Origin of the sequence: Micromonospora andamanensis (assembly GCF_016863495.1) — a bacterium.
In the GTDB taxonomy this organism is placed as follows: Bacteria; Actinomycetota; Actinomycetes; order Mycobacteriales; family Micromonosporaceae; genus Micromonospora; species Micromonospora andamanensis.
Genome location: NZ_BOOZ01000049.1, coordinates 1 through 53,799 on the forward strand (window position 1 = coordinate 1; position 53,799 = coordinate 53,799).

A 53,799-nucleotide genomic window follows, 5' to 3' on the forward strand; every position below is an offset into this window, starting at 1 on the left:
TGTCCAACGACCGACCGGCCCGGATCATTCCCGGGCCCACCCGCTCACCTGCAGCGGCGGACGGTCTACCTCGGTCGCTCGAAGATGACCAACGACCACCGGCCCGCCACCATCCCGGGCCACACCCACTCACCACCGCACGGCGGGCAGGTCTTCCTCAGCCGTCCGGGACTGTCCAACGCCCCCGACCCGCCACCCATTCCACCCGAGCCCCCGACCACTGCGCGATCTTGGTCCAAAACCGCCCACCCAAGGGCACAATCGCACCAAGATCTCCCCCGGAGGCTCCACGAACCCGGACACTCGGCGCATCGGCGCGGTGCCGGCCCAAGGGCGAGGGTGTGATCCACCTGCCCGGCCCCGGCCTCGGGATACGGCGTTTCGGGCCCTTCCGCCGGGCGGTGGCCCCGCTTCGCCGCATGTCGAGCGTTCGGGCGTCGACCGAGCCGGCTCGGCGCGCAATCGGCCGGGGCACCAACCGTGGCGAGGGTGGCCCGTGATCGGCCGGGGCACCGACCGAGCCGGTCGCGGGATCAACCCCGACCACCCGCCCCAGCCGCATCAACCAGCCCTCGCACCGTTGATCATGAGGTTAGCGGCAGTGTTGGAGATCAAATACGTCGGTCACCTCATGATCAACGGTGCGCGGCGCGGGCGGGGGGCCCCGTCCGGCCCCCGCCCACGGCGCGGGCACGGCGCGGGCACGGCGCGGGCGGGGGGCCGGAGGGGTTCGAGGGGGGGTTAGGCGGCGGGCCAGTCTTGGGAGGCCATACGTGGCGAGACCGCCCCCGGAGGGGCGGCCTCGAGCCAGGAGAGAAACCCGGTGACGGTGGATCGTGCCATGGCGATCTCGACCGGGGCGTGTCGACTGGTACAGCGAAGGATGATCCAGTCGGCGGGCATGGACATTCGTTCCTGCCCCTCCGGCAACCGCCGTCGTTCGACTGTCAACCCTTCGCGGGAGAGCACCCGCTTGGGGCGTACGGCGAAACTGAACATCCGGTACCAGCGGAGTTCGTCGCCGGCGAAGCGGCCGAAACCGGGCGACCAGCCACGGCCGTCGAGCATCGTGGAGGTCCGGACACTGAGCCGGATGATGCCTCCGCTTCGGGTGACCAGAGCCCGCCGGATGAAGAGAAACAGGATCGCGCCGAGGATCACGGCGACGCCGATTCCGACCCCTTCGACGATCTCCATCGGCGGGTCGGCTCAGTTACCGGAAGCCGCGGCGGCCGGAGTGGCGTTCTCCGCCAGTACGGTCACGCCCTGCTGGCTGACCGAGAGGAAGCCGCCCGCCACGTCGTAGGTGAGCTGCTCACCCCCGGGAAGCTTGATGCGTACCTGGCCGGGCTCGGCGAGCTGGCCGAGCATGGGCGCATGCCCCGGCAGCACACCCAGCTCACCTTCGGTCGTCCGGGCCATGACCATTTCGGCCTTGCCCGACCAGACCTTCTCCTCGACGGCCACGAGCTGGACGTTAAGCTGCTCTGCCACGCTGTCTCCTTGCTGAGGCGGCGGATTGGGAAAATTCTAGTCGCGCCCCGGACCTGTTCTTCAGGCGGGTGCCAAGACCTGCATCAGGAATCAGCTCCGGCTCACCAGCTTCGGATGTTCGAGGAGGAACGGGTCGAGCAGTTCCCGCTCCAGAGCGACGAAGAAGTCGTCCACCTCGGGCGCGAACCGCTCACCGAGGTACTTGCCGTTCTCTTCGACACCGCCGCCGGGCAGCTTGATCATCTGGATGTTGCCGGGGCGGATGTCCTTGAGGGCGAGACCGAAGTCGACAACGCTGTGCCCACGACCACTGAAGATCAGCGACTCACCCGCCGCGCGGAGCACCTTGTCCAGCTTGACCGGGTTGGTCACCACGTCGGCGCTGAGGGCCTGGCCGGCCATCGCCTTGACGAACTGCTGCTGATGCCGCTGCCGGCCGTAGTCGCCGTCGGGGACACCGTTCTCCGGGTACCGCTGGCGGACGTAGTCCAGCGCCTGCCAGCCGCTCAGGTGCTGCTTACCCTTCGGGTAGACAGCCTGCGGCCCGATGTAGCCCTCACCGTTGGGGTTGCCCTGGCGGTGCTTGCCGTTCGGCTCGCGGTGCTCGGAGCGGACCTCCCGCTCGATGTTCATCGTGACGCCGCCCATGGCGTCGACGATCTTCTGGAAGCCGGAGAAGTTGATGATCGCGCCCGCGTCGAACCGTTTGATGCCGGTGACCCGTTGCACGGTGATGGCGAGCAGCTCGAAGCCTCTCGCCGCGTCGGGCTTGCCACCGGGCACCCGGCTGCCGTACGACATCGCGGCGTTCAGCTTGGTGGTGTCACCGTTGAAGTCCGCCTTCTCGAACGGCGGGATCTCCACGTAGAGGTCGCGCGGCAGGGAGAAGAGGTACGCGCGGTCCATCTCCTTCGGCACGTGCAGCACCATGATCGCGTCAGACAGCGGCGGGGTGTCCTTGTCGCGAGGGTCGATGCCGACAAGCAGGATGTTGAGCGGGCCCTTGATGTCGCTCTTGGGAGTGGCACCGGCCGCCTGGTCGCCGAAGAGGTCCGCCTTGCCTATCGCACCCTCGTAGCGGGCCATGAGGGCCTCCGCGCCCACCAGGCTCGTCCCGCTGAGCACCATCAAGACGACGCCGAAGATGGTGCAGAGCTGCGCCCAGCGGGGAACGCCCCGCCACACCGACGACCGCCCACCGCGCTTGCCGCGTCTGCCGGCCTTACCCACAAGCATCTCCGTTCGTCGCGCCCCCTGGGGAATACGGGCGCGCGGGGCCGAATGGTTTAAACCAATCAACGCTCATCGGCGCATGAGCGTGGCTGAACGGTATCTCGCAGTCGGCGTGATCGCCGAGCACGGGAAACCGGGCAGCGGCGATGGTACGTCGTGAAGATGAACAGAAGGCCGCCCCGGGGTTACCGGGGCGGCCTTCTTTTTTTCGTGTCTTGCGGAAGCGCTGAGGGTCAGCCCTTCATCAGCTCGGCGGCCTTCTTCTCCAGGTCGTCGAGCCCACCGCACATGAAGAACGCCTGCTCGGGGAAGTGGTCGTACTCGCCCTCGCTGATCTTGCGGAAGGCCTCGATGGTCTCCTTGATCGGGACCGTCGAGCCCGGCACGCCGGTGAACTGCTCCGCCGCGTAGGTGTTCTGCGACAGGAAGCGCTCGATCCGCCGGGCCCGCTGGACCGTGATCTTGTCTTCCTCGGAGAGCTCCTCGATACCGAGGATGGCGATGATGTCCTGCAGGTCCTTGTACCGCTGGAGGATCCGCTTCACCTCGCTGGCCACCTGGAAGTGCTCCTGACCGACGAACTCGGGGGCCAGGATCCGCGACGAGGACGCCAGCGGGTCCACCGCCGGGTAGATGCCCTTGTCGGAGATGGACCGCTCCAGGTTGGTGGTCGCGTCCAGGTGGGCGAAGGTGGTGGCCGGTGCCGGGTCGGTGTAGTCGTCCGCCGGCACGTAGATCGCCTGCATCGAGGTGATGGCCTGACCCCGGACGGAGGTGATCCGCTCCTGGAGCTCGCCCATCTCGTCGGCCAGGGTCGGCTGGTAACCCACCGCGCTGGGCATCCGGCCCAGCAGGGTGGAGACCTCGGAACCGGCCTGGGTGAAGCGGAAGATGTTGTCGATGAAGAGCAGCACCTCCTGCTTCTTCACGTCACGGAAGTACTCCGCCATGGTCAGCGCGGAGAGCGCGACCCGCAGCCGGGTGCCCGGCGGCTCGTCCATCTGGCCGTAGACCAGCGCGGTCTTGTCGATGACGCCGGATTCGGTCATCTCGTGGATGAGGTCGTTACCCTCACGGGTCCGCTCACCCACGCCGGCGAAGACCGAGGTACCACCGAAGTTCTTGGCCACCCGGGTGATCATCTCCTGGATGAGCACCGTCTTGCCCACCCCGGCCCCACCGAACAGACCGATCTTGCCGCCCTTCACGTACGGGGCGAGCAGGTCGATGACCTTGATGCCGGTCTCCAGCATCTCGGTCTTCGGCTCCAGGTCCGCGAAGGCCGGCGCCTTGCGGTGGATGCCCCAGTGGTCGTCGGCCTGGATGGTCTCGCCCTCGGTGAGGTTGAGGCACTCGCCGATCGCGTTGAAGACGTGGCCCTTGACCGCGTCGCCGACCGGCACCCGGATCGGGAAGCCGGTGTCGCGCACCTCGGTGCCGCGAACCAGTCCGTCGGTGGGCTGCATCGAGATCGCGCGGACCAGGTTGTCACCCAGGTGCTGGGCCACCTCCAGGGTCAGCGTCTTCTCGCCGCCGGACAGGGTCACGTCCACGTGCAGCGCGTTGAACAGGTCCGGCATGGCGTCACGCGGGAACTCGGCGTCGACGACCGGGCCGATGACCCGGACCACACGACCGGTGGCCGTCTTGGTCTCGGCTGGTCCTCCAGCAGCGGTGGAAACAGTCATCACACTTCACTTCCCGACGCGGCCAGCGCGTTAGCGCCGCCGACGATCTCACTGATCTCCTGGGTGATCCCGGCCTGGCGGGCCGAGTTCATCTCACGCGTGTACTTGTCGATCATCTCTTCCGCGTTGTCGGTGGCGCTCTTCATCGCCCGCCGACGGGCTGCCGACTCGCTCGCCGCCGACTCCAGCAACGCCGCGTAGATCCGCGTGTTGATGTACTTCGGCAGCAACGCGTCGAGCAGTGCCTCCGGGTCCGGCTCGAACTCGTAGTCCGGCAGCACACCGGGCGCGGCCTCGGAGCGGGGCCGCTCCTCGACCTGGAGCGGGCCGATGATCCGGGTGACCGGGTTCTGGGTCATCAGGGACTTGAACTCGGTGTAGACGATGTGCAGCTCGTCCACCCCGCGCACGCCGTCCGGCCCCGGACCACCGTCCTCGTCGTCCGCGCCGGAGACGAACGCCTTGATCAGCGTCTCACCGACCTCGCGGGCGTCGTTGAACGACGGCTGCTCCGAGAAGCCCGTCCAGCTGGCCTCGATCGGCCGGTTGCGGAACCGGTAGAACGACACGCCCTTGCGCCCGATGACATAGAGCACCGGCTCCTTACCGTCGGCCTGAAGGCGGGCGACAAGCGACTCCGCCGTGCGGATGGCGTTGGAGCTGTAACCGCCGGCCAGGCCCCGGTCGGCGGTCACCAGCAGCACGCCCGCCCGCCGCACCCGCTCGCGCGGGGTCAGCATCGGGTGGTCGATCCGCGCGTTGGAGGCCAGCGCCGTGAGCACGCCGGTGATCGCCCGGGCGTACGGCAGGGACGCCTCCACCCGGGCCTGGGACTTGGCGATCCGGCTCGTCGCCACGAGCTCCATCGCCTTGGTGATCTTCTTCATCCCCTTCGCCGAGCGAATGCGTTGACGAAGAACACGTACCTGCGCCGCCATGGCCCGACCCTAACGCTTCTCGGCCGGAGCACCGCCGCTGTAGCGGGTGACCGTCTCGTGCTCGGACTCGCCCTCCAGCGGCTCCGCCGGCGCCTCGTTGATCGAGCGCTCGTCCTCACGACCGAGGAAGCCCTGCTTGAACTCGGTGACGGCCGCGTCGAGGGCGGCGATGATCTCGTCGTCCCACTTGTTGTCGGCGATCGCCTGGAGCGTGGCGTTGTGCTTGCGCCGCAGGTGCTCCAGGAACTGCGTCTCGAAGCGCCGTACCTCGCCGACCGGGACGTCGTCCAGCTTGCCCTCGGTGCCGGCCCAGACCGAGACGACCTCGTCCTGCACCGGGTACGGCGAGTAGTTCGGCTGCTTGAGCAGCTCGACGAGGCGGTAGCCCCGGTCGAGCTGCGACCGGGAGGCCTTATCCAGGTCGGAGGCGAAGGCGGCGAACGCCTCCAGCTCACGGAACTGGGCCAGGTTCAGCCGCAACGAACCGGCGACCTTGCGCATCGGCTTCACCTGCGCGGCGCCACCGACCCGGGAGACCGAGGTACCGACGTTGATCGCCGGCCGGACGCCCTGGTTGAACAGGTCGGTCTCCAGGAAGATCTGGCCGTCGGTGATCGAGATGACGTTCGTCGGGATGAACGCCGAGATGTCGTTGGCCTTCGTCTCGATGATCGGCAAACCGGTCATCGAACCGCCGCCCATCTCGTCGGAGAGCTTCGCGCAGCGCTCCAGCAGCCGGGAGTGCAGGTAGAAGACGTCACCCGGGTACGCCTCGCGGCCCGGCGGGCGGCGCAGCAGCAGCGACACGGCCCGGTACGCCTCGGCCTGCTTGCTCAGGTCGTCGAAGACGATCAGGACGTGCTTGCCGTTGTACATCCAGTGCTGCCCGATGGACGAGCCGGTGTACGGGGCGAGGTACTTGAAGCCGGCCGGGTCCGAGGCCGGGGAGGCGACGATCGTGGTGTACTCCATCGCGCCCGCCTCCTCCAGCTGCCCCTTGATCGAGGCGATGGTGGAGGCCTTCTGGCCGATGGCGACGTAGATGCAGCGAACCTGCTTCTTCGGGTCGCCGGAGGCCCAGTTCTCCCGCTGGTTGAGGATGGCGTCCAGGGCGACGGTGGTCTTGCCGGTCTTCCGGTCACCGATGATCAGCTGCCGCTGGCCCCGACCGATCGGGGTCATCGCGTCGATGGCCTTGATGCCGGTCTGCAGCGGCTCGAAGACGGACTGCCGGGCCATCACGTTGGGGGCCTGCAGCTCCAGCTCGCGGTAGCCCTCGTCGGCGATCTCGCCGAGGCCGTCGATCGGCTGGCCGAGCGCGTCGACCACGCGGCCGAGGAAGCCGTCGCCGACGGGCACCGAGAGCACCCGGCCGGTGCGCTTGACGCGCTGCCCCTCCTCGAGCCCCGAGTAGTCGCCGAGGACGACGACGCCGATCTCCCGGACGTCGAGGTTCAGCGCCACGCCGAGCGTGCCGTCCTCGAACTCCAGCAGCTCGTTGGTCATGGTCGAGGGCAGGCCCTCGACGTGGGCGATGCCGTCGCCGGTGTCGGCGACGGTGCCGACCTCCTCACGGGAGACGTCGGGCGAGTAGGAGGAGACGTAGCGCTCCAGGGCGCCGCGGATCTCCTCCGTCGAGATGGTCAGCTCGGCCATCCTCTGCTTCCTTAAGTATCAGGGGCCCGGGATACCTAGTACCGACCGGTCCTCGGGTCGACTGTCTTTCCGGGCGCTTCGCGGGTGCTGGTCAGCGCTTCGCGAGCGCGTTGCGGGTCTCGTTGAGGCGGCGCAGGATCGTCCCGTCGTAGAGGTCCGAACCCACCCGTACGCTCACTCCACCGAGGATCGTCGGGTCAACCGTAAGCTTGACAGCAACCGGTCGATCGTATATAGCGGATAGCCGATCGCTCAGTCGCCGCTCCTCCTCCTCGGTGAGCGGGGCGGCGACCGTCACGTACGCGACCTGCCGGTCCCGCCGCTCCGCCGCCAACTCCACAAGCCGGGACAGCGCGGCGGTGAACGAGCGCCCACCGAAGCCGGCAAGCGCCGCCTCCGCCAGCCGCACCGTCACCGGGCGGGCCTTGCCCGTCAGGAGCATCCCGACCAGTTCGGCCCGCTGCGCCACCGGCGCCATCGGGTCGGACAGGGCGTTTGACAACTGCGGGTCCGCGGCGACCACCTGGCCGAAGCGGAACAGCTCGTCCTCCACCTCGCCCAGCTCATCGGCGCGGTCCGCGCTGGCGAGCAGGGCCTGCACGCCGAGGCTCTCCGCGCCGTCGAGCAGCTCCGACGGCGCGGACCAGCGGCCCGCGACAAGCGTTCCGAGCAGGTCGAGCGTGTCCGCACCGACCTTGCCGGAGAGCACCGAGTTCAGCAGTTCGGTACGGTCCGCACCCGAGCGGGCCGGGTCGGAGAGCGCCCGGCGCAGCCGGACCTCCCGCCGCAGCAGGTCCGCGACGGCGAGCAGTTCCGCACCGGTGCCGGCCACCGTCGACGGCTCGGCGCCGGCGACGTACCCCTGCAACCGCGCGAGCGCGGCGGCGTAGGACTCCCGGCTGGCGGCCTGCATCAGCGGGCCCCCGCGCTCTCGAGATCGGTGAGGAACCGCTCGACGGTGCCCTTGCGGCGGGCCTCGTCGGCGAGCGACTCGCCCACGATCCGGCTGGCCAGGTCGACCGCGAGGCCGCCGACTTCCGCGCGCAGTTCGCGCACGATGGTCTGGCGTTCCACGGCCAGCGACTCCCGGCCGGCGGCGATGATCCGGTCGGACTCCTCCCGGGCCTTGGCCAGGATTTCCGTACGGATCGACTCGGCGTCGGCGCGGGCGTCGTCCCGGATCCGGGCCGCCTCGGTACGCACCTCGGCGAGCTGGGCCCGGTACTGCTCAAGCAGCTGGTTGGCCTCGGCCTGGGCAGCCTCGGCCCGCTTGAGGCCACCCTCGATCGCGTCGACCCGCGCCTGGTACATCGCCTCCATGCGCGGCATCACGAACTTCATCAGCACGAAGCAGAGCAGGGCGAAGGCGATCGACCCGACGACGAGCTCCTGCCAGATCGGCACGAGCGGGTGGTGCTCCACACCTTCAGCGGCGACGTACATGTCAGACCTCCGGGTCGCGTCGGGCTACGTCAGACTGCGAACGCGAGCACCAGGCCGAACAGGGCGAGCGCCTCGACAAGCGCGAAGCCCAGGACCAGCCAGGTGCGGTTGTAGCCGGCGGACTCCGGCTGGCGGGCGCTGGCCTGGATGTAGGCCGCGAAGACCAGGGCGACACCGATGCCGGGGCCGATGGCGGCGAGGCCGTAGCCGATGGTGTTGACGTTGCCCTCGATGGCGGCAATAACGTCCATTGCGGGTATTCCTCCTAGTAGAGGCGTGAGTTCTCACGCGTACGCGGTCGTACCGGAAGCTTGGTCGGGCCGGGCGGCCCGCCGAGGTCTGTGGATCAGTGCCCGTCGGCGAGCGACGTGCCGATGTAGTTGGCGGTCAGGGTGACGAAGACGTAGGCCTGCAACAGCGCGACGAGCACCTCGAAGAAGGCCATCAGGATCGCCATCAGGAACGAGAAGATCGACGTCGCCTGGATGAAGATGTTGTCCGAGGCCAGCATCACGAAGCCGCCGACGGTGAACACCAGCAGGATCAGGTGGCCGGCGAACATGTTGGCGAAGAGACGTACCGCAAGGGTGACCGGCCGGTTGATGAAGTTCTGCAGGAACTCGATCGGGATCAGCAGGAAGTGCATCGGCCACGGCACACCGGGGATGATCAGGCTCTGCTTGAGGTAGCGGCCCAGGCCCTGCTTGCGGACACCGATGTAGAGGTACATCACGTAGGTGATCGCGGCTAGCACGATCGGGAAGGCGATGTGCGAGTTCGGCGAGATCTGCAACCCGGGGGTGACACCGAAGAGGTTCGTCACCGCGATGAAGCAGAACAGCACTGTGAAATACGGTGCGAACCGAATGCCGTCCTTGCCCATCTGCTCACGGGCGATGTTGTCCCGGACCAGGCCGTAGATCGACTCCGCGTACCACTGGCCCTTGCTCGGCACCAGCTTCGGGTTCCGGTAGCTGGCCATGAAGAAGATGATCAGAATTCCGACGGCCAGCCAGACCATCAGCGTGAACTTCGTGACCCACGGGCCGGCGAGATCCGGCGGGTAGAAGTCTCCGACGCTGGGGGGCCAGGGAAGGCCCTCTGCGGCGACAAGCTGTCCGCTCACCGTGTCATCCTCCGCACTCGACAGACCCGCGCGTGCCGGCACTCAGGCACTGAGCCTCTTCATGATCAGGTAGATCGCTCCGGCTGCGCCGAGCATCATGCCGACGGCGATTCCGACGCCGGTCGGCAGGCCCAGAAACTCCCCCGCCAACCAGCCGAGGAACCCCCACACCACGATGCCGGCGAGCAGGTAGCCGAGGACGGCTCCGGCGACACCTTCCGACGAGTGTTCGTCGGGGCTTCTGCGGTGTGGGTTGTCGGCCATGACGTGGCGAACACTATCAGCCGGGTGTTTCGCGAGTGTGCGGCACCCCCCACACTGCGAGCAGCGTGCGGGCGGCGGGTGCGGCGCATCAAGCCGGGGTCAGCCTACTCCTGTCCGGCCAGCCGGACAGGCCGACGAAACGCCCGGGAAACGCCAGCCGTACGGTCAGTGCTCCGACGGACGGTCCACGCTGGGCAGCGGCGAGCGCAATGCCCAGGTCAGGTGGGCAGCGGTCCACACCACCACGGCCGCGATGATCGCCACGCCCAGATCGGGCAGACCCGGCCAGCCGGTAGCCGCCACGGCACTCAGCGCCACGCCCAGGATGACGATCTTCGTGGCGTAGGTGACAAGCCCCACTGACATGATCAGTCGCGGGTGGACGGCGTCCGCCCAGGCCACCGAGAGCCCTGAGATGAGGTAGCTGACGATCACCAGGGCGATACCGGCGGCCACCCCGGCCGCGCCGGTCGGGCCACGCAGCACGGCTGCGGTCGGCACCGCGACCACAGCCAGCGCGGCACAGGCGAGCAGCGGAAGACGCAGGTACGGCAGCCGGGCCCGGATGGCGCCGGGTTCGCCCGCCCGGGGCACGCTCGTCGGGGGTACGCCGGGCTCGCCGGCGTGCGGCGCGCTCATCGGGGGTAGGCCGGGAACTCGGCGGCCAGTTCGGCCACCTCAGCGGCGATCCGGGTCAGCTCGTCGGCCCCACCCGGGGCGGACGGGTCGGTCCGCACCGCCCGGGCGATCAACTCGGCGACCTGCCGCATCTGCGCCTCCCCCAGGCCCTGGGTGGTGACGCTGGCGGTGCCCACCCGGATCCCCGAGGCGACCATCGGCTTCTGCGGGTCGTACGGGATCGCGTTCTTGTTGAGCGTGATGGTGGCCGCGTCGCACCGCGTCTCGGCCTCGGCGCCGGTCACCCCGGTCTCCCGCAGGTCGATCAGGGCCAGGTGGGTGTCGGTGCCGCCGGAGACCGGGCGCATTCCCTCGGCGGCCAGCCCGTCGGCGAGCGCCTTCGCGTTGGCCACCACCTGGGCGGCGTAGCTGCGGTACGCCGGCTGGGCCGCCTCGTGCAGCGCGACGGCCTTGGCCGCCACGGCGTGCATCAACGGACCGCCCTGGGTGAACGGGAAGACCGCCTTGTCGATCCGCTCGGCAAGCGACTCCCGGCAGAGGATCATGCCGCCGCGCGGGCCGCGCAGCACCTTGTGGGTGGTCGCGCAGACCACGTCGGCGTACGGCACCGGCGACGGGATCGCCTGCCCCGCGACCAGCCCGATGAAGTGGGCCGCGTCCACCATCAGGTACGCGCCGACCTCGTCGGCGATCTCCCGGAACCGGGCGAAGTCGATCAGCCGTGGATAGGCCGTCGCCCCACAAATGATCATCTTCGGCTGGTGGGCGCGGGCGAGATCCCGCACCTCGTCGTAGTCGATCAGCTCGGTGTCCTGCCGCACCGTGTAGCCGACGGGGTTGAACCACCGGCCGGAGAAGTTCACCCGGCTGCCGTGGGTCAGGTGGCCACCGTGCGGCAGCTCCATCGCCAGCACCGTGTCACCCGGCTGCACCAGGGCGGCGTACGCCGCCAGGTTGGCGCTCGCGCCGGAGTGGGGTTGGAGGTTCGCGTGCTCGGCGCCGAAGAGGTCCTTCGCGCGGGCGATGCCGAGTTCCTCGGCCCGGTCCACCTGCGCGCAGCCACCGTAGTACCGCCGGCCCGGGTAGCCCTCGGCGTACTTGTTGGTGAGCGTGGAGCCCAACGCGGCCAGCACCGCCGGAGAGGTGAGGTTCTCGCTGGCGATCAGTTGCAGGCCGCCGCGCAGCCGGTCGAGCTCGCCGAGCACCACCTCCGCGATTTCCGGGTCGGCCGTGCTGAGCTGCTCGAAGTCCGGCCCCCAGAAGGTGCCCTCGGCGGTCTCCACAGCGCCAGAGTCTATGAGACCGCAGACTGGAGGCGTGAGATGCCTGGTGACCGGCGCGACGGGATACATCGGTGGGCGGCTTGCGCCACGCCTGCTGGCGGAGGGACACACGGTGCGTTGCCTGGCGCGGCGGGCCAGCCGGCTGCGCGACGTGCCGTGGGTTTCGCAGGTCGAGGTGGTCGAGGGTGACCTGAGCCGGCCGGAGAGCCTGGCCGGGGTCTTCGACGACGTCGACGTGGCCTACTACCTCGTGCACTCGCTCGGCCAGGCCGGCTTCGAGGCCGCCGACCGGCAGGCCGCGACGGTCTTCGCCGAGGCCGCCAGTGCCGCCGGCGTACGCCGGATCGTCTATCTGGGCGGGCCGGAGCCGGCGCCCGACGACGTCGCCTCGGCGCACCTGCGCTCCCGTACCGAGGTGGGCCGGATCCTGCTGGACAGCGGGGTGCCGACGGTGGTGCTGCGGGCGGCGGTGATCCTCGGGTCCGGCTCGGCGTCGTTCGAGATGCTGCGCTACCTGACCGAGCGGCTGCCGGTGATGGTCACCCCGCGCTGGGTCAGCAACCGGATCCAGCCGATCGCGGTCCGCGACGTGCTGCACTATCTGGCCGGCTGCGCGGCGCTGCCCCCCGAGGTCAACCGCGCCTTCGACATCGCCGGCCCGGACGTGCTGACCTTCGCCGAGATGATGCAGCGGTACGCCCGGGTGGCCGGGCTCTCCACCCGGCTGCTGCTGCCGGTACGCGTGCTGACGCCCACGCTCTCGTCGCACTGGGTCGGGTTGATCACGCCGGTGCCGAACGCGATCGCCCGGCCGCTTGTGGAGAGCCTGGTGCACGAGGCGATAGCGCACGAGCACGACATCGCGAGGTACGTCCCGGACCCGCCCGGCGGGCTCACCGGTTTCGACAGGGCCGTGGAGCTGGCGCTGGCCAAGGTACGCGACGCCGAGGTGGAGACCCGCTGGACGAACGCGGCCGGGCCGGACGCGCCGGCCGAGCCGTTGCCGAGCGACCCGCACTGGAGTGGCGGCACCGCCTACACCGACCTGCGGGAGCAGACGGTGACCGCCCCGCCGGACGCGTTGTGGCAGGTGATCGAGGGGGTCGGCGGGGAGAACGGCTGGTACTCGTTCCCGCTCGCCTGGTCGGTGCGCGGCTGGTTGGACCGCCTGGTCGGTGGGGTGGGGCTGCGGCGGGGCCGACGTCACCCGCACCAGCTGCGCGTCGGCGAGGCGCTCGACTTCTGGCGGGTCGAGGAGATCGTGCCCGGCGAACTGCTACGGCTGCGCGCCGAGATGCGGGTGCCCGGTCGGGCCTGGCTGGAGATGCAGGTGCAGCGAGGCGACAACGGACAGGTCAGCTACCGGCAGCGGGCGGTGTTCCTGCCCCGAGGGCTGGCCGGGCACGCGTACTGGATCGCGGTGACGCCGTTCCACGCCCTGGTCTTCGGCGGGATGGCCCGCAACATCGCCGCCGGTGCCGAACGGATCGCGGCAGGCGCCCCGGCCCGCTGAGTGGACGCAGGTCAGTTGCCGGTGCGCTGCCCGGTGACCCGCCAGGCGGTCATCTCGCTCGGCGGCACGAAGTCGCGTACCGGCTCGTCGCGCAGGGCGAAGGAGAGGATCTCGCCGACCCCCTCCACCATCGCGGTCTGCACCGCACGGCCGACGGCGTCCTGCGGCTCGTCCGGGTTCGCCGCCATCGCCGCCACCGCGAGCTGCGGGGTGAGCGCCACAACCGTCTCCGTGGCGTACCGCTCGGAACTGCCCGTCTTGCCCGCGACCGGTCTGTCGAGCTGAGCGCGCAGCCGGGTCGCCGTGCCGCCGGCACAGCCGTGGTACATGGACTGGTCGCCGACCGGACAGCGGGCCGCGTCCGTCGCCGCCCGGGCCACGTCGACGTCGAGCACCTGCCGGCAGTCCGGCTGCCCGGCGGCAACCCGGCGGCCGGCGGCGTCGGTGATCGAGGTGACAGGCGTGGGCGCGCACCAGGTGCCCTCCGCGCCGAGCGTCGCGTACGCGCCGGCCAGGTCGAGCGGGGTGGTGGCGGACACGCCCAGAGTGAACGGCCCCCACTCGCGTGCGCCGTGCCGGGCCAACTGGGCGTCGTCGTCCGCCCGGAACACGATGCCCAGCCGCTCGGCCATCTCCACCACCCGGTCCGCACCGACCCGCTCGGTCAGCCAGGCGAAGTACGTGTTCACCGAGTCGCCGAAGGCGGTCCACATGTCGTGCCGGCCGCTCACCGAGGCGCTGGCGTTCGCCGGGCACCAGTAGCCGCCGCAGCTCGCCTCACCGCCGCTGATCCGGAAATCGGTCACGATCCGCCGGGGCGCGTCGAAGACCGTGTTCAGGGGCAGTCCGGCCTCCAGAGCGGCAAGCATGGTGAAGAGTTTGAACGTGGAACCCGCCTGGTAGCCGACGATGGTGCCGCCACCGGCGACGAGTTGGTTGACGGTGTTGGGATGGTTCTGCTGTCCGCCCGGGTTCGCGGCCACGCTGTAGACCCGGTTGACCGACATGGCGAGCACCCGGCCGGTGCCGGGCTGGACCACGGCGGTCGGCAGGGCGTGCGGGTGCTCGGCCGGGTAGATCCGCCGCACCTGTTCGGTGGTGGCCCGCTGCACCCCGGGGTCGAGGGAGGAGACGATGCTGAACCCGCCCCGGCGCAGGGTGCGCTGCCGCTCGTCGACGCTGGCGCCGAACGCCTTCTGGCTGTTCCACCAGCGGGTGAACCAGTCGCAGAAGAATCCCCAGTCGTTGTGTCCCTCGGGCACCGCGGTGCAGTCGTTGGGAGTCTCGCTGGGCCGCAGGTTCAACGGTTCGGCGGCGGCCCGGGCCGCCGCGTCGGCCACGATGACACCCGACTCGACCATCCGGTCCAGTACGTAGCCGCGCCGGGCGGTCGCGCTGTCGGCGTCGCCGTTTATCGGGTCGTCGCTGTCCGGAGAGCGGACCAGACCGGCCAGCAGAGCCGCCTGGGCCAGCGTGAGCTTCGCCGGTGAGGTGGAGAAGTACCGCTTACTGGCGGCGGCGACGCCGTACGCGCCGGCACCGAAGTACGCGATGTTGAGGTAGCGGGTCAGAATCTGGTCCTTGGTCAGCTCCCGCTCCAGCGCCAGGGCGTACCGGATCTCCTGGATCTTGCGGGCGGTGCTGACCTCGGTCGCCGCCGCCCGCTGCGCCTCGCTCAACCGGGGGTCCGTGCTCAGCACGTTGCGGACGTACTGCATGGTCAGCGTGGAGGCACCCTGCCGGGTGGCGCCGTCGCGCCGGTTCGCGGTGAACGCCCGCACGATGCCCCGCAGGTCCACCCCGCTGTGCTCGTGGAAGCGGGCGTCCTCGGCGGCGATGATGGCCTGGCGCATCACCGGAGCGACCTCGTCCAGCGGCACGTCGACCCGGTCCTCCTGGTAGAAGGACGTGATCAGGGTGGTGCCGTCGTTGGCGTAGAGGTTTGATCGTTGCGCCGTCGGCGGCGTCCGCAGCGTGTTGGGTAGCTCCGCGTAGGGCGCGGAGAGCGCGGAGAATCCGATGCCGAACACAAGCGCGGCCGGCAACGCCGCGACCGCCAGCACCAGGCCGGCCAGCGTGCCGGCCAGCAGTACGGTGAACATCTTCGGCAGGAACGCCCGGGTCATCAGCTCTCCCCGCAGGAGCCGTCAGGACTCCCCCAGAATGGCGCTAATCACCCTTTCTGCCGCGCCTTTCCTGAAACCCGGATGAAATTCGCCGATCAGGGGAGCAGCAGCGCGGCGAGCGGCTGCACCGTCTCCTCGATCTCGTCGGCCACCCGGCTGAAGCACTGGTCGCCGCGCCCCCACGGGTCGTCGAGGTCGTCGGTGGACAGGGCTGCGGCACCCTGGCGGGCCTCGTGCGCCGCCTCGACCAGGGCGACCCCGCGAGCGTGCACCGCGTCGGCGGTGGCCTCGGCGGCCGGCAGCGCAGCCGGATCGAGGGCGGCCAGCAGCCGGCCGAACTCGCCGAGCACGAACGTGCGGGCGGCGGCGTCGGGTCGCAAGGCCGTGACGTACTCCTGCTGGTCCGCGGTCGCGGTGAGGACCAGGTCCGCCGCGTCGATGTGGTCGGAGCGCAGCTTGCGCGCGGCGAACCCGGCGACGTCGCCACCCCGGCTGGTGACCTGGCGGGCGGCCGGCGGGTTCATCTCCTCACCGGCGTGCCAACCACCGGTGCCCGCACTGTGGCTGTGCAGCAGTTCCTCGACCCGGGCCGGGTCGACCTCGCGCCGGGTCAGCCGATCGGCCACGGCCACGGTGAGCAGCCGCTCGGCCATCGGCGAGCGGCAGATGTTTCCCATGCAGACGTGCAGGACCGTGAAGGGAGGCACTACGCCACCTGACTCTCGCGCAGCTCCGGTACCACGTCGCGCAGCCGGGCCAGGTCGATCGCGCCCTCCCGGACGAGCACCGGCTCGTCGCCGGTCAGGTCCACGATCGTGCTCGGCACCGGATCCACCGCCGGCCCGGCCTCCAGGTAGGCGCGCACCGAGTAGGCCAACTGGTCGCGCGCCTGGTCGGCGGTGAGCGCGGCCGGTTGGCCGACCTTGTTGGCCGAGGCCACAGCCATCGGCCCGGTCTCGCGCAGCACCTCAAGCGCCACCGGGTGCAGCGGCATCCGCACCGCCACCGTGCCGCTGTCGTCGCCGAGGTCCCACCGCAGGCTCGCCGAGTGCTTCACCAGGATGGTCAGCGCCCCCGGCCAGAACGCCTGCACCAGGTCCCGCGCCGCCGCCGGCAGCGTGTAGGCCAGACCGTCGAGGGTGTGCCGGGAACCGATGAGCACCGGCGGCGGCGCGTGCGGGACGCCCTTGGCGTCCAGCAGCGCCTTGACCGCGTACGGGGTGAACGCGTCGGCGCCGATCCCGTAGACCGTGTCGGTGGGCAGGACGACCAGCTCGCCGTTGCGGACCGCCTCGATGGCCGCAGCGATGCCGCGGTCTCGGTCGGCGAGCGACCGGCAGTCGTAGAGCATCACGAGGAGCCAGTCTGCCACGTCACCGCCGCACCCGGTGGCGGGCGGTCCGCGAGGCGGGACGCCGTGCCGAAGCGGGGCCGCCCGGCGAGGTCAGGATGGTCGACGATGGTGTCGTACCGGCCGTCGGCGGCGAGCAGACCGGGCAGCACGGTGCCGTGGCTGTCGTCGTGCTCGATGCCGAGGGCGCCACCGGGACGCAGCAGGAACCCCGCGCGGTCGATCACCCGATGGATCACGTCCAGCCCGTCGACCCCGCCGAACACGGCCTCCGCCGGGTCGTGGTCGGCCACCTCGGGGGGCACGGCCACCGCGAGCGGGACGTACGGCGGGTTGCACAGCAGCACGTCCACCCGGCCGACCAGATCGTCAAGCAGGCCCGGATCGGTGGCGTCCGCCGCCACCACCTCGATCGGCCGGTCACCGGCCGCGGCCCGGGTCGCCGCGTTGCGCCGCAGCCAGGACAGGGCCGCCGGGGACCGTTCCACCGCCACCACCCGGGCGTCCGGCACCTCGTACGCCACCGACAGGGCGATCGCGCCGGATCCGCTGCACAGGTCCACCACGAGCGGCTCGGGCCGCCCGCTGGTCCGGACGACCTGCCGGGCCTGGTCGACGCCCCAGCCGGCGAGAAGTTCGGTCTCCGGGCGCGGCACGAAGACGCCCGGCCCGACGGCCAGCTCCAGGTGCCGGAAGCCGGCGCTGCCGGTGAGATACTGCACCGGTTCCCGTCCTGACCGGCGGGCCACGAGCGCCCGGTAACTGTCGAGTTGCTCGTCGGTGAACCCGTCAGCCAGGGCCAACCGCCCCCGGGAAACCTGGAGCACGTACGCGGCCAGCAGCTCCGCCTCGGCGCGGGCCGAGGTCACGCCGACGGCGGCGAGCGTACGGGCCGCATCGGCGAGCACGGGAGCCGGACGGTGACGTCTCGTCCCTTCGGACGGGTGTTGCGGTGCGGTGGTCACGCAATAATCATGAAGCGTCGCCGTGCACGTGCATAAGCGGGTGCAGCGGCACACCGACAGGAGGTCGCGGGTGGGCTGGCTCGACCGGGTCGAAGACCAGGTTGACGCCCTGACGAAAGCGCGGGCGTTGCAGGAGGTGAGCCGTTCCACCGAGGCGTACGGACTCCTGGACCGGGTGCTGCGTGCCACCCGCGACCCGCACGCCCGCGCCGACGCGCTCGTGCAGCGGCTCTCGGCCCTGATCAATCTCGGGCGCACCGCCGAGTACACCCGCGCCATCGAGGAGGCTTCCGCGGCGGTACGCGACCTCGCCGAGCCCTACCTGCACGGGCACCTCAACGCACTTGCCGCGCTCGCCGCCCACCACCAGGGCGCGCTGGACCGCTGCGTGACGCACCTGGTCAAGGCGGCTCGGGCGCTCGGGGCGGTGGAGGACCCGGACCGGGACACCGCGTGGGGCTGGCACGACCTGGCGATGGCCTACTCCTACCTCAGCTTCCACGGATACGCGTTGGGCGCGATCGAACGCGCCCGGCAACTCGGCACCGCCGCCGGGATCCCGGAGGAGACGTTCGCCGCACCAGGCATCCGGCTGCGCAACGCGGTAGCCCTCGACCACACCGGGGACAGTGACGGTTGTCTGCGCGTACTGCGGGATGTCGGCGGTGACCTGGACCGGTTCGTGACCGCCGGGCGTGCCGACCGGCTGCGCCCCAGCAGCCTGGCCGCCTACGGTTACGCCGCCGCCCGCCGGTGCGCGCTCGGCGACGACCTCTCCCCCACCCCGGGCCGGGACCCGGACCGGCTGCTCGGCTACGGCGCGGACAGTGCCCGCGCCCGCGACATGCGCCAGCTCGGCCAGGTGTGCCTCGCCATCGCCAGCGGACGCCCGATCGAGGCGGTCACCCGGCTGGACACGGTGCAGGTGTCCGCCGAGACGCTCGGCGCGGCCGAGCCGGCCCGGCTGCGCAGCATGGCGCTGGGACGGGCCGGCGACCACGCCGCCGCGCACCGGGCCGACCGGCTGGCCTTCCGGCTCGCCGCGCAGCGGCACGACCGGCTCCGGGACGTCTACATCGACGGCATCGCCGCGCGGATCGACCATGAGGAGATGCGCCGCGAGGCGGCGCGGTTCGAGGGGGAGGCGCTGACCGACCCGCTGACCGGGCTGCCCAACCGACGCCGGCTGGAGCGCTACATCGCGGCGGTGGTCGCCCGCGGCGAACGGGTGGTGATCGGCGTCTGCGACCTGGACGGCTTCAAGGCGGTGAACACGCGGCACGGACACCACTCGGGGGACCTGGTCCTGCAACGCGTCGCCGGAGTGATCAACAGGGTGATGCGTCGGGGTGACTTCGTCGCCCGCTACGGCGGCGACGAGTTCGTGGTGGTGTTGCCCGAGGCGGGCATGACCGAGGCGGCCGAGGTGGCGCGACGCATCGACGCCGCCGTCCGCACCGAGGACTGGGAGTCGCTGGTACCCGGCACCCCGGTCGGTGTCAGCATCGGTTTCGCCGAGGTGGGGACCGGCGGCCCCGGCCAGCGGGACGCGCTCGGTGCCGCCTTCGAGGCCGCCGACCGCGAGATGCTGCGGGCAAAGGTCCGGCCGCGTACCGCCTGACCACGCCGACCCGGCTCAGCGGCGGGTCAGCTCCGCGTCACCGGCCAGGCGCGCAGCCCGGTCCGCCTCGGTGAGCGCGTCGAGCACGCCGTCCAGTTCCCCGGCGAGCACCAGATCGAGGTTGTACGCGGTGAAGCCGATCCGGTGGTCGGTGATCCGGTTCTGCGGGAAGTTGTACGTGCGGATCCGTTCCGAGCGGTCCACCGTACGCACCTGTGCCTTGCGGGCGTCCGACGCGGCGGCGTCGGCCTGCTCCTGCGCGGCGGCGAGCAGCCGGGCGCGCAGGATCCGCATCGCCTGCTCCCGGTTCTGCAACTGGGACTTCTCGTTCTGGCAGGAGACCACGATGCCGGTGGGCAGGTGGGTGATCCGTACCGCCGAGTCCGTGGTGTTCACCGACTGCCCGCCCGGGCCGGACGAGCGGAACACGTCGACGCGCAGCTCGTTCGGGTCGATTGTGACGTCGACCTCCTCGGCCTCCGGCAGCACCAGGACACCGGCCGCGCTGGTGTGGATGCGCCCCTGTGACTCGGTGACCGGGACCCGCTGGACCCGGTGCACGCCGCCCTCCCACTTCAACCGGGACCAGACGCCGTTGCCGCCGTCGGGCACACCCTTCGTCTTGATCGCCAGCGAGACGTCCTTGACCCCGCCGAGGTCGGAGTCCTGGGCGTCGATCACCTCGGTGAGCCAGCCGCGCCGCTCGGCGTAGCGGGTGTACATGCGCAGCAGGTCACCGGCGAACAGCGCGGACTCCTCACCGCCCTCCCCCGCCTTGATCTCGACGATGACGTCCTTGGCGTCGTGCGGGTCACGCGGGATGAGCAACTCGGCAAGCCGCTCCTCCAACGCCGGGAGCGTCGCCGCGATCGTCTCGGCCTCGGCGGCGAAGGAGGCGTCCTCGGCGGCCAGTTCCCGCGCGGCGGCGAGATCGGCCCGGGCCTGCTCCAGCTCACCAGCGGCCTTGTGCAGCGGCACCAGCTCGGCGTAGCGACGGCCGACCCGGCGGGCGGTGCCCTGGTCAGCGTGGATCGCGGGATCGGCGAGCCGCTTCTCCAACTCGGCGTACTCGTCGAGGAGGGCGGCCAGGCGCTCACTGCTCATGCGGGGGATCGCTCCTTGGTCGGCGGGGAGACCGGGACACAGACGGACAACGCCCGCGTCCGGCGGGAACCGGACGCGGGCGTCGGACGAGGAGCTACTTGGCCTTCTTGCCCTGGGCCTTGGCGTACTTCTGCTGGAACTTCGCGACCCGGCCAGCGGTGTCCAGCACTCGCTGCTTGCCCGTGTAGAACGGGTGGCAGGCGCTGCACGTCTCGACGTGGATCGAGCCGCCCTTGGCGGTGCTGCGGGTGGTGAAGGTGTTACCGCAGGAGCAGCTGACCTCGGTGGTCACGTACTCCGGGTGGATGTTGGGCTTCATGTCGCCTCGGTCCTCTCGTCTGTGGTCGCCGGGTCGCCCTGTGCCTGCTGGTGGGGGCGTGAACCGGAACCGGTGGCCGATTGACCAGTCTGCCATGGGCGTCGGCGGGCCCCGGAATCGGGCCACACCAGCTGGTCGCCGGTAGCAACATCGGGCCTCGGGTACGCATTCCCGCAACCGGCGCGAAGCATTCCTCCGCCCGCCCCGGTACCCACGAAGGGGCGTGGCCGGTCCGGCCACGCCCCTTCGTGGATCTTCGTCGGCGGACGTTACTCCCCCGGCGTCGACTTCGCGATCTGCATCAGGAACTCGATGTTGGTGCGGGACTGCTTCAGCCGGTCCAGCAGGAGATCCAGCGCCGCCTGCGAGTCCAGCGAGTGCAGCACCTTGCGCAGCTTGTGCACGATGGCCAGCTCCTCCGGCGCGAGCAGGATCTCCTCCTTACGCGTGCCGGACGGGTGGATGTCGATGGCCGGGAAGGTCCGCTTGTCGGCGATCTTCCGGTCCAGCTTCAGCTCCGCGTTACCGGTGCCCTTGAACTCCTCGAAGATGACCGTGTCCGCCATGGAGCCGGTCTCCACCAGAGCGGTGGCGAGGATGGTCAGCGAGCCGCCGTTCTCGATGTTGCGGGCCGCGCCGAGGAACCGCTTCGGCGGGTAGAGCGCGGTGGAGTCGATACCACCCGACATGATCCGGCCGCTGGCCGGCGCCGCCAGGTTGTACGAGCGGCCGAGCCGGGTCACCGAGTCGAGCAGCACGACAACGTCGTGGCCCAGCTCGACCAGGCGCTTGGCCCGCTCGATCGCCAACTCGGCGACTGTGGTGTGGTCCTGCGGCGGGCGGTCGAACGTGGCCGCGATGACCTCGCCCTTCACCGACCGCTGCATGTCGGTGACCTCTTCGGGCCGCTCGTCGACAAGCACCACCATCAGGTGGCACTCCGGGTTGTTGTGCGTGATGGCGTTCGCGATCGCCTGCAGCACCATGGTCTTACCGGCCTTCGGCGGTGAGACGATGAGCGCCCGCTGGCCCTTGCCGATCGGCATGACCAGGTCGATCACCCGGGTGGTGAGGATGTGCGGCTCGGTCTCCAGCCGCAGCCGCTCCTGCGGGTACAGCGGGGTGAGCTTGTAGAACTCCGGCCGACGCTTGGCCTCGTCCGGCTCCATCCCGTTGATGGTGTCCAGCCGGACCAGGGGGTTGTACTTGTCGCGCCGCTGCTCGCCGTCGCGCGCCGCCCGAACCGCACCGGTGATCGCGTCACCGCGCCGCAGGCCGTACTTCTTGATCTGGGACATCGACACGTACACGTCGTTGGGGCCGGCCAGGTAGCCGGTGGTCCGGACGAAGGCGTAGTTGTCGAGCACGTCCACGATGCCGGCCACCGGCACGAGCACGTCGTCCTCGCCGACCTGCGGCTCGCGGCCGTTGTTGTCGCCGCCGCCGCTGTCGTTACGGTCGCCACGACCGCGTCGACGGTCCCGGAAACGGCTGCGCCGGCTGCGCCGACCGCCGCCCTCGCCGTCGTCGTCACCGTCGTTGTCCCGGTCGGCACGCTGCCCGCGCTCGCCCCGGTCACCACGATCGGCCCGGTCGCCCCGGTCACTCCGTTCGGTGCGCTCGCCACGCTCGGCACGGTCGCCACGCTCGGCCCGGTCGCCACGGTCACCACGCTCGGCCCGGTCGCCACGCTCGGCCCGGTCACTCCGGTCGGCACGGTCCCCGCGCTCGGCGCGCTCCGCGGTGCGGTCGCCACGCTCGGCCCGGTCACCCCGCTCGCCGCGATCGGCACGCTCGCCGCGATCGGCACCGCGGTCACGACCGGACCGGCCCTCGGACCGCTCGCCCTCGGCGGCGGACTCCTCGGCACGCGGCTCCGTCACGGCGGTCCGGCTACGCCGGGTACGGCCGCGGCCCTCGCTCTCGACGCTCGCCGCCGGCTGCTCCGCGCCACGGCGCTCGGCCTCCGGCCGGTCACCCGTGTCCCGTACCTCCGCGTGGACCTCCTCGCGGACCGGTGCGGCGGCCGCCGCGACCTCGGCCCGTGGTCGAGGGGCCCCGGCAGCGCCGCCCTGCCGCTCGGTGATCGCGCTGATCAGCTCGCCCTTACGCATACGAGCCGTCCCCGAGATGCCGAGCGACGCGGCCAGGCTCTGCAGCTCCGGCAGCAGCATCGCCGACAGACCCGTGCCGCTGCGCCGACGGCGGGTGGGGGCAGCGGTGGTGGCATCGCCAGCGACGTTGGAAACATCCGACGTCACGTCGGTGGTGTCGCTCAATGGATTCCTTCCCTCGATAGGCCGGGACTGCCCGGAATCGACAACAGGTGGCCGGGCGGCCTCGGTACACCCGCCTCGCATGACGCTTCGCGGGAGTCTGTAACACAGCAGCCGGTCGGTCGCCCGACCCACCAGGTGGAGCGGTGAGCGGGGTTTCGCCGTCTGCGGCGACCAGTGAAGACTGCGGTGCGGCGTGGGCCTAGGCAGGGGTGACGGGCTACCGCCGAAAGCTTCGGGGGTGCGCCGACCCGCAGAGAGATCGCATGCTTCGCGGCTGTGCTAAGTCTAGAGCGTAATCAACTCTTGCGACCTGCGGCAACAGGGTCCCGCTCCGCGTGTCCGAGTCTACCCCGCTCGACCTGCGCCCCGCATACATCTACCGGCAACCGCAGCAGCCGCCAATCTGTTCCCGCGTCGAAGTCTACGGGCAGCTCGGAGAGGGCCAGCACGGTGGGGCCGGCCCCACTGACCACGGCCGCCACACCAGCGTCACGCAACCCACTGACCAGGGCAGACGTCCCTGGCATCGATGGCGCGCGGTAGTCCTGGTGCAACCGGTCGGCGGTGGCCGGCAACAGCAGTGCCGGCTGTGCGGTCAACGCGTGCACCAGCAGCGCCGCCCGGCCGGCATTGAACGCGGCGTCGCCGTGCGGCACGGAAGCCGGCAGCGCAGCACGGGCCGAGGCGGTCAGCCCACGCTCGGCCGGCACCAGCACCGTGGCGCGTACGCCGTCGGCCACCGGCAGCGACACCGCACGGGCGCCGGCCGGCTCCGTCCAGGCCAGGGTGAAGCCGCCGAGCAGGCAGGGTGCGACATTGTCCGGGTGGCCCTCGATCTCGGCGGCCAGGCGCAGCACGGCGTCGTCGTCGAGGCGGCTCTCGCCCTCGGTCACCAGGGCCCGGGCCAACAGCACCCCGGCGACGATCGCCGCCGACGAGGAGCCGAGCCCGCGCGCCTGCGGGATGCGGTTGACACACTCCACAGCCAGTCCCGGCGGTTGCCCACCGAGCGCGTCGAACGCCGCGCGCATGGCGCGTACCACCAGATGACCGTCGTCGACCGGCAGGTCGCCGGCGCCCTCCCCGGTCACCGTGACCGTCACGCCGTCGCCCGTCACCTCGGCGGCGACGTCGTCGTGCAGCGCGAGGGCCAGCCCCAGCGCGTCGAAACCCGGCCCCAGGTTCGCACTGGTGGCGGGGACCCGGACCCGGACCGGTTCGGCGACGAATGTGGTCGACACGCCGACCATGCTAGTGCGACGGGCCGGAACGTTCACCGGGCCGGACCGGGCTACCGGTTCTCCGCGACGGCGGGTGGCGACGCGGCGAGCGAGAGACGTCGCGTCGCGATCCGCCAGCCGATCGCGTAGACCAGGGTGACCAGGCCGCAACCGGCAAGTACGACACGTTCGTCGACCACGTCCACCACCGCGGCCACCACCAGCTGGCTGACGGAGATGGCCAGGGTTGCCAGCATCATGTCGGTGGCGAAGACCCGACCCCGCAGTCGGTCCGGCACCTCGCCCTGCAAGGCGAAGTTCGACATCACCCAGTTGCTGCCACCGGCGAAGTGGGCCACGAAGACCAGGACCAGCACCAGTGGGAACCAGGCAGCCACCGAGGTGCCGAGGTAGGCCAGACCGTAGGCCGACATGGACAGTGCCAGGCCGGGCAACAGCCAGGTCCGGTTGGTCAGCACCCGCCGCATCATGATCGGACCGACCAACGCGCCGGCCCCGCGTACCGCGAACAGCAGGCCGGCACCGAACGCGCCGACCCCGTACAGCCCAGCGAGCAGCGGGAAGACGGTAAGCACGCCGTTGCCGAGACCGACCGCCGACTTCACCGTGACCAGCGCGAGCACCCGCGGGCGGTGCCCGATGTACACAAGCGCCTCGCGGATCGCCGCCCAGGTCTGCGGTGGCACCACGTCCCGCTCGCGGGGCGCCTGCAACGGACGTCGGATGAGCGTGGCCAGGCCCGCGGCGATCACCAGCCCGACGGCACCGACCCAGAAGCAGACGTACGGACCGGCCGCCGCGCTGAGCACCCCACCGAGCGACGCGCCGACGACAGTCATCGTCCCCCACGCCGACCCGGCCACCGCGTTGCCCGCAGCCAGTTCATCCGGATCGAGCACGTTCGGCAGCGCCGCCTGCGCCGCCGGCGAGTAGAACGCCTTGGCCACCGCGACCACGCCGATGCCGAGCAACGCCAGCCAGGCCGTACCGGCATCGCGTACCCCTAGCAGCAGCAGGACGCCGACAAGCGCGGCGGCGTTCGAGACGATCATGATCGTACGGCGGTCGAACCGGTCCGCGATGGTGCCGGTGTACGGCAGCAGCAACGCGACGATGCCGGTGTCCACGGCGAGCACCAGGGCTCCCCACACCCCACTTCCGGTCAGCTGCGGCAGCAGCACCAGCAGCGGCACCATGACGAACCAGTCGGCGCCGAAGACCACCAGCTCGGCCAGGAAGAGATTGCGGAAGTTCCGGTTCCGGGTGAGGACCGAGAGGGTGGACGCCACGGAGCGGACCATACCCGGCCGCTGTCAGCGGTTGCGTCGGAGCGCGGACAGGCCCCCCGGAGGGCCCGAGGACCCTCCGGGGGCAGCGCTCACTCGTTCGGAGGGAACGGCGAGTTGCGGGTCTTCGGCAGTCGGAGCACCTCGAACTGGTCGGTGTTCTCGATCAACGCGCCGGAGGGCGCCGCCGGCACCGGCCGGCTCTCCCGCCGCCCCGCCTCGGCCGGGCCGGCACCGACCGCCGCGCCCACCGGCGCCCGCCCGGTGTCCGTCCCGGTGTCATCGGCGTCGCTCACCTCGCCACCGCTCGCCCCGTCGTCGGACACGTCACCGCGGCGGCGTCGCCACGCCCGGACCGACACCTTGGTGTCCTCCACCATGGCGTACAGGGTCGGTACCAGGATCAGCGTGAGCAGGGTGGAGGTGAGCAGGCCGCCGATCACCACGATCGCCAGCGGCCGCGAGATGAAACCACCCTCCCCGGTGAGCCCGAAGGCCATCGGGGTCAGCGCGAAGATGGTCGCGATCGCGGTCATCAGGATCGGCCGCAGCCGATGCCGCCCGCCCTCGACCACCGCTTCCCGTACCCCCATCCCCTGGGCGCGGTACTGGTTGACCAGGTCGAGCAGCACGATGGCGTTCGTCACCACGATGCCGACAAGCATGAGCACGCCGATCAGCGCCGGCACCCCCAGCGCGGTGCCGCTGACCAGCAGCAGGGCGACAGCTCCGGTGGCCGCGAACGGAATGGAGACCAGCAGGATCAGCGCCTGGATCACGCTACGGAACGTCGCCATCATGATCAGGAAGACGATCGCGATCGCGGCCAGCACGGCCAGACCCAGATCGGCGAAGGTCTCGCGCTGCTCGGCACTGACGCCGCCGAGGGTGACAGTGGCCCCCGGTACGTCGATCGCGTCGAGACGGCTCTGCAACTCGGTGCTGATCGCGCCCAGGTCGGAGCCGGTGACCGTGCCGGTCACCGAGACGCTGCGCTCACCGTCGATCCGCCGTACCTGCTGGGGCCCGGTGGTCTCGGTGACGTCGGCGATGTCGTCCAGCTCGACCGCGCCCACCGGCAGCGCCCGCAACTCCGCCACGGTGACCGGCGGCGCGGCCGACAGCCGCAGCACCACGTCCCGGGCAGCGCCGTCGACTGTCACCTGCCCCAGGGGCGAACCCCGGAACGCCTGCGACACCAGCTGCCCGACGGTGGCCTCGGTCAGCCCGGCCCGACTGGCCGCCACGCGGTCGACTGTCACGTCGACGCGCGGTACCCGCTCGGCCAGGGTGGTCGAGACGTCCTCGACCCCGCTGATGCCGGTCAGGGCCGCCTCGGCCTGCTGGGCGGCGGCGGCCAACGCCTCGGGATCGGCGGCCCGGACGATGACCGCCAGCTCGTTTGCGGACGCCCCGCCCTGGCCCGCCGGGAAGGTGATCTCACCGGCCTCCGACCCGAGCGCCGTGAACCGGTCCCGCAGCACGCCGCGCATCGCCTTGGCGTCGGTCTCGTCGCCGAGGCGCAGCGCGTAGCTGGCCACGTTGTTGCCGGCCGTGCCGGCCCACGGCGTGTCGCCGCCACCGGCGGTGACCTGGTACGACTCGACGCCCGGGGTGCTCGCCAGCACCTCCTCGACCCGCCGGGCCGCCGCGTCGGTGCCGGCCAGCCCGGTACCCACAGGCAGTTCCTGCCGGATGTTGAGGGTGTCCTGGCCGGAGTCGTCGAGGAAGTTGGTCTCCAGTTGCCGGGCCAGCCCGAAGGTGCCGACCAGCACCAGCAGCCCCGCCGCCAGGGTCGCCCAACGGTAGGCCCGCCGGCCGGTGGCGAACCGGATGACCGGCAGATACACCCGCTGCAACGGGCTGCGCAGCTCGCGCTCCTCCGCCGCCCGGCGGACCGCCGCCCCGTCGGTCGCGCCGCTCACCGGCTTGAGGAACCAGTACGCGAGCACCGGGATCACGGTAAGCGACACCAGCAGTGAGGCGAGCAGCGCCACGGTGACCGTGATCGCGAAGGGCGCGAAGAGCTGGCCGACGAAACCACCGACAAGTGCGATGGGGGCGAAGACGGCCACCGTGGTCAGCGTCGACGCGGTGACGGCACCGGCCACCTCGCGTACCGCCGTGAGAATCGCCTGCCGCTTCGGCCCGCCGTACGACAGGTGCCGCTTGATGTTCTCCAGCACGACTATCGAGTCGTCCACCACCCGGCCGACCGCGACCGTCAACGCGCCGAGGGTGAGCAGGTTGAGCGAGTAGTCACCGATCCAGAGGGCGATCAGTGCGACCACCACCGACAGCGGGATGGAGACCGCGGTGACCACTGTGGAGCGCACCGACAGCAGGAACACCAGGATGACCACCACGGCCATGATCAGACCCAGCAGGCCCTCGGTGCTCAGCGTCTTGATGGACTTCTCCACGAACGGCGCCTGGTCGAGCACCACTGTCAGCTCGGCACCGGTGGCGGAGCGCAGGTCGGCGAGCCGGTCGGCGACCTCGTGGGAGATCTCCACCGCGTTACCGTCCGGGTCCGCGGTGACCGCGATGCCGAGGCTCTCCCGGCCGTTGGTACGGGTGATCGCGGTGGCCGGGGCGAGTTGCTCCTCGACCGTGGCGACGTCGCCGAGGCGGACCGGACCGGCCTTCTTCACAGGCGGCGCGACGACCACGTCGCGCAACTCGTCCAGGGTGGTCAGCGGGGCACCCACCTGTACCGGCAGGCTGCGCTCGCCGTCCAGCACCGCACCGGCCGGCACCGCCACCCCGTTCGCCTGCAACGCGGTGCCGATAGCGGTCGGCTGCACCTTCGCCTTCGCCAGCTTCGCCGGATCCGGCGTGATCACCACAAGTTCGTCGCGGACACCTGTCAGCTCGACGCTGCGGACGCCGTCGATCGCCGCCAGTTCCGGCACCACCGTGTCACGCAGCTTGCCGGCGAGGACCCGCTCGTCGTCGTCGCCGGACGCGGCCAGCACCACCGCCGGCAGGTCGTCGGTGCCGCCCGCGATCACCTGCGGGTCCACCCCCTCGGGCAGCCCGGTCCGGTTGATCGCGGTCTGCATCCGGCTGACCATGTCGTCGAGTTCGGTGCCGAACTCGTACTGCACCTGGATGGTGGTCAGGCCCTCCCGGGAGGTCGAGACGACCGAGTCGAGACCGGCGAGGCCGCGCAGGCTGTTCTCGATCGGTTCGGCGACCTGGGATTCGACGACCTCCGGTGCGGCACCGGGGTACTGGGCCACGATGAACGCGGCGGGGAACTCCAACGACGGGAGGAGTTGCTGCTTCAGTGACGGCACGGCGTACACACCGAACGCCGTGGTCACCACCGCGATGAGGGCTACCAGCCCCCGGTTGGCGAGGCTGAATCTGGCGAGCAGCGACATCGCGTGGCTCACTCCTGGGGGAGACGGTCGAGGGGTACGAGCAGTGTGCCCGACCCGGTCGTTCTGTCGGTCTCCGGGGCGGCCGGGGGCCCGGCGGTGCCGATCCGCAGCGACGCCACCAGATCGCGGTACAGCTCGTCGGTGCGCAGCAGGGCGGCGTGGTCGCCGGTGGCCCGGATCCGGCCACGGTCCATCACGACGATCTGATCGGCGTCGAGCACGGTGGAGAGCCGGTGAGCGATGGTCACCACCGCGCCCGTCGCGGACCGCTGCCGCACGCACCGGCCGACCACCGCTTCGGTCAGGCCGTCGAGCTGGGAGGTGGCCTCGTCGAGCAACAGCACATCAGGGGTACGCAGCACGGCGCGGGCCAACGCGATGCGCTGCCGTTCGCCGCCGGAGACGGTGGTGGCGCCCAGCGGCGTGTCCAGCCCGAGGTCCAGCGAGCCGACCTTGTCGTGCAGGTCGACCGCGCGCAGGACGGCCCAGAGTTCCTCGTCGCCGGCATCGGGGTGGGTGAAGCGCAGGTTGTCCCCGATGGTGCCCGGCACCACCGGGGCGTCCTGCTCGACATAGGCCAGCCGCCGTCGGATCTCGGCGGGCGTGTGCTCCGGGTAGGGGCGGCCGTGCAGCAGCAGCCGGCCCTGCTCCGGTTCGAGGAAGCGGAGCAGCAGGGAGAACAGGGTGGTCTTGCCGGCACCGGAGGGCCCGACGATGGCGGTGTGGCCACGCCGGGGGATCTCCAGGTCGATGCCGCGCACCGCGGGTGCCGCCCCCGGGGCGTACCGTGCGCTGACGCCCTGGAAGGCCAGCACGACGCCGCCGGATTCCGATCCGACGGGCCCGGTCGGCGCGGCGGGTACCGGTGCTGGCTGGCCTGTCGACTGGGAGCCCGGCTCGACTGCGATGGCCTCGATCTCCCGCAGTCGGCCGGCGGCCGCGATGCCGGCCTGCATGGCGGTCATGTTCTGGGTCAACTCGCTGATCGGCCCCATCAGCTGGAAGGCGTAGAGCAGGAATGCGATAAGCGTGGACACCTCGATCAGGCCACGCTCGGCCCGCGCCGCCCCGAAGCCGAGGATGACGATCACCGCGAGCTGGATGCCGGTCCAGGAGATGGTCCAGACTGTCGCCGCTCGACGGGCGGCCTGTATGCCGTGCCGTGCCGAGTCCTCGGCGTGCCTGGTGATCAGACCTGTCTGGCGCTGCTCGGCCCGGCTGGCCTTGACCGTACGGATGGCGCGGAGGGAACCCTCCAGGGCCCCGCCGAGACGCCCCACCGACTCCTGCGCCGCCTCCTGGGCCCGCCCGATCGACGGCAGCAGCAGACCCATCAGCACCGCCACGACGACTACCGCGACCAGCGTGGTACCCAGCAGCACCAGGTCGAGCGTGCCCATCAGCACGAGCGTCCCGACAAGCGCCACCGCGCCGTTGATCAGGCCGACGAGGCTGCCGGACGCCTCGTGCAGCAGACCCGGGTCGGAGGTCGCCCGGGTGACCAGCTCACCGCCGGACCGACCGGCCAACTGGTCGATCCGGGCGGCGAAGTAGCGGCGGATGACCCTGGACCGCGCGTCGAGCACCACCCGCTCGGCGACGCCGCCCATCAACATCCACTGCCAGAGCGAGATGGCAGCGCCGATGATGACGAGGGCGAGCAGCACGGTCACCGGCTGGAGCAGCGAGCCACCGGCGCCCAGGGTGTCCAGTACCCACTTGGTCACCAGCGGCGTGGCCAGCCCGGCGGCGTTGGCCACCAGGCCGAGCAGCAGCCCGAGCAGCATGGCCGGCCAGTGCGGTCGCAGGTAGGCCAGCAGGAGGCTGGTTCTGCCCCGGGTCGGTTGCGGGTCGATCGGTTCGGCAACGGCGGTCTCGGTCACCCCGCAATGGAACACCTCTGTTCCAGGGTGGGCAAGTGAAATTCCGAATCCGTACATTGATAGCGTCTATCCGTGGTGACCACCGAGGAGACCGGCAGTCGGGCGCGGACCCGGCAGGCGATCCTGCAGGCCGCGATCGAGGTGCTGAGCCGCAATCCGGCGGCCAGTCTGGGCGAGATCGCCACCGCCGCGCAGGTCGGCCGGACCACCCTGCACCGGTACTTCGCCGAGCGGTCGGACCTGCTGGCCGGGGTGGCCGGCGAGGGCGTCGTCCGGCTCAACCGGGCGACCACCCGCGCCCGGCTGGCAGAGGGCACCGGCGCGCAGGCGCTGCACCGGCTCTGCGCGGAATACTTCGACCTGGGCGACCTGCTCTCACTTGTCTTCGCCGAGCCGCAACTGATCTCCGACCCGGCCTGGGCCACAGGCGTCTGCGACGACGACTTCCATGCCCTTGTCGCCCGGGGACACGCGGACGGCAGCATCGACCCGGCGCTGCCGGCCACCTGGTTGCAGTCCGTGCTCTGGGCACAGCTCTACGCGGGCTGGAGCTACCTGGCCGAACACGACGTGTCCCGCCACGAGGTACTCGCCCTGGTCACCCGAACCGTCGCCGGCGCCGTCACCCCCCGTCCCTGACTCCCCCACCAGCCGCCCCTTGCGGCGATCATGCAGTTGTGGCTCCCGAAACGCACACGTTCATCCACCCTTGTGAGGTGCCACAACTGCATGATCGACGGGTGCTGCGGGTCGGCGTTGCAGCTTGGGCGATGGGGGTGGGGACGAGGTCGGATTACGACTGCGCGCGGAGCCGTCAGGCGAGGTCGAGGGAGCGGGCGGCGACGAGGGGGTCGTTGGCGATGGTGACCGGGGCGGGGGCGGTGGAGATGGCCCATTCCGGGTCCTTCAGGCCGTGCCCGGTGACCGTGCAGACCACCGTGGACCCGGCCGGCACCCGGCCGGCGGCGGCCTGCTGGAGCAGGCCGGCGACGCTTGCCGCGCTGCCCAGTTCCACGAAGACACCGACCTCTCGGGCCAGCAGCCGGTACGCCGCCAGGATCTCCCGGTCGGTGACCGCCTCGATCAGGCCGCCGGAGGCGTCCCGCGCGTCCAGGGCCTTCGTCCAACTCGCCGGGTTGCCGATCCGGATGGCCGTGGCGATTGTGGACGGCTCGGCCACCACCTGCCCGGTCACTATCGGCGCCGCGCCAGCCGCCTGGAAGCCGTACATCTTCGGCCGCCGGCTGGCGTTGCCCGCGTCGTGGTCCTCCGTGTAACCCATCCAGTACGCGGAGATGTTGCCGGCGTTACCCACCGGCAGGCAGTGGATGTCGGGCGCGTCGCCGAGCGCCTCGACGATCTCGAAGGCGGCGGTCTTCTGACCGTGCAGCCGGTCGATGTTCACCGAGTTGACCAGGGCCACCGGGTAGTCCTGGGCGAGCTTGGCGGCCAGCGCCAGACAGTCGTCGAAGTTGCCGTTGACCTGGAGCAGCTTGGCGCCGTGCACGAGCGCCTGAGCGAGCTTGCCCAGCGCGATCTTGCCCTGCGGAACCAGGACGGCACAGGTCATCCCGGCCCGGGCCGCGTACGCGGCGGCGGAAGCGGAGGTGTTGCCGGTGGAGGCGCAGATGATGGCCTTGTTGCCGGCCTCGACCGCCTTGGAGACGGCCATCGTCATCCCCCGGTCCTTGAACGAACCGGTGGGGTTCGCGCCCTCCACCTTGAGGTAAACGTCGCAGCCGAGTCGGGCGGAGAGCACCGGCGCGGGCAGCAGCGGCGTGTTTCCCTCGTGCAGGGTGACCACCGGCGTGGCGTCGGTGACCGGCAGCCGGTCCCGGTAGGCGTCGATCAGGCCACGCCACATCTCGCTCTCCTCGCCTCTGCGATTGATCCGGCCGCTCACAGCCCGCCCTCGACCCGCAGCACGCTCGCCACCGACCTGACGATGTCCAGACCACGCAGTTGCTGGACGGTCGCCGCGAGCGCCGCGTCCGGCGCGACATGGGTCACGATGACCAGCACCGCGTCACCGGCCGCCCCGGCGGCACCGGCTGCCGGCCCCTGACGGACGGTGGCGATCGAGACGTCGTGCCGGGCGAACACCCCGGCCACCGCCTCCAGCACACCCGGCCGGTCGGCCACGTCGAGGCTGATGTGGTAGCGGGTGAGCGCCTCCCCCATCGGCCGCACCGGCAGGTCGGCGTAGGCGGACTCGCTGGCCGCGCGGACCCCGGCGAGGCGGTTACGGGCCACCGCCACCACGTCCCCGAGCACCGCGCTGGCAGTCGGCGCCCCACCGGCGCCCCGTCCGTAGAACATCAACTGCCCGGCCGCCTCGGCCTCGACGAAGACCGCGTTGAACGCGTCGCCGACGCTGGCCAGGGGATGGGTCACCGGGATCATCGCCGGGTGGACCCGGACACTCACCGCTTCCCGGCCCTGCCCGTCGGCGCCGCGCGCGGCGATGCAGAGCAGCTTGATCGTGCAGCCCATCGCCTTGGCGCTGGCCACGTCCGCTGCGGTGACCTCGGTGATGCCCTCGCGGTGCACGTCGGCGGCGGCGACCCGGGTATGGAAGGCGAGCGAGGCGAGGATCGCCGCCTTGGCGGCCGCGTCGAAGCCCTCCACGTCGGCCGTCGGATCGGCCTCCGCGTACCCCAGCTCGGTCGCCTCCTCAAGCGCCTCGGCGAAGCCGGCGCCGGTGGCGTGCATGGCGGAGAGGATGAAGTTGGTGGTGCCGTTGACGATGCCGGTGACCCGGGTGATGCGGTCGCCGTGCAGCGACTCGCGCAGCGGGCGCAGCAGCGGGATGGCCCCGGCCACCGACGCCTCGTAGTAGAGGTCGCCGCCGCCCTCCGCCGCCGCGTCGTGCAGGGCGCCGCCGTCCTCGGCGAGCAGTGCCTTGTTGGCGGTGACCACGCTCTTGCCGGCCCGCAACGCCTCCACCAGCCAGCCGCGCGCCGGCTCGATGCCGCCGACCACCTCCACCACCACGTCGACGTCGTCCCGCTTGATCAGGCCGAGCGCGTCGGTGGTGAACAGGGCCGGATCGACAGGCAGGTCGCCGCGGTCGCGCCCGATCCGGCGTACCGCGATGCCGGCGATCTCCAGCGGCGCGCCGACGCGGGCGGCGAGGTCCGCCGACTGCTCGTGCAGCAGCCGGACCACCTCGGCACCAACGGTGCCGCAGCCGAGCAGGGCGAGGCGTACAGGTGACGTCATCCCACATCCAAAGCGAGCAGGTCCTCTTCGGTCTCCGGTCGAACGATCAGCCGGGCCCGGCCGTTTCGAACCGCGACCACGCCGGGGCGGGGCACGTGGTTGTAGTTGCTGGCCATGCTGCGGCAGTACGCGCCCGTGCCGGGCACCGCGACAAGATCTCCGGGCTGCACGTCGGCGGGCAGGAATTCATCCTTCACCACGATGTCCCCGGACTCACAGTGCTTTCCCACCACGCGGGCGAGCATCGGTCCGGCAGCGCTCGCCCGGGAGGCCAGGGTCGCCGAGTACGACGCGTCGTACAGGGCCGTGCGGATGTTGTCGCTCATCCCGCCGTCGACGCTCACGTACGTCCGGATGCCGTCGACGTCCTTGACCGTACCCACCTCGTAGAGAGTGAACACGGCCGGGCCGACGATCGCCCGGCCCGGTTCGATGGACAGGTGCGGTGTGACCAGCCGCTCCGCCGCACACTCCGAGTCCACGATCTTGCGCAGCCGCTTGGCCAGGTCGTTCGGGGCGGCGGGATCGTCCTGCGAGGTGTACGCGATACCGAAACCACCGCCGAGGTCCAGCTCGGGCAGTTCGACGCCGCGGGCGTCGCGGATCTGCGCCTGCAGGGCGAGCACCCGTCGGGCGGAGACCTCGAAGCCGCTGGTGTCGAAGATCTGCGAGCCGATGTGCGAGTGCAGGCCGCGCAGCTCCAGCACGTCCTCGTCGAGCACGCGCAGCGCCGCGGTCAGGGCCGCCCCGCCCGCGAGGGAGAAGCCGAACTTCTGGTCCTCGTGGGCGGTGGCGATGAACTCGTGGGTGTGCGCCTCCACCCCGACGGTGACCCGGATCAGCACCCGGGGCCGGACACCCCGTTCGCGGGCCAGCGCGGTGAGCCGCTCGATCTCGTGGAACGAGTCGACGATTATCCGCCCCACCCCGACGTCGAGGGCCCGGCTCAGCTCGGCCACCGACTTGTTGTTGCCGTGGAAGCCGATCCGCTCCGGCGGCATCCCGCCAGCCAGCGCCACGGCCAGCTCCCCGCCGCTGCACACGTCGAGGAACATGCCTTCCTCGACGATCATCCGAACCACCGCGCGGCAGAGGAATGCCTTGCCCGCGTAGTAGACGTCCTCGTCCGGGAAGGCGGCCTGGAAGTCCCGGCAGCGCGAGCGGAGGTCGTCCTCGTCGAGCACGTACACCGGGGTGCCGAACTCGGCGGCGATGTCGCGGACGTCCAGGCCCGCGACGGTGAGCGCGCCGTCGTCGGAGCGCGCCACGTTGCCCGGCCACAGCTGCGGCACCAGGGCGTTGACGTCGGCCGGGGTACGCAGCCAGGCCGGCCCCCGGTTACCGATGTCGCCGTGCAGCGCGCCCGCTTCGTGCGCCCGCATCAGTGCCTCCCCGGCTTCGCGACCGCGGGGCCGGCAAGGTCACGTCTCACGCTCACGACTACATCCGTTCCGGCGCCGAGACGCCGAGCAGGCGCAACCCGTTGGCGATGACCACCCGGGTGGCGTCGTTGAGCCAGAGTCGTGCCCGGTGCAGGTCGGTCACCTTCTCGTCGCCCCGGGGCAGGATCCGGCAGTTGTCGTAGAACCTGTGGTACGCCCCGGCCAGGTCCTCCAGGTAGCGGGCCACCCGGTGCGGCTCACGCAGCTCGGCGGCGGCGGCCACCACGGCGGGGAACTCGGCGAGCGCCTTGAGCAGATCGTTCTCCTTCTCGTGGTCGAGCAGCTCGGGCCGGAACGACGCGGCGTCACCCCGCACCAGGCCCACCTCGGCGGCGTTGCGGCCGACGCTCGCCGTACGGGCCGCCACGTACTGCACGTAGTAGACGGGGTTGTCCCGGGTGGCCCGGGTCCACAACTCGATGTCGATGTCGATGGGCGAGTCGCTGGAGTACCGGGCCAGCGCGTACCGGGAAGCGTCCACGCCGATCGCGTCGACCAGGTCCTCCAGGGTCACCACGGTGCCGGCGCGCTTGCTCATCCGGACCGGCGCACCATCGCGGACCAGGTTCACCAGTTGGCCGATCAGGATCTCCAGCGTCTGCTCGGGGTCGTCCCCGAAGCAGGACGCCATCGCCTTCATCCGGCCGACGTAGCCGTGGTGGTCCGCGCCGAGCATGATCACGACGCGGTCGAAGCCCCGTTCCCGCTTGTCCAGGTAGTAGGCGCAGTCGGCGGCGAAGTAGGTCCACTCGCCGTTGGACTTGCGCAGCACCCGGTCCTTGTCGTCGCCGAAGTCGGTGGTCCGTAGCCAGGTGGCGCCCTCGGACTCGAAGACGTGGCCCTGCTCGCGCAGCCGGGTCAGGGCGTGCTCCAGCTCGTCCCGGTCGTGCAGGTCCTTCTCGTTGAAGTAGGTGTCGAACTCGACCCCGAAGTCGCGCAGCGAGGACTTGATCTCGTTGAACATCAGCGCGACGCCCTCGACCCGGAAGACCTCCTGGGCGGTGGCCTCGTCCAGGCTCAGCACCTCCGGCCGCCGGGCCGTGACCTGCTCGGCGATCTCGGCGATGTACGCCCCGCCGTAGCCGTCCTCCGGCGCCGGCTGGTGCCGGGCGGCGGCGAGCAGCGAGCGGGCGAAGCGGTCGATCTGCGAGCCGGCGTCGTTGAAGTAGTACTCGGTGCCCACGTCGGCACCTGTCGCGCGCAGCAGCCGGCTCAACGCGTCGCCGACCGCCGCCCAGCGGACGCCACCGATGTGCACCGGACCTGTCGGGTTGGCCGAGACGAACTCCAGGTTGATCTTGAGCCCGGCGAGCCGGTCGCTGCGGCCGTACTCCTCCCCCGCCTCGACGATCGAGCGGGCGAGCTGCCCGGCGGCGGCGGCGTCCAGCCGGATGTTGAGGAAGCCCGGGCCGGCGATCTCGACCGATTTGATGCCGGGCGTGCTGGCCAGCTCGGCCGCCAGCGCGGCGGCCAGGTCCCGTGGCGGCAGGCCCACCTTCTTGCTCAGCTGAAGCGCCAAGGTCGCAGCGTAGTCGCCGTGCTCAGGGTTGCGGGGTCGCTCGACCGTGGTGTGCTCCGGCAGCGCGGAGCGGTCCAGCCCTCGGTCGGCGAAGACGGCGTGAGCGGCGGCTAGGACGGCTTCGGCAAGCTCTGCAGGAGTCACCGAACCATGTTATCGGGGGTAGACTCGGTCCCCGCGGCGGCGACCCAGCATCCGAACCCAGCCCGCCAGAGCCCCTGACCGACCGACCTGACGAGGCACGATGAGTATCAGCACCCCGGGCGGCCCGGAACGCCGCCCGACCGTGGTCAGCACCGGCAAGAAGCCGGCGGCGGGACGGCCGGCCGCCGGCGCCAAGGCGACCGGAGCCAAGGCTGGCCCCAGCAAGTCCGGATCGGCCCAGCGCGCGGGGGGCGGCAAGGGGCCGCGTAAGCCGATCACCCCGGTGAAGGTGAGCCAGGGCCGGTCGTGGGGGCCGATCGCGCTCTTCGTCGCCGTCGGCGTGCTCGCCACGTCGATCATCGGTTTCGGCGCCTGGGCGACCTTCAAGGGCAGCCAGTCCTGGGAGGACAAGGCGGCCGACATCGCGGGCATCGTCAACTACCGCGAGACCGACCCGGAAAGCCTCACCTACGAGTCGCACCAGTCCGGCAAGATCGAATACAAGTACAGCCCGCCGGTCGGTGGCGCGCACAACAACGCCTGGCAGCGGTGCCTCGGTGACGTCTACGACGCGCCGATCGCGTCCGAACACGCGGTGCACAGCATGGAGCACGGCTCGGTCTGGCTCACCTACCGCCCGGACCTGCCCGCCGCCGACGTCGAGAAGCTGGCCAGCGTGATCCGTGGCAACGACTTCATGCTGATGAGCCCGTACGAGGGCCTGGACGCCGCCGTGTCGCTCCAGGCGTGGGGCTACCAGCTCAAGGTGGACAGCGCCGACGACCCGCGGATCAAGGAGTTCGCCACCACGCTTGCGCAGAACGCCTCGATCGAGCCGGGCGTGCCCTGCTCCTCCGGCAACTACACCACCGGCACCGGCACCGAGCCGCGCGAGTTGGCTCCGCCGACGGGTGGCTGACATGCCCAGCGCGACCCAGGAGGCCCCTCCGGCTGAGCGCAACGGCACCGAACTTCGCAGGCCGTCCCGGGCGCTGCGCTACCTGACCCTGGTCATGGCGGCGGTGCTGCTGCTCGGCGTCGGGTGGACGGCCGCGACACTTGTCGCGGACCGGGCTCCCGGTGACGACTCGGCCGAGGCCGGCTTCGCCCGGGACATGTCCCGTCACCACGCCCAGGCGGTGGAGATGGCGATGATCGCGTACGCCAAGGGGCAGGATCCGGCGATCCGGCAGATGGGCTACGACATGGCCCTGACCCAGCAGGCCCAGATCGGCCACATGCAGCGCTGGTTGCAGGAGTGGGAGCTGCTGCCCACCGGTTCCCGGCCGGCCATGGAGTGGATGCCCGACGCCGTGCCGGTCGGCCAGGACGGGCTGATGCCCGGCATGGCCACCCGCGACGAGATCACCCAACTGCACGAGGCCCAGGGCGCCGAGGTCGACAAGCTCTTCATCAAGCTGATGATCAACCATCACCTCGGTGGCGTGCACATGGCCGACGGCCTGCTGAAGGTCTCCGACCGCGCCGAGGTGGTCCGGATGGCCCAGGCCATGAAGCAGACCCAGCAGAAGGAGATCAACGAGCTGCGCCGCATGGAGGTCACAAGCGGCTGATTCGTTGCCACCCGGCCCGACCTCCCGCCGCCCCGCTCGTCACGTCGAGCGGGGCGGCGGTGCGTTTGGCAGCCGCACCCGACCGGGATCACCGCCTCCGCCCCACCTTGGTGCCATAAGACCGATTTTCCCTCTAGGGGTTACTTGGAGCGAAGTGCACTCGTTGTCCGGGACGTGGGGGTTGCACTCAGAGACGCGCGGCGTTCGGTCACCAGCTGGTGCCGACGCCACACCATCGGCGGTGACGGAGCGGTGGCAGCCGTCCGTCGCGGACAGCGGCAGGGTGAGCCGGGAACACTCAGCCGCGAACAGGAGCTGGAACTCATCGACGCCCTCCGGGGCGGATACCCCGACGCGTTCGGCCTGGACGAGGAACTGTGGACCCGCCAGAGCCTGCACGCCCTCATCGAGCAGCAGTTCGACCTGACGCTTGACGTGGGAGTGGTCGGGGCGTACCTGCGGGCCTGGGGGTTGGGTCCGCGCGAGCCCCGCGAGCGGGCCTGCGGGCTCTGCGTCGGAGCGGTCGAGCGTTGGGTGCGCAGCGAGTACCCGGCGATCACCCGGGCCGCCCAGGAACACCTGGCCGAGGTCTACTGGCTGGGCCGGGTCAGGCTGCGGGGCACCATGCCCGCGGCCGACGTCATCTCGGCGGTCTCCTCGCGAGGGCGGGTCCGGTTCATGGTCACCACACCGTCGGTCGACCCGCCGCTGCCCCGGGAGTTCCTGCACCGACTCAGCGGCGCCGAGCAGCGCACCGTGCACCTGATCGTGGACGGCTCCTGGGCCCGCAACGAGTGGCCGCGCCGGCTGCCCCGACGGATCGTGCCGCACCCGCTGCCCAGCTGCGGACGCGCGCTCGCCGCCTGAGCCACGCCGCCGACACCCGTCACATCCACCCGAACGGAACCGGTCCGTCAGCGACCCGGGCCGGTCCCGTTCAGGTGAGCCGAGACCCACGCACGACCCACCGATACCGATTCGGCGATCGGGTGGGAGGTTTGCTAATCTTCTCCAGTCACTGAGCCCCCGTAGCTCAGGGGATAGAGCACCGCCCTCCGGAGGCGGGGGCGCAGGTTCGAATCCTGCCGGGGGCACGTCACAGAACTGCAAACGCGCAGCGCGACCGCTCAATCACTGATTGTGGACGTCGGCTTCACGCTTTGAGCGATCGAGGATGCCCCGGGCGCACCGCCCGGGGCATCCTCACGTTCAACACGCAGCCGCACGATGCAACAGAGCCCCGCAGCGAGCCGAGAGCGAGTAGAGGTTAATGAGAAAATCGTGCCATGCCCCATGATTACGGTACTCTCATCGGTTCGAGCTCGGTGCGCTCAGGGCTGGACACCGACATCACCCCTCTCGGTGAACGCGCTCTTCGGGGCGTCCTTGACCACGTGATCGCTGTCGGAGACGAGGCTGAGTCGACCTACCTTGAGGTCAAGAGCACTCTCGACATGAACGGCAAGGCCGCCGCAGCCAAGATCGCGAAGTTCCTTCTGGGCGCAGCCAATCGGCGTCCGCACGAAGCCGCCAGGCACTTCCGTGGGTACGCGGTGCTGGTGATTGGTGCGCAGAAGGACGGCGCATCAGGCGTACCACGCGGGACAGAGGCACACGAACTCGAAGATCGCCTCCGTCCCTACCTCGGGCCGCAGTTCCCGGCGTTCGAGTTCGGAAGGATCGGTGTAGACGCCGAGCACGAGGTGCTGTTTGTTATCGCGCAACCACCGCAGGAAGGGCATACGATCTTCGCGTGCCACAAGAGCTTTCAGGGAGACGACCGCCGCGACAACCTGGAAGACGGAGCGGTCTACGTACGGGGCACAAGCAACACCAGGCCGGCTCGCTCCGGAGAGATCGAGGCACTCGTCGAACGAGTGCGCGGTGGCAGGAAGCCGCCGATCACACTTGAGATGGAAGTGCTTGGCCCGATCAGCCGAGTTGAACGTGTGGAAGAGGTCCTGGAGAGCCTCCGCGACTACGAAGAAGAGCAGTTCGGCAATGAGCCAGAGCTCGCGAAGGACGCGTTCGCGGCAACGTCGATTCGGCTGGCCTCGAGCGTCTTCGGCGGCACAGCGCACCTGACTACAGAAGACCGGGAGCGGGCATTAGCCACGTGGCGGAAAGGGAGAACCGAGCATATCGCGAGAGGCCGTGAGCACTTCTTGGGCGTCGCGCTCAGGGGTGTCGGCGTTCGCGTCGTCAGCCGGGACAGGTTCGTCGCCAAGCCGCACCTGATCGTGACCTTCCATGGCTGCGAGATGCTCGACTACCGCGATCCTGATGACGCGGACTACGCGACGGCGGTCGAACCCATTCTTCGCGAAAGTAATCCGCTCGGAGCGCCCGTCGACTTCGCCGCCCTGCGAGCCCACTCCCACAATTACCCGGTGGCATGGCGCAATCGCGAAAACGACGCCGAAGTCGTGTTGACACCAGAGTCGTTTCGTCCGAACGTCCCCTGGACGAGCGACCAGGACGACTACGTGATCGTCGCGAGGGATCCTCAGACAACCTCGGTAGAAATCACTTGGATCCTCACCGAGGACGGCAATGATGAGGTGACCAGTGGCGCTCTCGAGCTGCCGACCGACGAACTCATCGACGCAGCCGACCTATTTAGCTCGGTGTTCCTCAGGGAAGACTGACGCGGCGGATCCAGTGTTCAGTCCGCCGCGAATGGGGGCGCGTGTCGGCGAGAGCAGGTCCGCCATTGAAGATCAGGTGCTCGCTCATCGGCTAGACGAGTGCGTCGCGGCCAACCACGATGACGGTGCGTGTTGCTGCTCGTGCCGCTCGGCGACCTCCTCGACCGCCGCCGATTCGTCCCGGTGATGCTGCTGACCTCGGCCGTCGCACTGCTGCTGTGCGCGCTGGCACCGTCGATCGGCGTGCTCCTCCTCGCACTCGGCGTGCTCGGCGTGACGACGATTTCCGGACAGGCCCTCACACCGCTCGCCGGGGACCTGGCCGGCGCCTACCTTCCTGGCGACGACTTGAGTAGAACAACGAATGGAACGAAGTGTCATTCCATGGACTCGGAGCGCCATTTCGTTGATTAAGCAGCAGCGAAGTAGCGCAATAAGTAGCCGTGCCTCAGCCAAGAATCTCTAGTAGTCGGAATAGTCGGCGAAGCTCCTTTGACTGGACGGCAAGAGCGTCGATATCTAGATCCGCGATGCTTCTGCCCAAAGTTCCCGGTTGTGGTCGACGCCGAGGCGTATCTGTAATTCCTAGCGCCACCTCGAAGGTGGGATCGAGAGTGATGAACTCAATTTCGACTTCGTCTGAAAAGTCGCCGACTCGTAAGCGGTCGGCAATGCGCTTCTGATTCCAGCCCGCCTTGCCATCACTGTCAATAACGATGACTAGGCGATCAACCTCGCGATGCATCTGCAGTTGAGCCAACGCAACCGGCGCAATATTCAACAAGCCTCCTGCGGGAATAATATTGAAGTCCGGTGGATTACTTGATCGCTCAGCGAGCGAGTTCATAAGCCGGAGGTCGTATGCGCCTTCGACAATAAACAGGAGCTTCTGCGACTTCGGTGACCGGGCTTGAGACTGGGGAGCGATAGAAAAGAATGGAGTGCCCGCCTCTGCCGCCGCCCTCAGCTTAATCGCCAGCGCTTCCACGATTCCGATACCCTCAGACCGCACGATTTCACGAATTTCGGAGCCGTCGAAAAGAATCAGATTGAGGGACTTTCCCGCAATGAGGGCATCCACAGCATCGCCAGAATAGCCGCCCATGCTAATGAAGACCCCGATGGTTCCGGAGAGCTTACCATCAAGCTTGCCCTTAAACTGATAAAGGGCAGATGCTGGGATAGGGTCTTTGGTCCACTTTGCCTCAAGTAGCATGGGGCGACCCTGAAACACGAAGGAGCCATCGATTTCTTCACCCTTGGGCCGGTATCTTGTACGAGGATCTAGGCCGGCATTTGCAAACATTGCCTCAAGCACGCCTTCGAACCTCTGCCCACGCTGTCGCTTTTCGGCCCCAGGCGCATCCTGCGGAATGCTCTCGAGAGCTAAAAATTGAGCACGCCAGTCGTCGCCGTTTTCCGCCGAGTTTTCCATGAAGGGATCATGCCATCCGGTGATCGTTAGGCCAATACCCTCTGCGGTCCCCTATGCGCAGCTACCGCCGTCATTACCGCAGGGCCGACGGGCTCGGAAGGCCAGCCATGGCATACACCTGATAGCCCTTCGGGCGGCGGCCCGACACATTCGCATCGGCCAGATGCGTGCGTCGGCGCTGGCACGGTGACGACATGGCGCGACCACAGGCAACGGGTCGATCGTCGGCGCAGAAGCCTGTTCGGAACCGCCAACCTGCAACCGATTTGGCAGCTCGGGCAGACCGTCACCCACGCAAGGTCGCGTGGCATCATGCTGATGGAGTAGGCCGCCACAGCTAGAACGGTGGCTCCGAATCCCAAGGTCTAGCGTCCGCCTGTGGCCAGGCCGCGCTTGGTAAGGGCAGGTTCGTCACCACGTACAGGTTCAGGATGTCTTCCCGGTCCATGAAGAGAATCTGACTGCGCTTCGAGGTGTCCAACTTCCGGCCGAGCCAGTTCCTCGCTGCCTTCGTGATCTCCCCGCCGGCCACGATGAAGGCGTGATCCACCAGGACGTTCTTGCCGATCTCCGGATCGAAGATCTCGTGGCCCAGCATCATCAAGGCCTGGTTGTGGATCTCGGCGACGTTGTGGTTGCTGCCCTTGGTCACGCCCGAGGAGTCCAGCTTGCCCTTCTTGGCCTGGATGCCGAAGTAGAGAACGTGCTGGGTCGGCAGGGTGTACCTCATCCACACGTCCTTGCCGTACTCCAGTGCCTTGTCCCTGTGCCCGGCCGCGGTGATCCTGTGGAACCCGAGCTGCCGGAACAGCGGAAGCAGGATTTCCTCGATCAGCTGGTCCTCACTCGCACGATCTAGGTAGGCGATGAGCTGGTCGCGCCTGGCGATCTCGGCCGGCGAGAAAGGCCGGTGTGGGTTCGGCGCCGGCATGGCGATCGTGTTCGTTGGCACGTGCCGCAAGTAGCACTGGCCGTCCTCCGCGTAGAACGCTTCGAAGTTCTCGCGAGACAGCGCGGCGTTCAGACGCGCAAGTGCCTGCGGTCGATCGCGCCCCTCATTGATGGCATCGTCCGGGTCCATCAGCCTGCGGATCAAGCGAGCGAACGTATCCGGCGGGATGTGTTCACCAGCATGGGGCTCCTGAAGGATCTTCTCCACGACCTCCGCAGCCCAACGGTGACGCGTCGAGCCGTCGTGCGTGTACTCAGTGTCGATTTCGTGAAAGAAGTCAGTGATGAAGCTGCTGCTTCGGTACAGGAAGAAGTAGTGCTCCGGATCGTCGCCCTTGCCAGGGTTACCGACGACCATCTCCCCGAGCAGCGTCAGCGTGTGTTGCTTGAACTTCAACGATGCCTCCCGGTGCGCCACCGCAGTGCCAGCCACATGGCACAGGTCTTGTCATATAGATCAAACAGGCCCTGTCGGGAGCGCCCCGGCACCCGACGAAGGGTCGCGCTCTCCGTCGGTCAACCATGCAAGGGGTTCGTGGAGCCACCGTCAATCACCGAAACTGAATGTCTCGCAGTCGCCTCGGAAGATCCCGAAGATTGTCGATGCGAATGTGCGCTTGTTCTACCTCCGGGCGAGTTGCGTAGAAGTATCCCCATGGTCCACGTCGGATGAACACGGTCGTCAGGCCGGCGGCCAGCGCGGGGAGAATGTCGTTGTCGAGGCGGTCGCCCACGTATGCGATCTCCTCTGGCGCGCACCCCGCCGACTCGACCAGCTTGACGAAGAACTCAGAGGTCGGCTTCTCCGCGCCCCAGTCGTCCGACGTCGCAATCAGGTCCACACCCAGGTTCAGCTCATGTAGCAGCCGTCCGGCGCGAGCGGTCTGGTTACCCGCCACACCGACAAAATAGCCGTCGGCCTTCAGCGCGGCGAGGCAGTCCCGGACATCAGGGTAGAGGTCGCGGCCGTTGAAGTGCTCCGCCAATCCGGCTTCTGCCCGGCGCTGCCGCTCCAGTGCGAGGTCGAATCCAGGCTGGAAGTGCTGGAAGACCTCGCGGTAGTCCCGCCCCTGCGCGATGACCTGCCCGAACACCGCAGAGAACGTGTGCCGGGGAACGCCGAGCCAGTCCGCCCAGGTGCCGTATTCGGTGGACTCGTTGATGAGCGTCTCGCCCACGTCGAAGTAGACAGCGCGGATTCGCCGTGGGGAAGAGGTCTGGACGGTCATGCGGTCAACGCACCCAATCGCTCGTCAAGGTCAGCAACGACGGTGGCATCGTCCCACGGCCTCAGCCTGGTACGGAACTCCTGGAGACGGGTGCTCGCGGTTGCGTAGCCAGCCATCGCCAGCATCGCGGCAGCGTCCCCGGCGAGGTCGCACGCCTGGTCGAGCTGCGGTTGGTCGCTGAGATACGAGCTGGCTATGTCGATGAGGAACACCGCCTTCTGCTTGACCGCCACGGGGCCGAGTCCACGTAGTGCTGCTGTCAGGGCGGATCGGGCCTCCTCGGGCCGACCGAGCTGGAGGAGTGCCCGACCACGGAATCCGTCGAGCCGGTCGGCCGAGTAGTAGTCGAACCATGCGGGTGGTGCCGCGTCTGCGGGGCGGGAAAGGCGTGCGGCTGCTTGGTCGAGAGCGCGCAGCGTTCCGGCCGCGTTCGCTGTGCCCAGGACCTCGGACTCCACCGCCGCGATCCATGACTGGACTACCGGCACACCACTTCGTTGGGCATGATCAGCGGCGCCAGCGAGATAGCTGATGGCGGCCGAGGTGTTGTGCTCGGCCGCCGGCACGAAGGCGAGATGGCCGAGCGCGGCTGCGGCCAGGAGATCATCCCCCACCTGGATGGCCGCTTCGTGGGCGAGCCCGAAGTAGCCCCGCGCGTCGGCCGGTCGCTGTAGGTCGAAGAACGTCAGCCGGCCGGCAAGCGTGGCGACTTCGCTGCGGGTGCGGAGGACTCGGCGCTTGAGTCCTCCGTCGGGCAGTTGCCGCATGACGTCGACCGCGGTCTCGAGGTGATCGCGTGCCAGGCTGAGCAGATCGCCAGGTTTCCCAGACCCGTGGTAGAGGTGCCGGTACACCTCTGCACTGCGTTCGAGTCGGCTCACCTGAAGCTCTGGAACCGCTCCAGCCTGATCGACGAAAGCGAGCGGGGAAGCCGCCATAGCCTTGATCGCAGTCCGCCGGCGCATTTCATCCTCCTGGCTCCCAGGTCGGGTCAGGGCCGCTGACACCCGACCGTATGTCTTCACGAGCAGGCCGTCCACGCCGAGTGCCCGGTCGCACACCTCGGCGAGCTCCATCGAACCTGGCTTCTCACCTCGCTCGACCTGCCCCAGGTACGTGAAGTCATAGCTGGTCAGCACCTGCAACTTCCGGAGCGACAACCGTCGCTCCTGACGAAGCCGGCGTAGCACCTGCCCGAAAGTCTCACCGTCCACCCGGTCCCCCTGACCAGTGCCCAGGTGTAGGCCACCGTGGGCCTACACCCTGTGGCTTCCTACGCACACACCGTACCGACCAAGCTCGATGTGCACAGCAACCGCATCGACGGCGGCGATACCCAAGCCGGCACCGAGGCGGTGTCGGAGAGCACGCGCGCTTCCCCCCAGCCCGCGAGCTGAACCCGCCGCCTCGGTGCCTCTCATCCCACGGGAGGGCACATGCACGGCGCGAACACCCAGAGGTACGGGCCGATGATGGTTCACGAGGACTCACGGTCACGGCCCGTCCTGGTGCTGGACGTCTGCGGGGTTCTGTTGGCGGAGCCGATGGCACCTCTCTTTCGAGTTGTCTCCGAGGAGGCCGGAACCTCCTCGAACCGAGTCGAAGCGATCTTCCGCCACTACTTCCGGGACGCGTTGTGGTCTGGGCTGCTCGACGAGTCCGCGTTCTGGCCGGCGTTCGCAGCGGCTTGCGGTCTCGGGCAGCCGTCGCCTGCCTGGCGGTCGGTGCTGCGGTCGACGATGACGCCGCTACCGGCCGTGTCCCGGCTACCCAACTGGTCGAGGGGGGCGCAGATCTGGCTGTTGTCCAACCATCGCCACGAATGGTTGGTGCCCGCGCTGCAGGCAGCCGGTCTGCACCGGCAAACCCATCGGATCTTTATCTCCAGCCAGACCGGCGCGGTCAAGCCGAATCCCTCCGCCTACGTCCAGATTCTTGAGCAGGCGTCACCCGGTGACAGCCTCCTGTACGTCGATGACAAGGAGGTCAACGTCGAAGCGTTCCGGAGGCTGGGGGTCGACGGCGTCCAGGCCGACACGTCCGGCTCCTGGACCGCCGCCGTCGATGGTTGGCTTGCCGCATCAACGCGGAGGACCTGGTGAGCGGCCCTTACCGTGACCTCGCCGCCCAGAGCTTCCTCGACGAGATCCCTCGACTCATCGACACCTTGAGCGCGGCGACGGAGAGCATCCCGACTGAGGACCGGGTCTGGGTCTTCTACGGCAGCCGAATCACCGGTACGGCAACCGCAGCCAGTGACTTCGACGTGATGATGCTCCATCGCGAGGACGAGGTTCCACCGACCCGCGTTGGCACCACCTATCGCGACGCTCCGGTGACCGTCTACTCGCTGCCTTGGTCGGCCCTGGACCGCGACGGGCAGGACCGCGCGTACGGCGGCTACTTCGCGCTCAAGCTGTTCAGCCCGTTCATCTGCACACCGGCCGACGAGGCCGCGGAGCTGTTGACGAGCGTGGCGCGGTTCTTGGCTCCGCTGGCCGCTGAAGTGGCCGGCCGACTCAACGTGATCCCTAGGACCCGCCACCAGGTCCTTGCCGACTCCTACCTGGCGTTTCTCGACATCTATCCAGACTTCGACAGCTACGTGGCCCGAGTCCTGGAGGCACCGGTGCTGGCATCGCCGTTGTGGCGACGGCAGGCGCAGGTGATCGTGGACGCCTATCAGCAGGCGCAGATGATCGATCGCACGGTGGACGGCCGTTACGCCTACTCCCGGCAGGCGGCGATCGGGGAGCTTCGGCACGAGCGGGCCATCACGGCGGCCCGGTTCTGGGCATTCGGCGCGGTCTGCCACGACAGCGACGTCCGTTTCCCCGACCTCTACCGCGACAAGGCCCGCCAGCGCACGACCGTCGGGCAGCGACAGCGAGTCTACGAGTCGCTGCAACGGATCTCGCGTGGGCGGGCCGGCCGATGAGCGCCTTGCTCGCCGAGTGGCACGCTGCCCGCAATAGCCTGGTCGCGGACGAGCACGCCGACAGGGCACGCCGTTTCGGGCTCCAACTGCTCGCTCCCGACTCCGAGGGCCTACCACCGGTGATCGACAACCTGGCGGGCCGGACCATCTGGGCCTGGCAGCCTGCGAGCCCAGCACTGGCCGCGACGGGTGACGACCGTGCGGACGTGCGCGTCGGTGTTGCCGGAAATCGGCTGCACCTCGGCCATCTCAGTCTCGCGCGGGACGTCGCCTGGCTGCAGGAAAAGGGCCACCCCGTCACCTTCATCAGCCGCCAAAACCGCACCACGGCCTCCGCAACGATTGTCGAGCTCTTGGCAGAACGGGTGAAGCAGTTCGGCGGACGCGCCCCCGATCGCCTCATCGACCTCGACACGGCCGAAGTCCGGGCCTTCGAGGACGATGTGTTGTCCGGGCTGGTGTTGCGCCGGATGCGGCAGGTCTATGGCTGGTCCGATGACACCAGACTGAACCTGCTGCGGGACGCGGTGACGATGATGAGCTTCTTCCTGTACGAGCAGAGCCCGAGAGGGTCGATCGCGCTGGTCGACGCCGGTCAGGTGACGCATACGGCGCTGATGAGGACCGTGTCGGATCGCCTCGCGGCACCGACGCCGTACGTTGCCTATCGACGGTTGGTTCCGAACCTGCGGCGTCGTGGTGGCCGGGCCAGCATCAACGATCCGGCCTCCACCATTCTTCTGACCGATCGTCCCGACACCGTCCGGGAAAAGTTCATCGGCGCGGTGACCGGCGGCCGAACCCGCGCCGAAGAGCAGCGCCAATATGGGGGCAACCCCAACGACTGCCCGACCTTCGAGGTCATCGAACTACTGTCCGCACCTGAGCGGGCGACCGCCGTGGCGCGTCGATGCCGAGCCGGCGAGGTGCTGTGCGGGCAGTGCAAGATCGAACACCTCGACGATGTGATTGCCGGCGTTCGCGATGACGGTCGACAGGTCACGCTCGCTCGCGTCGGCACGAGTCCCGCCGTACCGAAGGCGGTTGCCGGGGTCGCTCCCAGCTTGCACCGACCACCGAGCCGGGAGCCGGTGGACTTGGAGGCCGCGATCGCCCGGTACGCCGGGGTGGTGCCGGAACAGGTCGTGGTCGGCCACGGCACAACCGAGATCCTCGACTGGATCATGCGTGAGCAGGCTTCAGCCGGTGCGACGGTGCTCGCGACCGCCCCCACCTTCGAGCTGTACGGGCAGCTCGCCGCCAGGAACGAACTGCGCTACGACGAGGTTGTGTGGGACGGCGGAGCACTGCGACACGACCTGGCGGCGCTGCGAGCCGCGCTGAAGAATGATCATGTCGCGGTAGTGGTGGATATCCCGCACACGATCTCCGGCGTCTCGGTACCGTTGTCCGACTTGCTGGCTGTAGTCGCGCCTCAACTGCCCAGCGGGGCGAAGCTGGTCATCGACAACGTCTACGGTGAGTTCATGGCACATCCCCTCTCGCTGACACCGCGACTCCTTGAGGAGCGCGACAATCTGGTGGTGTGCCGGTCGCTGTCCAAGGCACACTGCCTACTCGGTGCCAGAGTCGGATACGCCGTCACCAGCGCTGGCTACGCCGACCGGCTGCGTCGACACCGGCTTCCGTATGCTGTCAGCGCGCTGGCTGCCACGGCGGCACGCGCCTCCCTGAGCGACGACAGAAGCCTCCGGCGCACCATCGGGATGAACCGGCGGGCGTACGCGACGCTGACCGCCGAACTCGACCGGCTGCACATCGGATACGCCCGGTCGGACGCGAACTTCCTCCTGATCGATCTCGGGGACCGCCGTGACCAGGTCCTTGCTCTGCTACGGGCGCGTGGCCTGCGGTTTCGTGACGGCGCACGATGGCAACTTCCGTCGATGATCCAGGTTCATCTCATCGACGAGGCGACCGTCGCCCCGTTGGTGCGCGCCCTGCGCGACCTTTGTTGACCCGTCACGCCGCGAAAGGCCCCATCGCCATGACCGCTCAGCGGATGCTCACCGGTGACCGTCCCACCGGAAAGCTGCACCTCGGCCACTACGTCGGCAGCATCGCCAACCGCGTGAAGCTCCACCGGAAGTACGAGAGCTTCTTCATCATCGCCGACCTGCACATGCTGACCACCAAGAACACCCGCGACGACATCGCCAAGGCCACCCAGAACGCTCGGGACATGGTGGTCGACTGCCTCGCCGCCGGGATCGACCCCGACACCGCGACCTTCTACCTCCAGTCTGCGATCCAGGAGGTCGGAGACCTCAACACCCTCTTCCAGAACCTGGTCACCGTGCCGCGCCTGGAGCGGGTGCCCTCGCTCAAGGACATGGCTCGGGACGCCGGAAAGGAGGAGATGCCGTACGGCCTGCTCGGCTACCCGGTGTTGCAGGCCGCCGACATCCTCTGCGTCAAGGCCCACGTGGTGCCCGTCGGCAAGGACAACGCCGCACACGTCGAGGTCACCAGGGAGATCGCTCGGCGTTTCAACCACCTCTACGGTGAGGTCTTCCCCGTCCCCGAGCTGGTCAGCGCCGAGACACCCACCCTGGTCGGCACCGACGGCCGGGCCAAGATGAGCAAGAGCCTGGGCAACGCCATCGCCCTCTCGGACGAGCCGGCCGAGGTCCGCCGCAAGGTCATGGGCATGTACACCGACCCGAACCGGATCCGCGCGGACGTGCCCGGCACGGTCGAAGGAAACCCCGTGTTCCAGTACCACGACGTCTTCAACCCGAATCGGACGGAGGTCGACGAACTCAAGGGCCGCTATCGCGAGGGCAAGGTCGGCGACGTCGAGGTCAAGGAAAAACTCGCCACCGCACTGAACGCGTTCCTCGACCCCATGCGCGAGCGGCGGGCCCGCTACGAGGCCGACAAGGGCCTGGTCGACGAACTGATCGTCAAGGGTACGGAACGCACCCGGCGCGAGGTCCAGCAGACCGTGTTCGAGGCACGCAAGGCAATGGGCCTCACCGGCGTCTACACCCAGCTCCGCCGCAAGGCCGAACGGTCCCGTAAACCCGCAGCCACCACCGCGTAGAAGAGGACCCTCATGAGTCGCCACGAAGCCGGCTCGCAGGCCGGCAGCCTCCTGCTGCGCACGATCAGGTCGGGAACCTCGGGCGCTGAGGTGTTTCTCCTGCGGCAACCCGGCGGCGCGACTGTCGCCACGAAGGTCACTCGCAACCCAAGGGTCAGCTCGTCCGTGCAGGCCCAACGGCACGCCGTGATGGCGAAGCACTTCGCCTCGCACACCCCGGCGGTGCTCGGGACCGCAACCGAGGCCGCGCTTGACGTCATCGTCACGGCGGCACCTGCCGTGTGGAGCCTCGACGAAGCCATCGCTCGTGTCGGACCGACACCGGAGCTATACCTGATCTGGCAAGACGTGGTGAACACTCTCGTCACGGTATGGCGGTCAACCGCCGAGCCCGGCTTTGATCCCACCCGGGCCACTCGCAATCATGATCTTCGGTGTCGTCGTGGCCATCAGGGGCTGGAGGATGTGCTCACCACAGACCTCGGACCGCCCTCGCGTTGGTTGAGCATCATGATTAACGGAAGTGACATGGGCTCCTGGTTTCGAGCCTTCGAGCAGCTCCTCGTCGTCGGCAGGCCCGACTCCCATATCACCTGTCACGGCGATCCGCACGCCGGCAACGTACTGGTTGCCTCCGACGGGACCTGGCACCTCATCGACTGGGAATGGTCCGGTGACCATCACGACTGGCGCATGATGGTCAGCCACCTGCTCGGTAGCTGGTACGTACGCGACCTCCTAGACCACGCCTCCGGCACGGCTTCAGCGACACCCGACCGGCTCGTGCTGGACTATGCCATCGGTGAAACCCCCCGACTACGCCAGTTCGGGATCCCGGCAGCCGACGCGTTCCGGCGGATGACGACGCCGGCCCGAACAGAGCAGGATCTCAGTGATGTTGCTCGGTACGTGGCGCTTCTTCTGCTCCGGGAGATCCCCCGAGCGGTGTTGGCTGGGCGACGTCACCTCATCGCACCCCTGCTCGGCGAGTGCATCCGGCTCACCACTGGCGAGCACTCGAATCATCCCGCCATCCGGCTACTCAAGGCGCCGGTCGGGGCGGCGAGGTAATGCGACTCGGACTGGCATTGCCCCACTACCCGTTCTCCTTCCCGACACCGCAGCCCTCCACCGCCCGACGAGCGATCGAGTACGCCACCTTGGCCGAGGACGCGGGATTCCACCAAGTGTGGGTCTCCGACCACTTCTGGGTCGACGTCGCCATTGCAGGGCAACCGGAGCAACGGCAGGAGCCGGCTGAGTGTTGGACCCTGCTGGCCGCGATAGCGGCCAGCACCAACCGCATCCGCGTCGGCTCTTTGGCCACGCCTATCGGGTTCAGGAACCCCAACCTCCTCGCACGCATGGCGGCGACCGTGAACGAACTCGCCGCCGGGCGACTCGACGTCGCCGTCGGAGCCGGGTGGAACGAGTCGGAACACCGGGCAAACGGCCTTGACTTCCCGCCTGCAAGACAACGGTTGGTATCGCTTGAGGACACAGTCGGGCTTCTTCGGCGGCGGGTGCCGGGCGTGCCCGTCTGGGTTGCCGGGAAGCGCCCGAAGCTACTTGAGGTCGCCGCGCTCGCGGACGGTTGGAACACCGCGTGGGACAGCACGATGGCTGAGTACCGGCACCGGGATGCGATGGTGCGGCAAGCCTGCCACCGTCGCGGGCGTGATCCTGCGGCGGTTCACCGGTCTCTTGGCCTGACGACGCTCATCGGCCGAGACAACGACGATCTTGAGAAACGGTGGCACAGTTTGCAGCGCTGGGCTCCCGGCGGCGCACTCGCTGATATCTCCCTGCGGAGCTGGGCACAGTCCCGCCTGGTCGGTACACCGCAGGAAGTGGCCCAACAGCTCCGTCGATGGGGCGAAGCCGGGGTCGAGCAGGTCATCTGCTCATTTGGGGCGCCATTCGCCGTTCACGATAACCAACAGCTTGAGCTTGCTGTAGACGTGCTGACGATCTTATCCGGCTCGAAGGGGCCGTAGTCGGAACGATGTTGCCAGCGCTGAAGGTCAGGAGTCGGTCTCGGGGGGTGAGTCGGCCGAGTTCGGCGGCCACGACGGACGCCGTCAGGCGGGTACTGCCGGTGGCAGATGTGCGGGTAGGAGGGATATCTCTTATCAGTCGGTTCCGGTCCACCGGCCCTCCTCGCCCCCTTCCACGTGCGGGTACGTCGTGTTCAAGGGGGCGTGTTCACCCGGTAGCTCGTGGTCGTTGCGTTCCTCGTTGGACCGCTCGTTAGACCTCTCGTTAGAACCCTCACCCTGAACAGCGAACGTTTTGCGGCCAATCATCTCGACCGATGCGGGCTCGGCGGGTGGCCGAGGATTCGGGCTTTGTAGCAGCGGTGCGGTCTCGCCGCGCAACCTTCGAGCCCTGATCGGGGCCTCCTCACTGGGGGCGTACTGCTGATCACCTCCATGGGACGAGCGCGGCTGGTGGGGACGGTCAGACAGGGCGAGCCGGCGGCGGGGACGAAGGCCGTCCGGCGCGGACGGCGGACCGGGATGGCGAGGGTCGTACTGGTTGGTGCGGACGGCCTCGCAGGGACGAAGCGCGGACGGGGTAGCCGACCGTCCGGGACGACGGACGAGGGCGCGGACGGGTCGGGCCGGCGCACCGCACTTCGTGGCGATCTCGTCCACGGCCCGAGGTGGTCAACAGGCCGCGCGTTCGAGCAAAGATGATCTTGTTCAAGTAGGTGGCTCTTCTGCCGTGTGTGTGGGTGGTGGGTGGGTCGTTGACGGGCGCACGCCGTTGCTGGGCCTAGGTTCCGT

General features: G+C 69.4%; 46 protein-coding genes and 1 tRNA gene. 15 read left to right on the forward strand and 32 right to left on the reverse strand.

Features of this window, described 5'->3' with window-relative positions; genetic code table 11:
- Window positions 1-741: 741 nt before the first annotated feature.
- The 13 genes from Van01_RS27570 to glyA form a co-directional block, all read right to left on the reverse strand.
- Window positions 742-1,197 carry a DUF2550 domain-containing protein gene (locus Van01_RS27570; RefSeq protein WP_204013630.1) on the reverse strand — a complete coding sequence of 152 codons (456 nt, stop codon included), beginning with the start codon at window positions 1,195-1,197 and terminating at the stop codon, window positions 742-744.
- Between the two features lie 12 nt (window positions 1,198-1,209).
- Window positions 1,210-1,494, reverse strand: coding sequence for a F0F1 ATP synthase subunit epsilon (locus Van01_RS27575; protein ID WP_099850117.1), 285 nt, complete (start codon window positions 1,492-1,494; stop codon window positions 1,210-1,212).
- Between the two features lie 90 nt (window positions 1,495-1,584).
- Window positions 1,585-2,730, reverse strand: a complete 1,146-nt coding sequence (locus Van01_RS27580) for an LCP family protein (protein ID WP_204013632.1) — start codon at window positions 2,728-2,730, stop codon at window positions 1,585-1,587.
- Window positions 2,731-2,960: 230 nt separating this feature from the next.
- Window positions 2,961-4,415 (reverse strand): F0F1 ATP synthase subunit beta, encoded by a 1,455-nt coding sequence (atpD, locus tag Van01_RS27585; RefSeq protein WP_373306298.1) that lies wholly within the window; start codon window positions 4,413-4,415, stop codon window positions 2,961-2,963.
- Complete coding sequence (locus tag Van01_RS27590; protein ID WP_204013636.1) at window positions 4,415-5,353, reverse strand: F0F1 ATP synthase subunit gamma; 939 nt, start codon at window positions 5,351-5,353, stop codon at window positions 4,415-4,417. Before Van01_RS27590 ends, atpD begins: the two co-directional genes overlap by 1 nt.
- Window positions 5,354-5,362: 9 nt before the next feature.
- The gene (gene atpA, locus Van01_RS27595) at window positions 5,363-7,009 is read right to left on the reverse strand and encodes a F0F1 ATP synthase subunit alpha (RefSeq protein WP_204013638.1); all 1,647 of its coding nucleotides are present in this window, start codon (window positions 7,007-7,009) and stop codon (window positions 5,363-5,365) included.
- A gap of 91 nt (window positions 7,010-7,100) precedes the next feature.
- Window positions 7,101-7,922: a F0F1 ATP synthase subunit delta gene (locus tag Van01_RS27600; protein ID WP_204013639.1), complete on the reverse strand. Its 822-nt coding sequence runs from the start codon at window positions 7,920-7,922 to the stop codon at window positions 7,101-7,103.
- Window positions 7,922-8,452, reverse strand: coding sequence for a F0F1 ATP synthase subunit B (locus Van01_RS27605; protein ID WP_204013641.1), 531 nt, complete (start codon window positions 8,450-8,452; stop codon window positions 7,922-7,924). The genes Van01_RS27600 and Van01_RS27605 overlap by 1 nt, the downstream gene beginning before the upstream one ends.
- 29 nt (window positions 8,453-8,481) lie before the next feature.
- A complete protein-coding gene (gene atpE, locus Van01_RS27610; protein WP_092377903.1) occupies window positions 8,482-8,703 on the reverse strand; it encodes an ATP synthase F0 subunit C in 222 nt (73 codons plus the stop codon).
- 95 nt (window positions 8,704-8,798) lie between these two features.
- Window positions 8,799-9,620 (reverse strand): F0F1 ATP synthase subunit A, encoded by an 822-nt coding sequence (atpB, locus tag Van01_RS27615; RefSeq protein WP_204013644.1) that lies wholly within the window; start codon window positions 9,618-9,620, stop codon window positions 8,799-8,801.
- The gene (locus tag Van01_RS27620; protein ID WP_093405421.1) at window positions 9,621-9,842 is read right to left on the reverse strand and encodes a hypothetical protein; all 222 of its coding nucleotides are present in this window, start codon (window positions 9,840-9,842) and stop codon (window positions 9,621-9,623) included.
- A gap of 165 nt (window positions 9,843-10,007) precedes the next feature.
- Entirely contained in the window at window positions 10,008-10,481 is a 474-nt protein-coding gene (locus tag Van01_RS27625) for a Cg1360 family ATP-synthase-associated protein (RefSeq protein ID WP_204013647.1), read from the reverse strand.
- Window positions 10,478-11,764 (reverse strand): serine hydroxymethyltransferase, encoded by a 1,287-nt coding sequence (gene glyA, locus Van01_RS27630; protein WP_204013650.1) that lies wholly within the window; start codon window positions 11,762-11,764, stop codon window positions 10,478-10,480. Before glyA ends, Van01_RS27625 begins: the two co-directional genes overlap by 4 nt.
- Window positions 11,765-11,798: 34 nt before the next feature.
- On the opposite strand from glyA, the gene Van01_RS27635 reads away from it, so the two are divergent.
- Entirely contained in the window at window positions 11,799-13,277 is a 1,479-nt protein-coding gene (locus Van01_RS27635) for an SDR family oxidoreductase (RefSeq protein ID WP_204013652.1), read from the forward strand.
- A gap of 11 nt (window positions 13,278-13,288) precedes the next feature.
- Here Van01_RS27635 and Van01_RS27640 read toward each other — a convergent pair whose 3' ends face one another.
- The 4 genes from Van01_RS27640 to prmC all read right to left on the reverse strand — a co-directional run bounded on the left by Van01_RS27640 (window position 13,289) and on the right by prmC (window position 17,719).
- A complete protein-coding gene (locus Van01_RS27640) occupies window positions 13,289-15,403 on the reverse strand; it encodes a transglycosylase domain-containing protein (protein WP_204013654.1) in 2,115 nt (704 codons plus the stop codon).
- 95 nt (window positions 15,404-15,498) lie between these two features.
- Entirely contained in the window at window positions 15,499-16,110 is a 612-nt protein-coding gene (locus Van01_RS27645) for an arsenate reductase/protein-tyrosine-phosphatase family protein (protein ID WP_204013656.1), read from the reverse strand.
- On the reverse strand, window positions 16,110-16,754 hold the full coding sequence (locus tag Van01_RS27650; RefSeq protein WP_204013722.1) for an L-threonylcarbamoyladenylate synthase: 645 nt from the start codon (window positions 16,752-16,754) through the stop codon (window positions 16,110-16,112). Before Van01_RS27650 ends, Van01_RS27645 begins: the two co-directional genes overlap by 1 nt.
- Complete coding sequence (prmC, locus tag Van01_RS27655; RefSeq protein WP_204013658.1) at window positions 16,754-17,719, reverse strand: peptide chain release factor N(5)-glutamine methyltransferase; 966 nt, start codon at window positions 17,717-17,719, stop codon at window positions 16,754-16,756. Before prmC ends, Van01_RS27650 begins: the two co-directional genes overlap by 1 nt.
- A gap of 70 nt (window positions 17,720-17,789) precedes the next feature.
- On the opposite strand from prmC, the gene Van01_RS27660 reads away from it, so the two are divergent.
- Window positions 17,790-19,340 carry a GGDEF domain-containing protein gene (locus Van01_RS27660; RefSeq protein WP_204013660.1) on the forward strand — a complete coding sequence of 517 codons (1,551 nt, stop codon included), beginning with the start codon at window positions 17,790-17,792 and terminating at the stop codon, window positions 19,338-19,340.
- Between the two features lie 15 nt (window positions 19,341-19,355).
- On the opposite strand, the gene prfA is transcribed toward Van01_RS27660, so the two are convergent.
- The 7 genes from prfA to Van01_RS27695 all read right to left on the reverse strand — a co-directional run bounded on the left by prfA (window position 19,356) and on the right by Van01_RS27695 (window position 30,841).
- Entirely contained in the window at window positions 19,356-20,444 is a 1,089-nt protein-coding gene (prfA, locus tag Van01_RS27665) for a peptide chain release factor 1 (RefSeq protein WP_204013662.1), read from the reverse strand.
- Between the two features lie 94 nt (window positions 20,445-20,538).
- A complete protein-coding gene (rpmE, locus tag Van01_RS27670; RefSeq protein WP_099850085.1) occupies window positions 20,539-20,763 on the reverse strand; it encodes a 50S ribosomal protein L31 in 225 nt (74 codons plus the stop codon).
- Window positions 20,764-21,032: 269 nt separating this feature from the next.
- Entirely contained in the window at window positions 21,033-23,042 is a 2,010-nt protein-coding gene (gene rho, locus Van01_RS27675; RefSeq protein WP_204013665.1) for a transcription termination factor Rho, read from the reverse strand.
- Window positions 23,043-23,338: 296 nt separating this feature from the next.
- On the reverse strand, window positions 23,339-24,283 hold the full coding sequence (thrB, locus tag Van01_RS27680; RefSeq protein WP_204013667.1) for a homoserine kinase: 945 nt from the start codon (window positions 24,281-24,283) through the stop codon (window positions 23,339-23,341).
- A gap of 50 nt (window positions 24,284-24,333) precedes the next feature.
- Window positions 24,334-25,572, reverse strand: a complete 1,239-nt coding sequence (locus Van01_RS27685) for an MFS transporter (protein ID WP_204013670.1) — start codon at window positions 25,570-25,572, stop codon at window positions 24,334-24,336.
- Window positions 25,573-25,661: 89 nt separating this feature from the next.
- The gene (locus Van01_RS27690; RefSeq protein WP_204013673.1) at window positions 25,662-28,958 is read right to left on the reverse strand and encodes an efflux RND transporter permease subunit; all 3,297 of its coding nucleotides are present in this window, start codon (window positions 28,956-28,958) and stop codon (window positions 25,662-25,664) included.
- A gap of 8 nt (window positions 28,959-28,966) precedes the next feature.
- On the reverse strand, window positions 28,967-30,841 hold the full coding sequence (locus Van01_RS27695; RefSeq protein WP_239099348.1) for an ABC transporter ATP-binding protein: 1,875 nt from the start codon (window positions 30,839-30,841) through the stop codon (window positions 28,967-28,969).
- A gap of 72 nt (window positions 30,842-30,913) precedes the next feature.
- On the opposite strand from Van01_RS27695, the gene Van01_RS27700 reads away from it, so the two are divergent.
- Window positions 30,914-31,480, forward strand: a complete 567-nt coding sequence (locus Van01_RS27700; RefSeq protein ID WP_239093536.1) for a TetR/AcrR family transcriptional regulator — start codon at window positions 30,914-30,916, stop codon at window positions 31,478-31,480.
- 175 nt (window positions 31,481-31,655) lie between these two features.
- Here the strand turns inward: Van01_RS27700 and thrC are convergent, their stop codons facing one another.
- From thrC to argS, 4 genes are read right to left on the reverse strand one after another with little or no spacing between them, the layout of a single operon-like run.
- The gene (thrC, locus tag Van01_RS27705) at window positions 31,656-32,705 is read right to left on the reverse strand and encodes a threonine synthase (RefSeq protein ID WP_204013676.1); all 1,050 of its coding nucleotides are present in this window, start codon (window positions 32,703-32,705) and stop codon (window positions 31,656-31,658) included.
- A gap of 35 nt (window positions 32,706-32,740) precedes the next feature.
- Window positions 32,741-34,063, reverse strand: coding sequence for a homoserine dehydrogenase (locus tag Van01_RS27710; RefSeq protein ID WP_204013679.1), 1,323 nt, complete (start codon window positions 34,061-34,063; stop codon window positions 32,741-32,743).
- Window positions 34,060-35,445 (reverse strand): diaminopimelate decarboxylase, encoded by a 1,386-nt coding sequence (gene lysA, locus Van01_RS27715; RefSeq protein WP_204013682.1) that lies wholly within the window; start codon window positions 35,443-35,445, stop codon window positions 34,060-34,062. Before lysA ends, Van01_RS27710 begins: the two co-directional genes overlap by 4 nt.
- Before the next feature lie 58 nt (window positions 35,446-35,503).
- Window positions 35,504-37,168, reverse strand: coding sequence for an arginine--tRNA ligase (gene argS, locus Van01_RS27720; RefSeq protein WP_204013686.1), 1,665 nt, complete (start codon window positions 37,166-37,168; stop codon window positions 35,504-35,506).
- Window positions 37,169-37,268: 100 nt separating this feature from the next.
- Between argS and Van01_RS27725 the strand changes: the two genes are divergently transcribed.
- The 6 genes from Van01_RS27725 (at window position 37,269) to Van01_RS27750 (ending at window position 41,804) form a co-directional block, all read left to right on the forward strand.
- Window positions 37,269-38,087: a thioredoxin-like domain-containing protein gene (locus tag Van01_RS27725; protein WP_204013689.1), complete on the forward strand. Its 819-nt coding sequence runs from the start codon at window positions 37,269-37,271 to the stop codon at window positions 38,085-38,087.
- Between the two features lies 1 nt (window position 38,088).
- Complete coding sequence (locus Van01_RS27730; RefSeq protein WP_204013692.1) at window positions 38,089-38,742, forward strand: DUF305 domain-containing protein; 654 nt, start codon at window positions 38,089-38,091, stop codon at window positions 38,740-38,742.
- Between the two features lie 174 nt (window positions 38,743-38,916).
- On the forward strand, window positions 38,917-39,609 hold the full coding sequence (locus tag Van01_RS27735) for a winged helix-turn-helix domain-containing protein (RefSeq protein ID WP_099850071.1): 693 nt from the start codon (window positions 38,917-38,919) through the stop codon (window positions 39,607-39,609).
- A 155-nt stretch (window positions 39,610-39,764) separates the two neighbouring features.
- A tRNA-Arg gene (locus tag Van01_RS27740) sits at window positions 39,765-39,836 on the forward strand.
- A gap of 192 nt (window positions 39,837-40,028) precedes the next feature.
- Window positions 40,029-41,390 carry a hypothetical protein gene (locus Van01_RS27745; RefSeq protein WP_204013695.1) on the forward strand — a complete coding sequence of 454 codons (1,362 nt, stop codon included), beginning with the start codon at window positions 40,029-40,031 and terminating at the stop codon, window positions 41,388-41,390.
- A gap of 129 nt (window positions 41,391-41,519) precedes the next feature.
- Window positions 41,520-41,804 (forward strand): hypothetical protein, encoded by a 285-nt coding sequence (locus Van01_RS27750; protein WP_204013697.1) that lies wholly within the window; start codon window positions 41,520-41,522, stop codon window positions 41,802-41,804.
- Window positions 41,805-41,838: 34 nt separating this feature from the next.
- On the opposite strand, the gene Van01_RS27755 is transcribed toward Van01_RS27750, so the two are convergent.
- From Van01_RS27755 to Van01_RS27770, 4 genes are all read right to left on the reverse strand, one after another.
- Window positions 41,839-42,825: a restriction endonuclease gene (locus Van01_RS27755; RefSeq protein WP_204013700.1), complete on the reverse strand. Its 987-nt coding sequence runs from the start codon at window positions 42,823-42,825 to the stop codon at window positions 41,839-41,841.
- Between the two features lie 337 nt (window positions 42,826-43,162).
- Window positions 43,163-44,173, reverse strand: a complete 1,011-nt coding sequence (locus Van01_RS27760) for a hypothetical protein (RefSeq protein ID WP_204013702.1) — start codon at window positions 44,171-44,173, stop codon at window positions 43,163-43,165.
- Between the two features lie 154 nt (window positions 44,174-44,327).
- Window positions 44,328-45,005 carry an HAD family hydrolase gene (locus Van01_RS27765; RefSeq protein ID WP_204013704.1) on the reverse strand — a complete coding sequence of 226 codons (678 nt, stop codon included), beginning with the start codon at window positions 45,003-45,005 and terminating at the stop codon, window positions 44,328-44,330.
- Window positions 45,002-46,219 carry an NsdA family TPR-like regulatory protein gene (locus tag Van01_RS27770; RefSeq protein ID WP_308442429.1) on the reverse strand — a complete coding sequence of 406 codons (1,218 nt, stop codon included), beginning with the start codon at window positions 46,217-46,219 and terminating at the stop codon, window positions 45,002-45,004. Before Van01_RS27770 ends, Van01_RS27765 begins: the two co-directional genes overlap by 4 nt.
- A gap of 255 nt (window positions 46,220-46,474) precedes the next feature.
- On the opposite strand from Van01_RS27770, the gene Van01_RS27775 reads away from it, so the two are divergent.
- Genes Van01_RS27775 through Van01_RS27800 form a run of 6 tightly spaced genes read left to right on the forward strand, consistent with a single transcriptional unit; the run spans window position 46,475 to window position 53,007 of the window.
- The gene (locus Van01_RS27775) at window positions 46,475-47,107 is read left to right on the forward strand and encodes an HAD family hydrolase (protein ID WP_169599871.1); all 633 of its coding nucleotides are present in this window, start codon (window positions 46,475-46,477) and stop codon (window positions 47,105-47,107) included.
- Window positions 47,104-47,943, forward strand: coding sequence for a nucleotidyltransferase domain-containing protein (locus Van01_RS27780; RefSeq protein WP_204013708.1), 840 nt, complete (start codon window positions 47,104-47,106; stop codon window positions 47,941-47,943). The genes Van01_RS27775 and Van01_RS27780 overlap by 4 nt, the downstream gene beginning before the upstream one ends.
- Entirely contained in the window at window positions 47,940-49,922 is a 1,983-nt protein-coding gene (locus tag Van01_RS27785; RefSeq protein WP_204013711.1) for an aminotransferase class I/II-fold pyridoxal phosphate-dependent enzyme, read from the forward strand. The genes Van01_RS27780 and Van01_RS27785 overlap by 4 nt, the downstream gene beginning before the upstream one ends.
- 29 nt (window positions 49,923-49,951) lie before the next feature.
- Window positions 49,952-51,010 (forward strand): tryptophan--tRNA ligase, encoded by a 1,059-nt coding sequence (gene trpS / locus Van01_RS27790; RefSeq protein WP_204013713.1) that lies wholly within the window; start codon window positions 49,952-49,954, stop codon window positions 51,008-51,010.
- 12 nt (window positions 51,011-51,022) lie between these two features.
- Window positions 51,023-52,081, forward strand: a complete 1,059-nt coding sequence (locus Van01_RS27795) for a phosphotransferase family protein (protein ID WP_204013716.1) — start codon at window positions 51,023-51,025, stop codon at window positions 52,079-52,081.
- Window positions 52,081-53,007: an LLM class flavin-dependent oxidoreductase gene (locus tag Van01_RS27800; protein ID WP_204013719.1), complete on the forward strand. Its 927-nt coding sequence runs from the start codon at window positions 52,081-52,083 to the stop codon at window positions 53,005-53,007. The genes Van01_RS27795 and Van01_RS27800 overlap by 1 nt, the downstream gene beginning before the upstream one ends.
- Window positions 53,008-53,799 lie beyond the last annotated feature (792 nt).

Bases quoted from the DNA above. Each gene is read 5' to 3' on its own strand.
- Van01_RS27710 (WP_204013679.1), bottom strand. From the start codon at position 34,063: ATGACGTCACCTGTACGCCTCGCCCTGCTCGGCTGCGGCACCGTTGGT.
- trpS (WP_204013713.1), top strand. From the start codon at position 49,952: ATGACCGCTCAGCGGATGCTCACCGGTGACCGTCCCACCGGAAAGCTG.
- Van01_RS27590 (WP_204013636.1), bottom strand. From the start codon at position 5,353: ATGGCGGCGCAGGTACGTGTTCTTCGTCAACGCATTCGCTCGGCGAAG.
- Van01_RS27725 (WP_204013689.1), top strand. From the start codon at position 37,269: ATGAGTATCAGCACCCCGGGCGGCCCGGAACGCCGCCCGACCGTGGTC.
- Van01_RS27625 (WP_204013647.1), bottom strand. From the start codon at position 10,481: ATGAGCGCGCCGCACGCCGGCGAGCCCGGCGTACCCCCGACGAGCGTG.
- Van01_RS27730 (WP_204013692.1), top strand. From the start codon at position 38,089: ATGCCCAGCGCGACCCAGGAGGCCCCTCCGGCTGAGCGCAACGGCACC.
- Van01_RS27690 (WP_204013673.1), bottom strand. From the start codon at position 28,958: ATGTCGCTGCTCGCCAGATTCAGCCTCGCCAACCGGGGGCTGGTAGCC.
- Van01_RS27605 (WP_204013641.1), bottom strand. From the start codon at position 8,452: ATGTACGTCGCCGCTGAAGGTGTGGAGCACCACCCGCTCGTGCCGATC.
- Van01_RS27785 (WP_204013711.1), top strand. From the start codon at position 47,940: ATGAGCGCCTTGCTCGCCGAGTGGCACGCTGCCCGCAATAGCCTGGTC.
- atpD (WP_373306298.1), bottom strand. From the start codon at position 4,415: ATGACTGTTTCCACCGCTGCTGGAGGACCAGCCGAGACCAAGACGGCC.
- Van01_RS27775 (WP_169599871.1), top strand. From the start codon at position 46,475: ATGATGGTTCACGAGGACTCACGGTCACGGCCCGTCCTGGTGCTGGAC.
- lysA (WP_204013682.1), bottom strand. From the start codon at position 35,445: ATGCGGGCGCACGAAGCGGGCGCGCTGCACGGCGACATCGGTAACCGG.
- Van01_RS27650 (WP_204013722.1), bottom strand. From the start codon at position 16,754: ATGCTCTACGACTGCCGGTCGCTCGCCGACCGAGACCGCGGCATCGCT.
- Van01_RS27765 (WP_204013704.1), bottom strand. From the start codon at position 45,005: ATGACCGTCCAGACCTCTTCCCCACGGCGAATCCGCGCTGTCTACTTC.
- Van01_RS27570 (WP_204013630.1), bottom strand. From the start codon at position 1,197: ATGGAGATCGTCGAAGGGGTCGGAATCGGCGTCGCCGTGATCCTCGGC.
- Van01_RS27640 (WP_204013654.1), bottom strand. From the start codon at position 15,403: ATGACCCGGGCGTTCCTGCCGAAGATGTTCACCGTACTGCTGGCCGGC.
- Van01_RS27745 (WP_204013695.1), top strand. From the start codon at position 40,029: ATGCCCCATGATTACGGTACTCTCATCGGTTCGAGCTCGGTGCGCTCA.
- Van01_RS27795 (WP_204013716.1), top strand. From the start codon at position 51,023: ATGAGTCGCCACGAAGCCGGCTCGCAGGCCGGCAGCCTCCTGCTGCGC.
- Van01_RS27800 (WP_204013719.1), top strand. From the start codon at position 52,081: ATGCGACTCGGACTGGCATTGCCCCACTACCCGTTCTCCTTCCCGACA.
- Van01_RS27755 (WP_204013700.1), bottom strand. From the start codon at position 42,825: ATGGAAAACTCGGCGGAAAACGGCGACGACTGGCGTGCTCAATTTTTA.
- atpE (WP_092377903.1), bottom strand. From the start codon at position 8,703: ATGGACGTTATTGCCGCCATCGAGGGCAACGTCAACACCATCGGCTAC.
- atpA (WP_204013638.1), bottom strand. From the start codon at position 7,009: ATGGCCGAGCTGACCATCTCGACGGAGGAGATCCGCGGCGCCCTGGAG.
- Van01_RS27620 (WP_093405421.1), bottom strand. From the start codon at position 9,842: ATGGCCGACAACCCACACCGCAGAAGCCCCGACGAACACTCGTCGGAA.
- prfA (WP_204013662.1), bottom strand. From the start codon at position 20,444: ATGAGCAGTGAGCGCCTGGCCGCCCTCCTCGACGAGTACGCCGAGTTG.
- rpmE (WP_099850085.1), bottom strand. From the start codon at position 20,763: ATGAAGCCCAACATCCACCCGGAGTACGTGACCACCGAGGTCAGCTGC.
- Van01_RS27600 (WP_204013639.1), bottom strand. From the start codon at position 7,922: ATGCAGGCCGCCAGCCGGGAGTCCTACGCCGCCGCGCTCGCGCGGTTG.
- thrC (WP_204013676.1), bottom strand. From the start codon at position 32,705: ATGTGGCGTGGCCTGATCGACGCCTACCGGGACCGGCTGCCGGTCACC.
- Van01_RS27580 (WP_204013632.1), bottom strand. From the start codon at position 2,730: ATGCTTGTGGGTAAGGCCGGCAGACGCGGCAAGCGCGGTGGGCGGTCG.